This window comes from Bradyrhizobium sp. MOS001 (assembly GCF_004634465.1).
GTDB lineage: Bacteria > Pseudomonadota > Alphaproteobacteria > Rhizobiales > Xanthobacteraceae > Bradyrhizobium > Bradyrhizobium barranii.
Genome location: NZ_SPVJ01000016.1, coordinates 55,464 through 111,053, shown reverse-complemented (window position 1 = coordinate 111,053; position 55,590 = coordinate 55,464). Strand labels below are relative to the sequence as shown.

Here is a 55,590-nt window from a genome sequence, read left to right as displayed (position 1 = left end):
CGCCATGGGCGAATTGGGGCGGGATGCGAAGTGCGCCGAGCATGCTGTCCAGCGAGGCACCGAGCGGGCCGTCGAACAGCGTGTGCAGCTTCGGCGCGATGCCGGGATCGGTCGCGATCACCTCGCCCGAGATCCAGCCGAGCAGTGCTGCACCCGCCCAGACCAGGACCGGCAGCTTTGCGAGCAGCGCCATGATCAGGGCCGCACCGGCGACGATCAGCGGCACGCTGATGGCAAGGCCGAGGATCAGCAGCGGCACGCTGCCATTGGCGGCGGCGGCCACCGCAATGACGTTGTCGAGACTCATGACGATGTCGGCGACGACGACGATCTGCACCGCCTGCCACAGATGCGAGGCGGACTCGACGCCCTCCTCGTCCTCGTTCTCCGGCACCAGGAGCTTCGCCGCGATCACGATCAGCGCGAGACCGCCGACGAGCTTGAGATACGGCAGCTCCATCAGGCTCGCGACGATGCCGGTGAAGATGATCCGCAGCAGCACGGCTGCGCCGGCGCCGAAGATCATGCCCCACAGCCGGTGCCGCGGCTTGAGTCCGCGGCAGGCGAGCGCAATCACCAGCGCGTTGTCGCCGGAGAGCAGGATGTTGATCCAGATGATCTTGCCGACCGCAATCCAGAAGGTCGGTTCGGCCATCTCGTTGCGAAACTGGGTGAAGAATGCCCCGATCGTAGCGGGATCGAAGACCTGCCAGAGCCAGTTCACAATACGTCCTTTCGCCCCGTCGATATTAACCTATCGGCTGATCAGCCGACGATCTCGTTGCCCGAGAAGAACTGCGCGATTTCGATCGCGGCGGTCTCCGGCGCATCCGAGCCGTGAGCGGAATTCTCGCCGATCGACTTTGCGTAGAGCTTGCGGATGGTGCCGTCGGCGGCCTTGGACGGATCGGTCGCACCCATCGCGTCGCGGTACTTGGCAATGGCGCCCTCGGCTTCCAGCACCTGGACCACCACGGGGCCCGAGGTCATGAACTCGACGAGCTCGCCGAAGAACGGGCGCGCCTTGTGCACGGCATAGAAGGTCTCGGCCTGTTCCTTGGTCATGCGGATGCGCTTCTGCGCGACGATGCGCAGGCCCGCCTTCTCGATCACGGCGTTGACCGCACCGGTCAGGTTACGCGCGGTCGCATCGGGCTTGATGATCGAGAAAGTGCGTTCGATGGCCATAATCTTGTCCTTGAGAAGAAAGCAGTGGTTCGGAGTTGCCGGGCTTATATCGGCGCCTTTGCCGGACGGCAAGCGACCGCCAAAACCGCCCCCGGACGCTTCGCCGCAGGCTGCCCCGCCGGATCTAGTCATGGATTACCGAGATTTCACCCTGATGAACCCAATCTGAAGGCTCCGTTCAGGGCTTGGTTCAGTTTCGCCGGCGTAAGGTCGGGCCTATCGAAACCGAAAGCCCGATCATGAGGCGGACCGTTTCGGCGGCCTTTCCATCGACGCGATAGCCCCGCGCCGGCAGTCTTTAGGAGATCACCATGTTGAGGAAACTTTCGCTTGCCGCTGTCGCCGCGGTTGCGCTGGGTGCCGCGCTTGCGCCGACCTCCGCCTCCGCTCACTGGCATGGCGGCTGGGGCTGGCACGGCGGCGGCGGTGGCTGGCATCACGGCTGGGGTGGACCGCGCTTCTATGCCGGCGGCCCCGTCTCCTACGGTTATGGCGGCTGCTACGTGCGCCGGCTGGTCCCGACCCCCTGGGGACCCCGCTGGCGGCTGATCAACCGCTGCTACTGAGCCCGTCAGCACCTTCCTGAGGTACCTAGGCCCCCCAGGTACCTTCCAAGCGAAGCCCCGGCGTTCCCCTGCGCCGGGGCTTTGTATTTGGGCGGCTATTGCCCGGCTTCATGCAATTTTTACTAGAGTGCCGGGCAATCTCCGCGAGCCGCGAAACCATTTGGGGGGCCGAGGACTTGGTACCGTGTCATCACTTTGAGAACACGGAACCCCACAATGGCTGGCCTTTTTGCCAATGACAGCGAACAGATCGACCGGCGCACCAGCCGCTCGATTTGCGATGCCGTGGGCGAACGGCTTCAGCAGAGCCTGCGCCCCGAACCACGGCTCCCGACGCATCTCGAACAGCTCCTCGACGAGTTGAAGCAACGCGACCGCGATTCGCACTGACGTGAGGCTCACGCAAAAACGGGTTGCGTTCGACGCGCCTTGCGGTGACAAGGCCGCATGCTTGCTATCACCGACCTCTCCATCCGCCTTGCCGGACGCCTTCTGATTGACCAGAGTTCCGTGCAGATCACGCCCGGCGCGCGCGTCGGCATGGTCGGGCGCAACGGCACCGGCAAGTCGACCCTGTTCAAGGTGATCCGCGGCGAGCTGGCGGCCGAGCACGGCACGGTCACCCTGCCGCCGCGCTGGCGCGTCGGCAGCCTCGCGCAGGAGGCCCCGAACGGCCCCGAAAGCCTGATCTCCGTCGTGCTCAAGGCCGACCTCGAACGCGACGCGCTGCTTCACGAAGCGGAGAGCGCGACCGACCCGCACCGGATCGCCGAGATCCAGACCCGGCTGGTCGACATCGACGCCCATTCGGCGCCGAGTCGTGCGGCCGCGATCCTGTCCGGCCTCGGCTTCTCCGCCACCGACCAGCTCCGCCCCTGTGCCGAATTCTCCGGCGGCTGGCGCATGCGCGTCGCGCTCGCCGCCACGCTGTTCGCCGCCCCTGACCTCCTGCTGCTCGACGAGCCCACCAACTATCTCGACCTCGAAGGCACGCTCTGGCTCGAGGATCACCTTGCGCATTATCCGCGCACGGTGATCGTGATCAGCCATGACCGCGACCTGCTGGAAAGCTCGGTCGACCAGATCCTGCATCTGGAGCGCGGCAAGCTCACGCTCTACAAAGGCACCTATTCCTCCTTCGAGGAGCAACGGGCCATGCGCGAGCTGCTCGATGCCAAAGCGGTCAAGCGCCAGGAAGCCGAACGCGCCCGTCTTCAGGCCTTCGTCGACCGCTTCAAGGCGAAAGCCTCGAAAGCCCGCCAGGCGCAATCTCGTGTAAAAATGCTGGAGCGGCTGAAGCCGATCACGGCGCTGGTCACCCAGGACGTGCGCGAAATCAGCTTTCCCGCGCCGGAGAAAATCCTGTCGCCGCCGATCATCGCCGCCGACAACGTCGTGGTCGGCTACGATCCGAACACGCCCGTGCTTAACCGCGTCACCTTGCGCGTCGACAATGACGACCGCATCGCGCTCCTTGGTTCCAACGGCAACGGCAAGTCGACGCTCGTGAAACTGCTCGCGGGCCGCCTCGCACCGTTCTCGGGCAAGGTGACGCGTGCCGACAAGCTCTCGATTGCCTATTTCGCCCAGCACCAGCTCGACGAATTGAACGAGGATGCCTCGACCTACGACCACGTCCGCAAGCTTATGGGTGAAGCGCCCGAGGCCAAGGTGCGCGCACGCGCCGGCGCCATCGGATTCTCCGGCAAGGCGGCCGATACCAAGGTCGGGAAGTTGTCTGGCGGCGAGAAGGCGCGCTTGCTGCTGGGGCTGGCGACCTTCTTCGGCCCGAACATGATCATCCTGGACGAGCCGACCAACCATCTCGACATCGACAGCCGCGCAGCGCTTGCCGAAGCGATCAACGAATTCCCCGGCGCCGTCATCATGGTTTCGCACGACCGCTATCTGATTGAGTCCTGCGCCGACCAACTCTGGATCGTCGCCGACCGGACCGTGACCAATTACGACGGCGACCTCGACGAGTATCGCCGCCTGGTGCTGTCGGCGCGCAACGGCGAGCCCGCCCCGCGCGAGCGTAGCGCCGCGAGCGAGAAGCCGCAGCGCCCGAGATCGGACAATCGGGGTTCGCTGAAGAAGCGCATCGCGGAAGCCGAGAGCGAGATCGCCCGCGTCAGCGAGATCATCACCAAGATCGACACCGCGCTCGCCCTGCCCGACATCTTCACCAAGGATCCCAAGCAGGCCGCGCAACTGTCGAAGGCCCGCGCCAACGCCGCCGACGCGCTGGCGCGTGCGGAGGAACAGTGGCTGGAGGCGAGCACGCAGTTCGACGAGGCGGCGGGCTAGACTCAAAATCTGAAAAACAACCCCGTGCACAGTACAGGTAATAAATTACCTGCCTACAAGCCGCTGAGCAGTTGGCCCTTTACTTAATCGGCATACTGCCCCGCCGCCTTGATGATCGGCGCCCAGCGGTCGACTTCGCTGGTCAGCATCGCCCCGAGCGCCTCCGGCGTCGCCTTGTCCTGAGGGACCGGCTCGGTGTTGATGTCGTTGAACCGGGCGATCAACGCGGGATCCCTGAGCGCGGCCTGGAGCACCGCCGTCAGCTTCTGAACGACCGCGGGCGGCGTGCCCTTAGGGGCATAGAGGCCATGCCAGACGCCGAGCTCGAACCCCTTGAGGCCGGCCTCGTCGGCGGTCGGCAGATCGGGCAGGCTCTTCAGCCGCTCTTTTGTGGTGACAGCGTAGGCCTTGACCTGCTTGGCCGTGATCGGCCCGGTCGTGTTCGTCGCCTGGTCGCAGGTGAGATCGATCTGCTTGCCGAGCAGATCGTTCATGATCGGCCCATTGCCCTTGTAGGGCACCGTGGTGAGCTGCTTCTGGATCGCCGTCATGAACAGCATGCCGCACAGATGCGATGCCGCACCTAACCCGGCATTGGCGTAAGTCAGCTTGTCGCCCTGCTGCTGGGCGTAGACGACCAGTTCCTTGAGCGTGTCGGCCGGGAAGTCCGGACGCGCGATGATGGTCATCGGCGCATTGGTCACGAGCCCGATCGGCGCAAAGGCCGTCTTCGTGTCGTAGCTCAGGTTGCGATACAGCGTGGCCGCGGTCGAAATGCCGACATGATGGACCAGCAGCGTGTAGCCGTCCGGCTGGGCGCGCGCGGCGCGCGTCGTGCCGATCGTGCCGCCGGCGCCCGTCGCGTTCTCGACGATGATCTGCTGCCCGAGGGATTTCGCCATGCTTGCTGCGGTCAGACGCGCGATGGTGTCCGTCGGTCCACCCGCGGCGTACGGCACCAGCACGGTGATGGGCCTGGACGGATAGTCCTGGGCGACCGCCGCGCCGAGCGACAGAAGCAGAGCCGACACGATCGTGATGAAACGCATGTTCCCTCCAAGGTTCTTTCTCGCGCCATAAAAGCGCATCCCCGGCCGCACGGCCATCAGGAAAGCGACCTCTGCAAAAGTGTCGCAATCACGATGATCCGCGCCGAGAATGGCGACGTCGCCGGCGAGACGAATGGTGGGCAGGCGTGATACAGCTCCGCTGGAGCAAAATGGGATCTACCGCTCCCGCATGATCTCCTGTCGGTAGCGCTGAAGCGGAGACAACAGGTAGCTCAAAATGGTGCGCGAGCCGGTCCTGATCTCCACTGTCACGGCCATTCCCGGTGACAGGCTGACGAGGCGATCGTCCACCTGCATTTGCGTGCGATCGAGCGAGATGCGTGCGCTGTAGCTCAACTCCTGGCCGTTGGGCTCGCTGCTGTCGCGCTGCGTCCCGAGCGCGCGGTCGCTTCCCGGCGGACGGTCGCGGATGATGGCGTCCTGCGAGACGCTCAGCACCCGTCCCTCCAGCAGGCCGTAGCGGGTGAAGTTGAAGGTGTCGATCTTGACGGCGGCGTCCTGCCCGGCCTCGACGAAGCCGATGTCGCGGTTGGAGATCATCGCCTCGACCTCGAGCCGCGTATCCGATGGCACGATCACCAGCAGCGATTGCGCGGGCGTGACCACGCCGCCCACGGTGTGGACCGCAAGCTGCTGCACGACGCCGTCGACCGGCGAGGTCAGCTGCTGCAGCCGGGTCCGCTGCTGCGCCTTGATCAGATCGCGCGCGACGCCATTGGCTTTCTGCTCGCTCTTGGCGAGTTCGTCGGACAGGCTCTTGCGATACTCAGCCACGGCCTGGGTGCGGGTCTCCCGGATCGCGGCGACGGCCGCCTCGGCTTCCTTCAGATGGCTGCTCTGGACGCGAAGCTCCTCCTGCTGCTCGATCAGAAGCTGAAGGGTCTCGTAATAGGTCAGCTTCGAGCCGATTTCCTTCTCCATCAGAATCTTGCGGATATCGACGCGCTGCTGGGTGACCGGGAGCAACGCATCCAGCTTGTGGATCGTCGCCGCAATGGTCTGATGCTCGGCCTCCTTCTGCGCCTGCTGGCGCGCAAGCGACGCCAATTTGGCGCGATGCTCGCTGACCTGATTGGCAAGAAGCTGCCGCTGTGTCGCGACCAGCGAGGGATCGGCATCCGCGGGCGGGACGAGATCGGTGGAGGCATCTTCGCCGCTTGCCAATGCGGCGCGGAGACGCGCCATATTGAGCCGTTCGGCCATGAGATCGTCGTGCAGGTGATCGCGCTCCGCGGCATTCACGGTCGGATCGAGCTCGATCAGCACGTCGCCCGATTTGACCGCTTGCCCGTCCTGCACGTGGATGGCGCGCACCACCCCGGTCTCGAACGGCTGGACCACCTTGCTTCGCCCGCTCGACACCACCTTCCCGGTAGCGGACGCCACGATGTCGATCGTGCCCCATGCCGACCACGCGAGTGCCGCGCAGACAAGGAGCATCAGGGCCATCGCGATGGCCCGGCCGATCGGTGACGGTGGCGCCTCAGCAATCTCCAGCGCCGCAGGCAGGAAGGCGATCTCTTCAGTGCGCCGCGCCTTTGCTTTCCGGAAGGGAACGACGGTCTGCTCCGGCCGCGGGGCCGGCACCGCGCTAGCCGACCTCATAGATCCCTCCCTGGAGACGATGCAGGGCCGCGTATCGGCCACCGGTCTTGATCAACGCGTCATGCGTGCCGTCCTCGACCAGACGGCCGCGCTCCAGCGTGAAGATGCGATCGGCGCCGCGAACGGTGGACAGCCGATGCGCGATGATCAGAACGGTGCGGCCCCTCGCGATCTCCTTCATGTTCTCATGGATGATCCGCTCGCTTTCATAGTCGAGCGCGCTGGTCGCTTCATCGAAGATCAGGATGCGGGGATTGGTCACCAATGCGCGGGCGATCGCGATGCGCTGGCGCTGCCCGCCCGAGAGCGTCGAGCCGCGCTCGCCGACGACAGTGTCGTAGCCTTCGGGAAGCTCCAGAATGAAATCATGCGCGCCCGCAAGTTTTGCTGCGTCCATGACGCGGTCCATCGGCAGGGTCGGATCGGCCAGCGCGATGTTGTCGCGCACCGAGCGGTTGAACAGCATGTTGTCCTGGAGCACCACGCCGATCTGGCGTCGGAGCCAGGCCGGATCGGTCATCACCAGATCCATTCCGTCGATCAGCACGCGGCCGCCTTGCGGAACGTAGAGCCGCTGCACCAGCTTGGCGAACGTGCTCTTGCCCGAGCCCGACGATCCGACGATGCCGACGGTTTGCCCGGCCGGAACATCGAACGAGACGTCATGCAGGATTTCCGGCCCATCGAGCCGGTAGCGGAACGACACGTGCTCGAACCGGATATCGCCCCGGATCGGCGGCAGCCCGGCGCGCGCGGCCGAATAAGCCGGCTCTGCCGCGCTGTTGAGGATGTCGCCAAGCCGCGCGATCGAGAGCCGCGCCTGGTGAAAATCCTGCCAGACCTGGGCCAGCCGCAGCACGGGCGCCGAAACGCGCCCCGCAAAAATGTTGAAGGCCACGAGCTCGCCGACGGTCAATGCGTCGCCGATCACGAGACGCGCGCCGACATAGAGAATGGCGGCGGTCACGACCTTGCTGACGAACTGGACGAGCTGGCTTGCGGTGTTGCCGAGGCTGGTGACGCCGAAACTCGCCGAGACGTAGCCGGCGAGCTGCTCTTCCCAGCGGCGCTGCATCTGCGGCTCGACCGCCATCGCCTTGAGCGTCTCGATGCCGCTGACGCTTTCGACGAGGAAGGCCTGGTTCTCGGCGCCACGGCGGAATTTCTCGTCCAGCCTGCGGCGGAACAGCGGCGTCGCCACCGCCGAGATCGCGATGTAGAACGGGAACGATCCGAGTACGATGCAGGTCATGACAGGCGAATAGGCGAACATCACCGCCAGGAATACCGAGGTGAAGAACAGGTCGATGAGCAGCGTCAGCGACGATGAGGTGATGAAGTTGCGGATGTTCTCGAGTTCGCGAACCCGCGCCACGGAATCACCGACGCGCCGCGCCTGAAACCAGGCCATCGGCAATGCCAGAAGGTGGTGGAACAGCCGCGCCCCCAGCTCCACGTCGATGCGGTTGGTCGTATGCGCAAACAGATAATTGCGCAGGATACCCAGCACCGTGTCGAACAGCGAGACGACGACGAGACCGATGACGAGCACGTCGAGCGTGGACAGCGAGCGGTGGACCAGCACCTTGTCGATCACGACCTGGAAGAACAGCGGCGAGACCAACGCAAAGAGCTGGAGGAAGAACGAGGCGGCCAGCACCTCGCCGAACAGCCGCCGGTACTTGCCGATCGCGCCGATGAACCAGGTGATGTCGAAATGGCGCCCGAGGTCGGAGAGCCCGGCGCGCCGGGCCATCAGAATCAATCCGCCGTCCCAGATCGCGCACAGCTCGTCGCGCTCCATCAGCACCGGGCGCTGGGCTTGCGGCGATTGCACCAGCACCTTGTCGGCGGAGGCTTTCGCGATGACCATGAAGCTGCCGTCGCGCAGTATCGCGATCGCCGGCAGCGGGCTGCCCGAAAGACGACTCCACTGCGTTCGATAGGTTCGTGCCTTGAGGCCGAGAGACTTGGCGCAGCGGATGATCTCCGCTGCGCCAAAGATGGCCGTTCCGGTCCGGTGCCTGAGCTGGTCGCGGTCGGCCGCAACACCCTGCAAATGCAGCAGGGTGAGCAGCGCGTCCAACCCCGTATCGGTCGAGACCGCGTTCGTGGTCATGGGCGTTCTCCGGGCCGGAGTTAAGCGTCAGGCGTGCTGCGGCGGTGCGAGGGTCTGGCTCTGTGCCGCGTGCGGATCGGGCAATGGCATCTCGCCGTGACCGTCACCTGCCGGAACGAGGTTTGCCGCCATGGCCTGGTTGAGCAGCATCGCGGCCGCCATCGCCCCGCCCCCGTTGATGACGACGTTGTTGCCGGGGCCACCGTCGAGGACGTCCTGTCCGCCGCCACCGATCAGCACGTCGTCACCCGCACCGCCCGCGAGCGTGTCGTTGCCGGGGCTGCCGATCAGGACGTCATCGCCATTTCCGCCATTGGCGACGAGCTGGATGCCGCCGTGCAGACCGGAGGCCGTGATGACGTCGTCGCCATCGAGCCCATTGATCACGATCCTGTCGCCCGTGCCGGCATCGGTGATGTTGATGTCCTGGCCAAGCCCCGACACCGTAATGATGCCGTCGTGCTCGGTCACCGTGATGACGTCGCTGCCGCTGGTTCCGTTGATCGTCACCGTATCAGCGGCGCCGTCATTGGCGCCGAGGTCGAGGTTGACCTGATTCACGCCGGTCCCGGAGAGGTCGCCGACCGTGATGTTGTCGGCACCACCGAGGGCGTTGAAGTTGATATGCTCGACGCCGTTGAGGTCCATCGCAATGGCAGCAACATCGCGGGTGAACAGCACCCGGCCGCCATTGGCCGAGATGTTGATGTTCTCGTTGATGTTGGCGCCGTTGAACAGCAGCGTATCGGTGCCCTTGCCGCCTTCGACAATGTCGCTGCCGTCGCCGGGATTCCAGACGAAGGTATCATCGCCGGCACCGAGATTGGCAACGTCGTTGCCACGGCCGCCGTTCACGATGTCATTGCCGGCACTGCCGGTGATGGTGTCGTTGCCGTCACCGCCGTTGATGTTGAGGCTGAACGGCTGCCCCGCCTTGATGGACGAGGCATTGATGACGTCGTTACCGCCTCCGCCGTTGACGGTCAGGACGTCACCGGCATCGGCGTGAGCGATGGTCACCTGCGCCGCAAGGCCGTTGACAACGATCGATCCGCCAGAGGTCGTGACCGAGATGTTGTCATCGCCTGCGGCACCGTTCACGGTCACACGATCTGCCGCACCGTCACCACTCTGGCTGCCGGGGCCGGCACTGAGGTCGATCGCCACCTGCGTGACGCCGGTGCCGGAGAGATCGTTGACGGTGATGTTGTCGGCGCCGCCGGCGGCAGCGATCTGCACATGCTCGACGCCGTTGAGATCCATCGTGATGGCGCCGACGTCGCGGGTGAGAAGCGCGCGGCCGCCATTCGCCGAGATCGACATGTTCTCGGCGACGTTGGAGCCGTTGAACACCAGCGTATCCGTTCCCGCGCCACCTTCGACGGTGTCGCTACCATCACCGGGATTCCACGTGAAGAGGTCGTCGCCTGCGCCGAGAAGAGCGACGTCGTTGCCGCGGCCACCGGTGACCTTGTCGTTTCCGTCACCGCCGATCAGGGTGTCGGCACCCTGACTGCCGGTGATGGTATCGTTGCCCGCGCCGCTGTCGATGGTCAGCCCAATCGCCGCAGCAAGTAGCGATGCATCGATGACGTCGTTGCCGCCGAGCGCCTGGATCACCAGCCGGTCGTTGGCAGCCTCTGCATTCGCGATCGTCACGACTTCAGGCAGGCCCGTCACCGTCACGGTCGTCCCGTCGGACGTGACCTCGATGTGCTGGCCAGCGTTGGTGCCGTTGACGGTCACCGTGTCGGCCGCGCCGTCGCCTTGCGTGCCGCCGGGAACGGCTCCGAGATCGACCAGCACCTGTTTGACCCCGGTCCCGGAGAGATCGCCGACGGTGATGTTGTCGGCGCCGCCGCGTGCATCGAATTCGATCTGCTCGATGCTGTTGAGGTCCATCGTGATGTTGGCGACGTCGCGGGTGAAGCGCACCCTGCCGCCGTTAGCCGAGATATCGATCTTCTCGTTGACGTTGGCGCCGTTGAACAGCAGCTTGTCGTTGCCCGATCCGCCTTCGACCGTGTCGCTGCCGTCGCCGGGATTCCAGATGAAGGTGTCGTCGCCCGTCCCTAGTTGCGCGACGTCGTTGCCGCGTCCGCCATTGACGATGTCATCGCCGCTGCCACCGATCAGGAGGTCGTTGCCGTCGCCGCCGGTGATCCTGTCATTGCCGGCGCCGCCATCAAGCGTCAGCGAGATCAGGCTGGCAAGTCCATTGCTTGCGGTGATGACGTCGTCGCCGCCGCCGGCGTGCAGCACAAGATTCTCCGTCGTGCCGATGTCGAGCAAAAATGGCGCCGCGCCCGTCCCGTCGAATCGCACGCGCGTGCCGTTCGCCGTGATCGTGAACGTCTCCGGGTCATTGCTTCCGTTGACCTGCGCGGTGTCGTTGCCGTCACCGCCCTCGAACAGGTTGGTGCCGCCCCCCGGATTCCAGATCATGAGGTCGTTGCCCGCTTCGCCGAACAACTGGTTGTCGCCGCTGCCGCCGTCCAGCGTGTCGTTCCCCGCGCCGCCGAACAGCAGATCGTTGCCGCCGCCGCCCTTGATCGTGTCGTCGCCGGCCTGCCCAAACAGCAAATCGGCACCCGAGCCGCCCGTGATCCTGTCATTGCCGTCGCCGCCGAAAATGTGCACCGCGGGCATCGGGCCGTTGGATTCGTTAACGGTGATCGTGTCGTCGCCGCCCTGACCGAAGATGTCGATCTCATTGGTGTTGGCCACAGTGGGATCGCCACCGATCGTCTTCACCTGCCCGTTATTGATGAGAATGCGGCCCGACTTGTCGCGGCTGATCACGACGCCGTTATTGGCGCTGTCGCCGAAAATGGTGAGCTGGCCCGTAACCGGGGAGAAAACAGAGGTAGTAGACATTCAAATATTCCTTCGATCGATCTAGCCCCTCCCCTCGATGCGTAGCAGTGGTGCGGATGTCTTGCTTGAAGCACTGCTTTAGACGCGCGTGATTATTCTGGAGATTTCCTCCAGTTTTCCTCCGGGCTGGTTTCGACAGCGGATGCAAACGCTCTCACATCACGAATTGCCGATCACGTATAACGGCAGCGTGACTTTCGAAGGCGCGCGCGAATCCCACCAACGCATTGATGCGCGCGCAGAAGCCACAGCTCGAAGCGACGACGCATTCGTTTTGATGAGATGGCGAATTCGATCAGTGCTCTCGTGCGCCGGACACAGCGCAGCACGATAGTGGTGCGCTGCTGAGCCGGGGCTCATGATCGAGAAAGACTGGATCGAGAGAGACTTGATCGAGAGAGACTTGATCGAGAGAGACCTGGTCCCGGCTCTGCGCAGCAGCCCATAGCGCGTCGAAGACGCGCGTGGACGCGCTGATGGCGCTGCAGCGCGTCCGGGACGCGAGAGTTCGCCTTACGCCGACTTCTTCTTCGGCTTCGGCTTGGTCGCCTTCGGCATGACAGGCGCTTCCGGCGTACCCTCGATCGAGGACAGACGGCCGGACGTGAAGGTGTAGATGCCCGCGCGCGGACCTGTGCTCCAGGTCACCACGGCAACGCGCCGGCCGGCGGCATCACTGGAGAGATTGACGGTCGAGGGCGCCCCGATGCCGCGCACCACGTCGCATTCGGTGTGACCGAGCGCGACCGTGCCGCCCATGGGCGCCGGCGCCGTCGTCGAAGCATTGGCGTCAGCCGGCCCGGGGGGCGGCGTCATGCCGGGACAGGCGCCGTCGGCGCTGACCAGATCCTCGGCCGTCACGGGCTTGTCGGGGGTCAACGGCGGCGATTCGATTGAGATGCTCTTGATGAACAGGCGGCTCGGCGTGTTGAACCACTGGGCATCCTTGGACAACAGGTCGGTCCCCGAGCAGCCCGCGAGCAGCGGTGCTACGGCAGCCAACGCAACTATGAGCGAGCTGGGAAGCTTTTGATGTCGCACGATAAATTAAATTCCCCGCATGAAGGACCGGCCCTAAGCGATTGTCCCAACATCACTTTGCGGCACGAAGGTGACAAAATCCAGCATCGCCCGAAAAGTGCAAATTATCATTAATTGCGAACGACCGCTAATTCCGGCGCTGCCAACGGCCCCGTTCGTCGGCCTGCCAATAGGTGACATCAAATCCCCGCGCCTTGCAATCCGTCCAGGCGCTCCGGGCAAACGCCAGCGCGTCAGGATCGTCGCCGTTGAACAGCAGCACCATGCGCTCATAGCCCTGCGCGTCCTGCGGCAGCGCGGCGTTGTCGACCAGAAAGCGGACATTGGCGCCGTTGGGATTGTCCTCCTCGATCGCCAGCACGATCGGCTGATCGGCGGCATCGTTCACGCGCCATGTCGCGTGCGGCAGGAAGGAATCGTCGCGATAGGTCCATAGATACGCGTCGAGCGCGTCGGCGCGCTCCGGCGAGGTCGACTGCACCACGACGCGCCAGCCGCGCTCGAGCGATTTCTCGAGAAGCGGCGGCAACACGTTCTCCACCGTCATGTTTTGCAGATGGTAGAAAAGGACTTCGGTCATCTCAGATCATTTGCGCTCGTAGTGGTCGGCGACCAGACGGTCGAGCAAACGCACACCGTAGCCGCTTCCCCAACTCTGGTTGATATCGGTCTTCGGCGCGCCCATCGCGGTGCCGGCGATGTCGAGATGCGCCCAGGGCGTGCCGTCGACGAAGCGCTGGAGGAACTGCGCCGCGGTGATCGAGCCGCCATGGCGGCCGCCGGTGTTCTTCATGTCGGCGAACTGGGAATCGATCAGCTTGTCGTATTCGGGGCCAAGCGGCATGCGCCAGACCTTCTCCCCGCTCTCGATGCCGGCCGCGAGCAGACGGTCGGCGAGCTCGTCATTGTTGGAGAACATGCCGGCATGCTCGGTGCCGAGCGCGACCATGATCGCGCCGGTCAGCGTCGCCAGATCCACCATGAATTTCGGCTTGGTCTTTTTGGCCAAGTACCAGAGCACGTCGGCGAGCACGAGGCGGCCTTCGGCGTCGGTGTTGATGATCTCGATGGTCTGGCCCGACATCGAGGTGACGATGTCGCCCGGCCGCTGCGCATTGCCGTCGGGCATGTTCTCGACGAGGCCGATAGCGCCGACGACGTTGGCCTTGGCCTTGCGCGCGGCGAGCGCGTGCATCAGGCCGACGACGCAGGCGGCACCGCCCATGTCGCCCTTCATGTCCTCCATGCTGCCGGCCGGCTTGATCGAAATGCCGCCGGTGTCGAAGCAAACGCCCTTGCCGACAAAGGCGACCGGTGCCTCGCCCTTCTTGCCGCCGTCCCAGCGCATGATCACGGTGCGGCTCGGCCGCGACGAGCCCTGGCCGACACCGAGCAGCGCGCCCATGCCGAGCTTGTCCATCGCCTTGACGTCGAGCACCTCGACCTTGACGCCGAGCTTGCGGAGCAGCCCCGCGCGGCGCGCGAACTCCTCGGGGAAAAGCACGTTCGGCGGCTCGTTGACGAGGTCGCGCGCGATGATCACGCCGTCGACGACATGGCCGGCCGAGGCAAACGCCTTCTTCGCCGCGGTGGCATCGCCGACCGCAAGCGAGACGTCGGCGCGCAAGCCGCCCTCCTCGCCGTCTTTCTTTTTCGTCTTGTAGCGATCGAACTTGTAGGCGCGCAGCCGCAGGCCCGAGGCGATCGCAACCGCGTGCTCGCTGGTCATGGCGCCATCAGGAAGTTCCGCGATGATGGTCATGGCAGCGGCCGCGGCCGAAAGCTTGCTCGCCGCCACGCCGCCGAATTTGAGGAAGTCGTTCGCCTTCAGGCTCGCCGCCTTGCCGGCGCCGATCACGACCAGACGGGAGGCCTTCAGCCCCTCCGGTGCCAGGACGTCCAGCGCGGCGCCGCTTTTGCCCTTGAAGCCGGCGGCGGAGGCCGCCCGCTTGACCAGCTCAGTGGCGCCGCCGAGTGCCTTGGCCGTCGCCGGACCGAGCTTCAGAGTGTCGTCGCAGAACACGACCAGAATGCCACGGGCGGCAGCAGACAGCGGGACAAAGCCGACCTTGATGGCATCGGACATGGGTAACTCCTTCAAAACATCGGGCTTTTCGTCGCTGGGCGGACCCGGCCACGGGCCGGAGCTGAACGACGATTCACTGGACTTTCCCCACTATGGGCCACTGGCGCGGTGGCTGCCAAGCACCCCCGTGGCCGCCGGGCCACAACGAGGGAAATATTAACCATATATTGACGGCGCCACGGGGCAGCCATTTTGTTGATGGATCAAAGGGATGGTAGTGAGAGAGTAAGCCGGTGGTAGAGGTGGTTGGCCGACCTTGGGGATCCCCTGATCGGGGATTGGTTGGGCAGCCGGACTTCCGGCCTGCATTGGGGCGCTGGTGGGGATTCGTGCGGTAGCGCATGGGGTCAATCGATAGGTATATCTTCCGCACGACGCTGGCGTCGTTTGCGCTGGTCCTGGTCAGCCTCACCGGCGTGATCTGGATTACGCAGGCGTTGCGCGGCATCGACCTGATGACGAGCCAGGGTCAGACCATCCTGACCTTCCTCGGCATCACCAGCCTCGTCGTGCCGGCACTGGTCCTGATCATCTCGCCGATCGCGCTGATGATCGCGATCTCGCACACGCTGAACAAGCTCGCGACCGATTCCGAGATCATCGTGATGAATGCCGCCGGCTTCTCGCCGTTCCGGCTGTTCTATCCGTTCTTCTACGCCACCTGTGTCGTGGCGCTGCTGGTCGCCTTCATCGCGGCCTATCTCGCCCCCGACGGCATGCGGCGGATCAAGCAGTGGGACGCCGAGATCACCGCCGACGTGCTCACCAACATCCTCCAGCCCGGCCGCTTCGCCCAGCTCGACAAGAACCTGACGATCCGGATCCGCGAACGCCAGCCCGGTGGCATCCTCGCCGGGATCTTCATCGACGATCGCCGCGATCCCAACGAGCGCGTCTCGATCGTCGCCGAGCATGGCGAGGTCGTGAAGAACGACAACGGCTCGTTCCTGGTGCTCAAGGACGGCAATCTGCAGCGCTTCGAGGCCGGCAAGCGCGATCCCGCGCTGGTGGCGTTCGGCCGCTACGGCTTCGACATGTCGAAATTCTCGGGCCAGGGTCACGACGTCACCCTCGGCATCCGCGAGCGCTATCTCTGGGAGCTGTTCTCCCCGTCCGAGGACGATCCGGTCTACAAGCAGATTCCCGGCCAGTTCCGCTCGGCTCTGCACGACAGCCTGCTGGCGCCGATCTATCCCTTCGCCTTTGCCGTGCTGACCTTCGCCTTCCTCGGCGCGCCGCGCACCACGCGCCAAAGCCGCAACTTCTCGATCGGCGGCTCGGTGATCGCCGTGTTCGGCCTGCGCATGGCAGGATTCGCCTGCTCGGTGATGGCGGTGAAATCGCCTGGCCCGGTGCTGTTCCAGTACGCGATGGTCCTTGGCGCCATCGGCGTCGGGCTGTGGTTGATCATCGGCGGCATCGTGGTCGAGCCGCCGCCCCGCCTCATGGAGGCCATCAACAGGTCGAACGCGCGCATCGCGCGGCTGTTCAGACGGCCGGCCGCCGCATGAGCATGCTCACCAACACACTCGGGCGCTATTTCGCCGGACGCTTCGTCGTCGCGGCGCTCGGCGTGTTCGCGGGCATCTTCCTGCTGCTGGTGCTGGTCGACTACATCGAGATGGTGCGCAAGACCTCAGGGCTCGCATCCGCCTCCGCGATCATGGTGGCCGAGACCTCGCTGTTCCGGGTCCCGCAATTGCTCGAGAAGCTGACGCCGTTCTGCATGCTGATCGGCGCCATGACCTGCTATCTCGCCCTCTCCCGCCGGCTCGAGCTCGTGGTCGCGCGCGCCGCCGGAATCTCCGCGTGGCAATTCATCTCGCCGGCTCTCGGCAGCGCGCTCCTGATCGGGGTGATCGCCACCGTCGCCTACAATCCGATGTCGGCGAACCTGCGCGAGCTGTCCAAGCGCATGGAAGCCGAGCTGTTCGGCTCGGCCCCCGGCGGCGGCGTCCAGGACGCCTCCGGCTTCTGGCTCAACCAGGTCACCAATGACGGCCAGGTCATCATCAACGCGGCGCGCAGCGAACAGCAGGGCGTCCGGTTGACTGGCCTGACCCTGTTCCGATTCGATACGGACTGGCATTTCAAGGAGCGGATCGAGGCGCGCGAGGCGGCGCTGGAGTCCGGTCACTGGCTGTTCAAATCGGTGCGCCGCTTCTCGCTGGATTCGCCGCCGATCGACCAGGCGACGTTGGAGATTCCGACGACGCTGACCGAAGCCCAGATCCGCAACAGCTTTTCCACACCCGAGACTGTGTCCTTTTGGCAACTACCGAGCTACATCCGCTCCTCGGAGAGCTCGGGCTTCGCGACAGCCGGCTATCGACTCCAGTATCACAAGCTCCTGGCACAGCCGTTTTTGCTGGCCGCCATGGTGATGCTGGCGGCTTCCGTGTCGTTGCGTTTCTTCCGGATGGGCGGCGTGCAGAAGATGGTTTTGAGTGGCGTGGGCGCAGGCTTTCTGCTCTACGTTTTGTCGAAAGTGACTGAAGACTTGAGCAAGGCTGAGTTGATGCATCCGATCGCTGCGGCGTGGTTGCCCGCGGTGGTGGGCGGCCTCACCGGCTTTTTGGCCTTGTTGTATCAGGAGGACGGTTAGTGACTGCCGTCCATCGAGGGCTCGTGTCTCGTTTGACGCAGCGTACTGTGGTGCGCGCGAACGGATACGGCTTGTCCATTCGCAGGCTCCTGCTGGCTGTCGCCGCCGTGGCGTCGCTCGGCGGGCTGATGGACGTTGCGGCCGTGACGCCGGCCTCCGCTCAGAGCTTCACCTACAATCCGCTGCCGCCGCGTGCGAAGCCGCCGAAGGTCGCCAACGACAACCAGATGCTGGTTCAGGCGACCGAGGTCGACTACGACTACAACAATTCGCGCGTCTCCGCGGTCGGTAACGTCCAGCTGTTCTACAACGGCACCAGCGTCGAGGCCGACAAGGTCATCTACGACCAGAAGACCAAGCGGCTGCATGCCGAAGGCAACGTCCGCATGACGGATGCCGACGGCAAGATCACCTATGCCGAGATCCTGGATCTCTCCGACGACTACCGCGACGGTTTCGTCGATTCGCTGCGCGTGGACACCGCCGACCAGACCCGCATGGCCGCGAGCCGCGCCGACCGCTCCAGCGGCAACTACACGGTGTTCGAGAACGGCGTCTACACGGCCTGCGCGCCGTGTAAGGACGATCCGAAGAAGCCGCCGCTGTGGCAGGTCAAGGGTGCGCGCATCATCCACGACCAGCAGGAGAAGATGCTGTATTTCGAGACGGCACAGCTCGAATTCTTCGGCGTGCCGATCGCCTACATGCCCTATTTCTCGACGCCCGACCCGACCGTGAAGCGCAAGACCGGCTTCCTGATGCCGGGCTTCACGTCGAACACGCCGTTCGGCTACGGCGTCGAAGTTCCGTTCTACTGGGCGATCGCGCCCGATATGGACATGACCTTCAGCCCGCGCATCACCTCCAGGCAGGGCGTGCTGTTCCAGGCCGAGTACCGCCAGCGCCTGATGGACGGCGCCTACCAGATCCGAGTCTACGGCATCGACCAACTCGACCCCGGCGCACTCGCCGGCCAGCCCGGCGACCGCCAGTTCCGCGGCGCCGTCGACACCAAGGGTCAGTTCGCGCTGAACGACAAGTGGGTCTGGGGCTGGGACGGCGTCGTCATGTCCGACTACTACTTCTTCTCGGACTACCGCTTGTCGCAATACCGCGATCCGCTGGGCTCGTTCCTGTATCTGCCGACCGACGCCTTGTCGCAGCTCTATCTGACCGGCGTCGGCAATCGCAGCTTCTTCGATGCGCGCACGATGTACTGGCTGAGCTACTCGGGCAACCAGAGCCAGGTGCCGATCGTCTATCCCGTGATCGACTATTCGAACGTGCTCAACTATCCGGTGTTCGGCGGCGAGTTCAGCTACAAGACCAACTTCACCAACCTGTCGCGTGACACGGCGGTGTTCGATCCGATCACCACGCTCGCCAATACCGCCAGCCTGTGCACGACGACGTCGGCCGATCCGCTCGCGCGCACGCCGTCGCAGTGCTTGCTGCGCGGCGTCCCCGGCACCTACACCCGCCTCACGGCGGAAGCGCAGTGGCGCAAGTCCTACACCGACCCGTTCGGCGAGATCTGGACACCGTTCGCCAGCCTCCGCGCCGACGCGATCAACGCCTCGATCTCCAACCAGCCGGGCGTGTCGAACTACCTGCCGGTCGGCGACACCCAGGCGTTCCGCCTGATGCCGACCGTCGGCCTCGAATACCGCTATCCCTTCATCAACGTTCAGCCCTGGGGCTCGACCACCATCGAGCCGATCGCGCAGGTCATCATCCGGCCGAACGAGCCCTATGCCGGCAAGTTCCCGAACGAGGACGCCCAGAGCATGGTGTTCGACACCTCGAACCTGTTCAGCGTCGACAAGTTCTCCGGTTACGACCGCGTCGAGGGCGGCGGCCGCGCCAATGTCGGTGTGCAGTCCACCACGCAGTTCGACAAGGGCGGCGCCGTCAAGGTGCTGTTCGGCCAGTCCTACCAGCTGTTCGGCCTGAACTCCTACACGGTCCAGGACACCATCAACACCGGCCTTGATTCCGGCCTCGACAAGCCGCGCTCGGATTACGTGGCGAGCGCCAGCTACTCACCCAACAGCACCTACACGTTCAGCGTCCGCTCCCGCATGGACGAGCAGACCTGGAACGTGCAGCGCTTCGAGGCGGAAGGCCGCGCCAACTTCAATCGCTGGTCGGTCAGCATGATGTACGGCAATTACGCCGAGCAGCCGGAGCTCGGCTATCTGACGCGGCGCGAGGGCATCCTGACCTCGGGCTCGATCAAGGTCGCGGCCAATTGGGTGGTGACCGGCTCGGCGCGCTGGGACCTCGAGGCCAACAAGATCAACCAGTATGTGCTCGGAGCGGGCTATGTCGACGATTGCTTCGTGCTCGGCGTGAACTATGTAACTTCGTATAGTTACTCTGCGGGCACGGCGCCGCCCGTACTGAACCACGCGTTCATGTTCCAGATCGGCCTGCGCACGCTGGCGACCTCGACGGGGTCCAGCTCGTCCGCCGGCTACCAATGAACCGTCTGAAATGACGGCCGGGCTCTCCCGAGAGCGAGCTCATCCCGGCTGACATGCGAGCGATAATCATGACGACCCAATTGCCTGTTTTTCGCCTCCTCCTCGCCATCGGTGCCGGGTTGATCCTAACCGGCCTACCCGCGCCGTCGCGCGCGCAGAACATCGTCGTGATGGTCAACGGCGACCCGATCACCGATTTCGACATCGAGCAGCGCTCCAAGCTCGACCAGCTGACGACCCAGAAGACCCCGAGCCGGCAGGAGGTCATCAACGAGCTGATCGACGACAAGGTGAAGCTCAAGGAAGGCAAGAAATACGGCGTCGACCCCGGCATCTCCGACATCAACCAGTCCTACGAGGGCATGGCGCAGCGCATGCGCATCACGCCGGATCAGCTCACCAAGTCGCTCGAGGTCAAGGGCGTCCGCCCCGAGACGCTGAAGGGCCGCATGAAGGCCGAGATGGTCTGGACCAGCCTCGTACGCGGCCGCTTCAAGGAGAAGCTGATGGTCGGCGAGCGCGACGTCGCGCAGGCCGTGCAGGCCCAGACCGGCGACAAGCTCCAGATCGAGGGCACCGAGTACAAGATGCAGCCGATCGTGCTGATCGTGCCGCGCGGCTCGTCCCCGGCGTTCCTGGAGACGCGGCAGAAGGAAGCCGAGACCTATCGCTCGCGTGTCGGAAGCTGCGAGGAAGCCAATTCGCTGTTCCGCTCAACGCCGAACGCCACCATCCGCGACACCGTCACCAAGACCACCGCGGAACTGCCCGACGCGCTTCGCAAGGTGCTCGACGACACCCAGATCGGCCACCTGACCGCGCCGGAGGTCACCAAGGCGGGCATCGAGATGGTCGTGCTGTGCTCGCGCAAGCCGACCATGATCGACACGCCGAAAAAGCGCGAGGTCCGCGAGAAGATGTATTCGGAGAAATACGAGAAGACCCAGAAGGCCTATCTCGATGATCTCCGGAAAGCGGCGATGATCGAATATCGCAACCGCTGATGGCCAACTTCGCCTTAGAACCTTCCATCAAGCCTTCGAAGCCCCTCGCCCTGACCCTGGGAGAGCCCGCCGGCATCGGCCCCGACATCACGATCGCAGCCTGGCTCAGACGCCGCGAACTGAACCTGCCCGCCTTCTATCTGCTCGGCGACGAGGCCTTCGTCGCTCGCCGCGCCAAGGCCCTCGGCGCCGATATCCGGATTGCCTCGGTAAGCGCCGGCGAGGCCGCAGCCGCGTTCACCGAGGCCCTGCCCGTGGTCGCAACGGGCGAGAGTGCAACAGCCGAGCCCGGCAAGCCCGATGAAGCGAGCGCGCCGGCCGCGCTCGCTTCGATCCGGCAAGCGGTCGCCGACGTCCGTGAAGGCCGCGCCGGCGCCGTCGTCACCAACCCGATCGCCAAGAGCGTGCTCTACCGCTCAGGCTTCCGCCATCCCGGCCACACCGAATACCTCGCCGAGCTCGCCGCAAAGAACGGCCGCGTGCCGCAGCCGGTGATGATGCTGTGGTCGCCGCGGCTCGCCGTGGTGCCCGTGACCATCCACGTCTCCTTGCGCGATGCGCTGGCCCAGCTCACCAGCGAGCTCATTGTCTCGACCGTGCGCATCGTCGCGACCGAGCTGAAATCCCGCTTCGGCATCGAAAGGCCGCGCATCGCGATCTCCGGCCTCAACCCGCATGCCGGAGAGGACGGCTCGCTCGGCCACGAGGAGCAGACCGTGATTGCACCAGCGCTCAAAGCGTTGCGTAGCGACGGCATCGAGGCGAAGGGACCGCTCCCTGCCGACACTATGTTCCACGAGGCCGCACGCAGCACCTATGACTGCGCCGTCTGCATGTACCACGACCAGGCGCTGATCCCGATCAAGACGGTCGCCTTCTACGACGCGGTCAATGTCACGCTCGGCCTGCCCTTCATTCGCACCTCGCCCGATCACGGCACCGCCTTCGACATCGCCGGCACGGCCAAGGCCAATCCGGCAAGCCTGATCGCCGCGCTCAAGCTCGCAAGCCGCATGGCGGCTGCGCAAAGCTGATGAGCGCGATCGACGACCTCCCGCCGCTTCGCGAGGTCATTCGCCAGCACGCACTGTCGGCACGCAAATCGCTGGGGCAGAACTTCCTGCTCGACCTCAATCTCACCGCGCGCATCGCGCGTGCCGCCGCGCCGCTCGAGGACTCCACGATCGTCGAGATCGGTCCCGGCCCGGGCGGGTTGACGCGCGCGTTGCTCGCGCTCGGCGCCAAACGCGTCATCGCCATCGAGCATGACGAGCGCGCGATCCCTGCGTTGGAGGACATTTCCGCGCACTATCCCGGCCGGCTCGAGATCGTGCATGGCGATGCCATGACCTTCGACCCGCGTCCGCTGCTCAATGGCGAAAGAGCAAAGATCGTCGCGAACCTGCCTTACAACATCGCGACCCAGCTCCTGATCGGCTGGCTCACGACCGACCCCTGGCCGCCCTGGTACGACATGATGGTCCTGATGTTCCAGCGCGAGGTCGGTGAGCGCATCGTGGCGCGCGAGGACGAGGAGGCCTATGGCCGCCTCGGCGTGCTCGCCAACTGGCGCTGCGAGACGAAGATCCTGTTCGACATTTCGCCGTCGGCCTTCGTGCCGCCGCCGAAGGTCACCTCCTCCGTCGTGCGGCTGGTGCCGCGCGCAGAGCCCCTGCCTTGCGATCGCAAGCTGCTCGAACAGGTCGCAGCCGCCGCTTTCGGGCAGCGCCGAAAAATGCTGCGACAAAGCCTGAAATCGCTTCAAGCGGATCCCGCTCGCCTTGCCGCCGCCGCAGGTGTCGATGCGACGCGCCGTGCCGAGACCATTCCGATATCAGGCTTTGTTGCCATGGCACGTGAATTGGCGGATATACGAAAGCAAGCTGGATAACAGGAATTTCGGAGGAAGGAATATGGCGTTGATGCGTCGGCAGTCCCTGGTCAAGTTCGATGCGCCCTTGTGCGAGACCATCGTCGACACGCCGAAGCCGAAAGGCCGCGAGGTGCTGGTGCGCATCGAGCGCTGCGGCCTCTGCCATTCCGACCTGCACATCCAGGACGGCTATGCCGATCTCGGCGGCGGCAAGAAGCTCGACACCACGCGCGGCATGACGCTGCCCTTCACGCTCGGCCACGAGATCGCGGGCGTGGTCGACGAAGTCGGCTCGGACGTGCCGGCGAACCTTGTCGGAGCCAAGAAGGCGGTGTTCCCGTGGATCGGCTGCGGCCAGTGCCGCGACTGCGCCAATGGCGACGAGAACCTTTGCGCGAAACAGCGCTTCCTCGGCGTCTCCATCGACGGCGGCTTCGCCACCCACGTGCTGGTGCCCGACGCAAAGTACCTGCTCGACTACGATCCCCTGCCCGTCAACCAGGCCGCGACCCTGATGTGCTCCGGCGTGACCGCCTACGGCGCGCTCAAGCGCCTGGTCGACCGCCCGCGCCAGCGCAATCTGCTGCTGATCGGTCTCGGTGGCGTCGGCATGATGGGCCTGTCGTTCGCGCAGGCGATGTTCAAGCAGCCGATCACGGTGGCCGATCTCTCGCCGGCCGCACGTGAGACCGCGCTGAAGAACGGCGCAGCCGTCGCCTACGATCCGTCCGAGCCCGACGTGATCAAGCGCATCCTGAAGGAAACCGAGGGCGGCTTCGACGAGGTGGTCGATTTCGCCGGCAATGAGAAGTCGATGGCCTTTGCCGTGGCGGTCGCCGCGCGCGGCGGCAAGGTCGTCGTCTCCGGCCTGATGGGCGGCCAGTTCACCCTGCCGATGGTGCAATGGGTCTACAAGCGCCTGACCGTCGAGGGCTTCATGGTCGGCACGCTCGCGGAAGCCCAGGAGCTGATGGCGCTCGCCCGCGCCGGCAAGATCAAGCCGACGCCGATGCGCGAGGAGCCGATGGGCGACGTCCAGAAATGGATCGACGAGTTGCGCGCCGGCAAGGTCGTCGGCCGCATTGTGCTGAAGAACTGACGCGCAGGAAAATCCAGGCAGGCTTGGCGGCGAGATGAGATCTCGCCGCCGCGTTTTCCTCCGCCGAATTAACCCGGAATTGACGCAAGCCCCGGTTCCAAACAGGGGAACCGGCACGTCGCGAACTAAAGTCCTCGCCAGCTTTCTCTTTGGAATTCTGGTGAGGCCATACAGACCATCCGCCGCTTCCTGGCCGATGAAACCGGCGCCACTGCGATCGAGTACGGCCTGATCGCAGCCGGCATCGCGCTCGCGATCATCGCCGTGGTCAACAATCTCGGCTCGTCGTTGAAGTTGAAGTTCGGCTCGATCAGCACCTCGCTGAAGTAGCGAGAATCCAGCCCGCGCGCTGAAGGCACGTCGCCGCGCGGAACGGCTGCGGCCACACGGCGTTGGCAGCGCATGTCCATTCGTTGCACCGTCGAAAGCGCATTCTTCATCGCCTGGAGTTTCCTGGAGCAGAGCGGCGAGCTCGGACCTCCGGACGAGACCGCGAACACCATTCTGGATGCCATCGAAGCGCAGCTCAGGACCGGTGAGCGGCGGCAGTTGATGCTCGCCAACAAGGCGATCGGCGCCTACCGCAAGCAGGTGGCCCAAAGCCGCCTCTTGGCCGAACGCCAGATCCGTCTCGGATAAGAGCCCGCGGCGCCCCACAAGCGCTGGCTCATTTGGAAATTCCGTAGTTCTCCGGATGAGAACAAAGTTCGCAGCGTGTCCTGCGGGCAACGCTGGACGGCGCGACGCCTCGCTGCTGCGAACTTTTCGGTTTCCCGCAAACACTTGTGTTCACTTTGGAACTGTCGGTTCCTGCGCGGAAACGTAGGGTTTTTCCTGGAGACGCCGATTCCCGGCCAACGAAGAGCCCAGAGACAAGAAGAGTGACCGGCCGGCCCAGGAACGATCTGTTGCGAACGCTCAGCGCCCAGGATTTCGAGCTGCTCGCGCCGCACCTGCAATCGGTCGAGGTCGCCGCGAACCACGTTCTGCATCACGCCGGCGACGGCATCTCCGTGGTCCACTTCCCCTGCGGCCCTGCGTTCGTGTCGTTCGCGGTGCCGGTTGAGGATGACCGCGAGGTCGAAAGTCTCCTGGTGGGCCGCGAGGGCGGGGTCGGTCTTTCCGCAGGCCGCAGCCCGTCCCCGGCCTTTTCCCGCGTCGTCGTGAAGGTCGGCGGCACGCTGGTCCGCCTGCCGCTGCGCGCGCTCGAGCAGGCGCAGCAGCGATCGCCCAGCATGCATGAGATCTTTTCGCGCTACGCAGCCTGCCAGTTCGCACAGCTGCTCCAGACAGCGGCCTGCAACGCGGCGCATTCGATCGAACAACGCGCGGCGAAATGGATCATCGCGGCCCGAGAGCATATCGGCAGCGACGAAATCCGCCTCACCCATGAGCAGCTCGCCGGCATGCTCGGCGTCTCCCGCAGCTATGCCAGCCGCGTCATCCAGACGTTCAAGGCCAGGCGCATCCTCGCGACCCGCCGCGGCGCCATCCTGATCCTCGATGCGCCAGCGCTCGAGACAAGCGCCTGCACCTGCAACGGTGCGGTGAAGAAGCACTTTCGCGAAGTGCTGGGACGCGCGGCGGGCTAGAACGATCCACGCAGCCGGAACATATTCGCGTGGCCTGCATTGCCCGACATGGCGCGGTACTTCTTTCATTTCGAGGGCCAGCAACCTCACACCGACACGACCGGTGAAACGCTCCTCGACGACGATGCCGCCTGGCGCGAGGCCGTCCGCCTCTCCCGCGACGTAGAGCATGCGCTGCGCCCCGGCGACAGCTGGACGCTCAGCGTGTTTGACGGAAGCGAGCCTGTCTTCGTGCTTGCAATGGTGACACGGCGGTTTCGCTGACAGCCCTTCCCGTCGCCTCCGCACCGATCACATCAGACCACCAATTGGAACGCCGCGAATGTCCCATGCGTTGGCATCTCGTGAGGCAACGACGGAGTCAAAGCCCATGACGAAGCCGCTGACGAAAACGGTCAAGCCTGTTCCCGCGGAGAACCAGAGCCACAAGGGTCCCGGCAGCACGCCGTCAATTCCGCTCGACACCACCAAGGGCCATCGCGACGACGAGAAGCAGAACATTCGCGAACAGGCCGAGCACGGCAACATCACCCAGAACACCACGAACAGGCGCATGGGATAGTCAGGACCAGGGGGATCGAAGAGAGGAGACACGAACTTGGTCAATATCGGCAAATGGTACGATCCGATATCCGAGCGCTGGATCGCACCACGTGAATCACGATTGGAGGAAAAATCCTCTCATGCACGCGAGAAACACGTCCTTGAGCTGCAGCGAACCATCGAAGTTCAGCGCATCTGGCGCGCACTTGTCGATTGCTGCGCCCGCGACTGATGCTCTTGCGTGCACGCCGCGGCGGAGTAACCGCCGCCGGCCGCGCCGTTGTATCCCCGCATGAACGATCCCGCATCACCCGCAGGGCCCGTCGCAACCGCGATGCGCTATCTGTCGACCATCGTCGGCTGCGCCTGCCTGCTGCTGGCCGCGATCTGCATCGCCATCGCCTGTCAGGTCTTCATCCAGACCGGCGTGTTCGCGCAGTCCTACGCGATGGTGGGGCTGATCGGCACTGCGCTGGGGTGTCTAGCGCTGACGCTGGCGGTCTGGAAGTAAACACCGATCCATCCCTCATCATTCCGGCGTGCGTGGCCCGGGGTGGATGCCCGGGACAAGCCCGGGCATGACGGCCTGTAACGCTCCCATGCGATTGCCCTGCACAGAATGTCGCACCGCTTTTCGCCGGGGCGCCGGGCTGGTAGATTGGCGTCATTGCCTTGAAGAGTTTTCGCTTTGGGGGTTTTCATGCGCGCGAGGATTTTCAATCGCGTCGTGGGGCTGGCGGCGCTGGCCGCAGCCCTGCTTATCGCCGGGGCGGCGCCGGCCTCGGCCGAGAAGCGCATTGCGCTGGTCGTCGGCAACTCCGCCTACAAGAACATCACACCGCTCGACAACCCGTCCAAGGACGCGAGCCTGATGTCGGAGACGCTTGCCGCGCTCGGCTTCACACTGGTCGGCGGGCGCGCCCAGCTCGATCTCGACAAGGGCGCGATGGACATCGCGGTGCAGAGCTTTGGCCGGCAGGTCCAGGGCGCCGACGTCGCGCTGTTCTATTATGCCGGTCACGGCGTGCAGGTCGCCGGCTCCAACTATCTCGTGCCTGTCGGCGCCAATCCGACGCGCGAGGCCGATGTCGATTTCCAGATGACCGACGTCAACCTCGTGCTGCGGCAGATGCAGGGATCGGGCACGCGCCTCAACCTCGTGATCCTCGACGCCTGCCGCAACAACCCGTTTGGCTCGCGCGGCCTGCGATCCTCCGACGGCGGCCTTGCGCAGATGCGCGCGCCGGAGGGCACGCTGATCTCCTACGCGACGCAGCCCGGCAACGTCGCGCAGGACGGCAGCGACGGCCACAGCCCCTACACCAAGGCGCTGGCGGCGACGGTCCGGACCGCGGGCCTCGACGTGTTCCAGACCTTCAACCAGGTCGGCCTCGCCGTGAAGCGCGCCACGTCAGGCGCGCAGCAGCCCTGGGTGTCATCCTCGCCGATCGACGGCACCTTCTATTTCGTACCGCCGACGCAAAGCCCGCCGCCGCAGGTCGCGGCGATGCAACCCGATCCGCTGCCGGCGGATCGGCTGCGCGCCGATCCCGATCGCGTGCCGCTGCGCGATGCCGCACTGCTGAGCGAATTGAGCGAGCGGCTCTACGAGCTCAATTTCGATCCTGACACGCCCGATGGACTGACCCGTGCGATCACCAAGCTCCAGCAGAGGATCTCGATGGCGCCGACGGGCGAGGCAACCGAAGGCCTGCTGCTGCGGATGCGCAAGATGGAGGATCTGAAGCCGTGGGGCTCGATCGTGTACGGGCCCGGCAGCAGCAAATGGGGCATATCGTGGAACCACGCCTCGCGGCGCGCGGCGGTGGCGGATGCGCGCGGCAATTGCGCCGGTGCCAAATGTCCGATCGAGCTCTCCTTCTACGGCAACCGCTGCTGCGCGTTCGCGATATCAGACAAGTCCTGGTCGCTGGTCCAGCGCGACAGCATCCCGCACGCCAGGGATGCCGCGCTTGACGAATGCGGCAAGGCTGGCAAAGCTTGCCGCATTATCGGATCCGTCTGCGCCGACGGCTCCGGCCGCTGATACCTTTTTCATTTCGGATTGTTTCCTCATGCCCAATGCCGTTGTCCGTACGATCACCCTTGCGTCCCTCCTCAACCTCGCCCTCGCCTCGTCGTCCGCCTTCGCGCAGTCTGGCAGCGCCGGCGGCTCAATCGGCAACGACGAAAAGTCGTTGTCCGGCTCGCGCCAGGATACTTCTTCAGGCCGCTCGGCCGAACCGGCGGCGCCCTCACGCCGGAGCAAGCCGGCGACCGAGGAACGCTCGTCGCCTCGGCGAAGCGGAGGTGGCGGTGGAGGTGGCGGCGGTGGTTTCGACGGTGCCTGGGCGGTCGTCAGCATTGGTTGCGGCGGCAGCACGAGCGGCGCTGTCGTCGTGAGCTCGGGCAAAATCATCGGCGAAGGCGTTCGCGGAACCGTCAGCCCGGGCGGCTCGGTCAGCACGTTCGGCCAGGGCCAGGGCGTGACCTTTACCAGCACGGGCCGGCTCGCGGGCCGCAGTGGTTCCGGAACGTGGCGACGCTCCGACGGCTGCGGCGGAACCTGGAGTTCGGCGAAGCAATAGCCCTCGAAAACGCCTGAATTCGCGGCGGAACGAACGCCGCGCAGGCCCGATTCAAGCCACATCCTCTCCGGATTTGCGGCTCATTGCCACCCAAGTCTTTGATGACAAAGGGAAGGTAAAGAGTTGCGTTATGCGTAATCGGGAGACCAGGATGGGCAACCGCACCGCGAAGTTCATATCTGCGCTTGTCGGCAGCATCATCGCCGGCGCACCACTGGCCGCCGTGTCGCAGAATGCGCCGGAGGCAACGAGCTCGGCAAATGCCGCCAGCGACTGCCTCGCCTCGCCAAAGGGCGTCGCGCCGCAGGGGCAGCATTGGTACTATCGCCTGGAGCGCGGGAGCAAGCGGCAATGCTGGTATCTGCGCGCCGAAGGCAGCAAGGACAGCGCCAAGGCCGTGCAGACCGCGCAGGCTGCGCCCGATGCACCGACGGCAGATTCAGCAGCGCCGCAGCAGCAGCACCCAGTGCAGGACGCACGCGCCGAATATCTGACGCCGCAGGGCAATACCGCGCCGACGCCGCCGAATGCGCCCGCACCAGCGAAACCGGCGCCGATGCAACAAGCTGCCACTCCCTCCGCCGACAGCAACGCGCAGCAGCCCCCGGTCGCCACGCGCTGGCCCGATGCCTCCGCCGCGGCTCCGTCGCCCGCACCGCAGGCTGCGCCCGCTCCTGTCGCCTCGCCCGCACCGCCGAGCGCGAAGCCGTCAAAATCCCCCGCCCCGGTCGCGCTTGCCGCGGCAGATGCCACCACCGATAAAGCGACCGGCTCGCTCCAGACGCTGCTGCTCGTGATCGGTGGCGCGCTGGCGCTCGCCGGCCTCCTCGCCAGCATCATCTATCGCTTCGCAGGCGGACGACGCGTCCGCGTCCAGGATCGTCGCGTCAATTGGGACAATCGGGAGCCGCACGACGACGGCCGCGCACCCTGGCTCGAGGCGATGCCGACTGCCGCGCCGCGCGCGCAGCAGCCGCGCCCGGTGGATTTCGATGCCGCCCGTCCCCAGGCGGCCGCGCGTCCCCAAGCTGCCCAGCGCGAAGCCGCGCAGCCCAAGGCCGCGCAGCTCAAGGCGATCGATCACGCGATCGATGCCGTCGATCAGCGGGCGCCCCAAGCCCGCAACGAGGTCGCAGAGCTCGACGAGGCCAACATGTTCAACGGAGAGTTCGAGATCGAGGCATCGGCCCCCCGGCTCGCGGCCAACGACATCAATGACAAGGGGGCGGCCGATCGCGATGACGACGTGCAGATCGAGGACGCCGTCGACGTCGACGTGATCACGGCGATGCTGGAACGGCTGGCGCAGGAAGGACCGCGCCTCGCGAAGCCTAACCTTGAAGCTGGCCTTGCAAACCTCGTACGAAACCAACGAGGCCAGTCCGCCGCTCGCGCTTGAGGCGCTCGGCCTTCAGGATCGACTGCACTTCGGCAAACGCCTCGTCGACCGCGTGGTTGATGACGATGTAGTCGTACTCGGCCCAGTGGCTCATCTCGTGGCTGGCGCGGCTCATGCGCTTGCGGATCACCTCGTCGGAATCCTGCGCGCGCGAATGCAGCCGCTTCTCGAGATCGGCGGCCGAGGGCGGTAAAATGAACACGCTAACGACGTCCGCGCGCGCCTTCTCGCGGAGCTGCTGCGTGCCCTGCCAATCGATGTCGAACAGCACGTCCTGCCCGGCCGACAGCGCCGCCTCGACCGGCGCACGCGGCGTGCCGTAGCTGTTGTCGAACACCGTCGCCCATTCCAGCAACTCGTCGCCCTTCACCATCGCGCCGAACCTGGCCTTGTCGACGAACAGGTAGTCGCGGCCGTCGACCTCGCCCGGCCGCATCGCCCGCGTGGTCGCGGAGACCGACATCCGCAGGCCGGGCATGCGGTCGATCAGCAGACGCGACAGCGTCGTCTTGCCCGCGCCCGACGGCGAGGACAGCACGAACATCAATCCACGCCGCTCGACACCGTCAGTTCCGTGACCGCCCGTCGTCATCGATCACTCCAGATTCTGGACCTGTTCGCGGAATTGCTCGACCACGTTCTTCATGGCCAGGCCCGTATTGGTCAGCTCGATGTCGTTCGACTTCGAGCAGCAGGTGTTGACCTCGCGGTGAAACTCCTGCGCCAGGAAGTCGAGCTTGCGGCCGATTGGGCCGCCCTTGCCAATCAGCTCGCGCGCCTGCGCGATGTGCGAGGCGATGCGGTCGAGCTCCTCGCGGATGTCGGCCCTGGTGGCGATCAGGATCGCCTCCTGCATCAGGCGGTCGGAATCGAACCGGTCGGAGGTGTCGAGCAGGGTCGCGATCTGCTCGGCGAGCCTCGCCTTGATCGCCTCGGGCTTGCGGCCCGGCGCAGCTTCCGCCTTCCTCGCCAGCACTTCGACCTCGTCGACCCGCTGGGTCAGGATCTGCCCGAGCGACGTGCCCTCGCGCTTGCGCATCTCGACGAGATCGGCGAGCGCCTTGTCGAAGGCCTCCGCGGCGGCGGCACGCGCGGCCTTGTCCTCCTCCTCGTCACCCTCGGGCTCGGCAACCTCGACGACGCCCTTGATGGCGAGCAGGCCGTCGACGCTCGGCGCGACCGCATCGACCTTGCCGGCGATCATCGCGGCCGCCTTCAGGACGGCATTGAGCACGTCCTCGTTGACGCGGACGGAAGCTGCGGCGTTGGCGCGCTTGACGTTGAGATTGGCGTAGACGGTCCCGCGCGACAAAAGCTCGCCGGCGCGCTTCTTGGCGTGGGCCTCAAGCTCGTCGAACCCCTGCGGCAACCGCACCCTGAGGTCAAAGCCCTTGGCGTTGACCGACTTCAATTCCCATTCGAACGTATACGGCCCGCTAGCGCCGTGGCTTCGGGCAAAGCCGGTCATGGACGACAGCGCCATCAGGTCAATTTCTCCGGAAACTCAGGATTCGCGAGGCCCATCAGGCCACGCGAATCTTAAGACTATTTTGCGGGAAAGTGGAATCCGCAAAGTCCCGCAGGCAGATCTGCGCGAACCTAGCGCTGGACCACCGGCGGCGACGGCTGCACCGCGCCCTGGCGGGCGGGCGCGGGATTGGCGGGGCGAGCGGCTGGCGGCTTTTTCTGCTGATTGGGCCGCGCCGGCGTGGTCGCGGTCGGCGGATCCGCGGCCGCGCCGGGCGCGGCGGCCGCCGGCGGCTGCGCATCCTCGGCCGGCTCGACCGTGTCGTTCTGGATCTGCTTCTCCATCGCGCGGAGCTTGGCGACGTTCTTCTGGTGCGCGTCGTAGGTTTCGGTGAAGGCATGCCCGCCGGTGCCGTCGGCGACGAAATAGAGGTCGCGGGTGCGGGCCGGGTTGGCGGTGGCTTCCAGCGAGGCGCGGCCGGGGTTGGAGATCGGGCCGGGCGGCAGTCCCTCGATCACATAGGTGTTGTAGGGCGAAGGCTGCGTGATCTCGCTGCGCTTGATCGGACGGCCGAGCGTACCCTTGCCGCCGACCAGGCCGTAGATGATGGTCGGATCGGACTGCAGCTTGATTTTCTGCTTGAGCCGGTTGGCGAATACGGCAGCGACACGGCTGCGCTCGTCCGGCTTGCCGGTCTCCTTCTCGACGATCGAGGCCAGCGTCACCAGTTGCTCCGGCGATTTCACCGGAATGTCCTGGCTGCGGCGCTCCCAGATCTCGGCCAGCACGCGCTTGTGCGCCTGTTGCATGCGCTGGATCACCTGATCGCGCGGGGTCCCGCGCGGGAACTTGTAGGTCTCTGGCAGCAGCGTGCCTTCACGCGGCAACTCGCGGACGCTGCCGGTGAAGATGTCGTTGTCGGACAGCCGCGCCACGATCTGCTCGGAGGTCAGGCCTTCCGGGATCGTGACGGAATGCTGCACCACCTTGCCCTCGACGATGGTGGCGATGACGTCGCGCAAGGAGGCGTTCTTCTGGAACGAATACTCACCCGGCTTCAGGTCCGAGCTCGCCTTCAGCGCGGCGACGCTGGCGATGAACACCCACGGATTGACGTCGGCCACGCCTTCCCGGTTCAACGTCTCGGCGATGTCGCGCTTACCGGCCCGCTGCGGGATGTTGACGATCTTGTCTTCCTTCAGCGGCCCCGGCGCCTCGAGCAATTGCCGGCCGTAATAGTAGACGCCGCCGGCGCCGAGCATGGCGATCAGCAGAAGGGTGATGATGGCGTTGCCGACGATCACGAAGGGATTGCGCGCCCGGTCCGATCGCCTCGGCGGCGGCGGAACCTGCTCGGGCTCCAGCGCTGCCCGCGGACTCCGGGGCGAAATGGGCGGCCTTTCACTCATCGAAGCAACCTGAATCCTGCCGGTTCAATCGCGGCCAGACAATCGCTTGTCGAGCCAATGCACGCGCCCACGGGGTATGACTATCGCTGAATACGGCAAAACGGTGGATTCGTTTCAAACGCAAACTAATGAACCAGGCGGCGGAAGATCACCGACGCGTTGGTACCGCCAAAACCAAAAGAATTCGACAACGCGACGTTGACCTCGCGCTGCTTCGCAATGTGCGGCACGAGATCGATCGCAGTCTCCACCGACGGATTGTCCAGATTGATGGTCGGCGGCACGACATTATCGCGAATCGCGAGAATGGCGAAGATCGCCTCGATCGCGCCGGCGGCACCAAGGAGATGGCCGGTCGAGGATTTGGTCGAGGACATCGCGACCTTGGAAGCGGCGTTGCCGAGCAGCCGCTCGACCGCACCGAGCTCGATCTCGTCGCCGAGCGGTGTCGAGGTGCCGTGGGCGTTGATGTAGTCGAGATCGGATGCCGTGAGGCCGGCGCGCTTGAGCGCTGCCGCCATGCTGCGGAAGCCGCCATCGCCATCGGGCGACGGCGAGGTGATGTGATAGGCATCGCCCGAAAGACCGTAGCCGATCACCTCGGCGTAGATCTTGGCGCTGCGACGCTGAGCGTGCTCGAGTTCTTCCAGGACGAGGACGCCGGCGCCCTCGCCCATCACGAAGCCGTCGCGGTCCTTGTCGTAGGGGCGCGATGCCTTCTCGGGCGTTTCGTTGAAGCCGGTCGAGAGCGCGCGCGCGGCATTGAAGCCGGCAATGCCGATCCGGCTGATCGGCGACTCGGCGCCGCCGGCAACCATGACGTCGGCATCGCCCAGCGCAATCAGACGGGCGGCGTCGCCGACCGCATGTGCACCGGTCGAACAGGCCGTGACCACCGAATGGTTGGGCCCCTTCAGGCCGTGCGCGATCGAGACGTAGCCGGAGGCAAGATTGATGAGGCGGCCCGGAATGAAGAACGGCGACACCCGGCGCGGTCCGCGCTCCTTCAGGAGGATCGCGGTTTCGGCAATGCCGGTGAGGCCGCCGATGCCGGAACCGATCATGGTGCCGGTCGCACACTTGTCCTCTTCGGTCTCGGGATGCCAGTTGGCATCATCGAGCGCCTGGCCGGCTGCGGCCATGCCGAAGATGATGAAGTCGTCGACCTTGCGCTGGTCCTTCGGCTCCATCCAGGTATCGGGATTGAAAGTATCGTTCGTGCCGTCGCCGCGCACGACGGTGCAGGCGTATTTGGTCTGAAGATCGGAGACATCGAAGCTCTCGATCCTGCGTGCGCCGCTTTCGCCGTTGAGGATGCGTTTCCAGGTCGGTTCGACGCCGCAGCCGAGCGGCGACACCATGCCGAGACCAGTGACGACAACCCGCCTCATATTCGAAAACTCCGCATCGAAAGATTCACGGCCAATAACAAGAAACCGGCTGACCGCTGGTCAGCGGCCCGTCCGGTTTCAATGTTGTCCCCGCGAAAATGAAGAGCCTTAGCTCTTCGCGTTCTTCTCGAGAAACTTCGTGGCGTCGCCGACGGTGAGAATCGTCTCCGCGGCGTCGTCCGGAATCTCGCAACCGAATTCTTCTTCGAACGCCATCACCAGCTCGACGGTGTCCAGACTGTCGGCGCCGAGGTCGTCGATGAAGCTCGCAGCGTCGACAACCTTCTCGGGTTCAACACCAAGGTGTTCGACCACGATCTTCTTAACCCGCTCGCCAATGTCACTCATTGCATAACCTCGTGTTGTTCCCTGTAGACCCGACCCCCCGGGACGATACGAGCCGTCGTGGTCGTTGACTGCCTTCGCTTACGAACTTTGATTGGCCCCATCTTAACCGATGCAGGCCCGGCGAGACGGCCAAGGCTCCGCATCGCCAATATACAGGGTTTCAAAAACCTGCAATGGCGTTCTTTGCCCATCCGTTGAGCGTCCGGTTATCATACTTCAACTGCCTTGACTACAAGCCTCATTTCGCACCGGAAACGGCCGTTTGCCGCATCCCGCACCGCCCATGTGGGCAGTGCGGAAGGAGACGTCAGATCATGGCCATGCCGCCGTTGACGTGGATGGTTTGTCCCGTGACGTAGGCCGCTTCGTTCGAACTCAGGTAGACGGCGGCGGCTGCGATGTCCTCCGGCGTCCCCAGGCGGGCAGCCGGAACCTTGGCCAGAATCGTCTCGCGCTGCTTGTCGTTGAGCGCATCGGTCATCGGCGTCTTGATGAAGCCCGGCGCGATGCAGTTCGCGGTCACGCCGCGCTTGGCGTATTCGGCACCGAGCGTCTTGATCATGCCGATCAGGCCGGCCTTCGATGCCGTGTAGTTGCCCTGCCCGGGATTGCCGGTGACGCCGACGATCGACGTGATGGCAATGATACGGCCGAAGCGCTTGCGCATCATCAGCTTGGTCGCGGCGCGCGCCAGGCGGAAGGTCGAGGTCAGATTGATGTTGATGACCTCCTCCCAGTCCTCGTCACGGAGCTGGACGAAGAGATTGTCGCGGGTGATGCCGGCATTGGCGACGAGAATGTCGACCTGCCCCATCGCGGCTTCCGCGGCGGGCACCAGCGCCTCGACCTCGTCGGCCTTGGAGAGATTGCAGGGCAGCACGTGGGTACGCTCGCCGAGCTTGCCGGCGAGCTCATCCAGCACTTCCTTGCGCGTTCCGGAGATCGCAACGGTAGCACCCTGCGCGTGCAGCGCCTGCGCGATCGCGCCGCCGATGCCGCCGGTCGCGCCGGTGACGAGCGCCTTTTTGCCAGTCAGATCGAACATTGAAAAACTCCTTCAGGCCTGCTTCGCAGCGGCCAATGCATCCTTGGCGGCGGCAATGTCGTTGGGACCACCGACCGACACGCCGACGGCGCCATCCGCAATGCGCTTGACGAGACCAGACAGCACCTTGCCAGCGCCGATCTCGAAGAAGCGGTTGACGCCCTGCCCTGCCATATAGGCAACCGACTCGCGCCAGCGCACCGTGCCGGTGACCTGCTCGACCAGGCGGCGACGGATCTCGTCGGGATCGCTGATGGCGCTCGCCAGCACGTTCGACACCAGCGGCGCCGCCGGCGCCCTGATCGTGACCTTCGCCAGCGCCTCCGCCATGGCGTCGGCGGCGGGCTGCATCAACTTGCAATGGAACGGTGCGGACACCGGCAGCAGCATTGCGCGCTTGGCGCCCTTGGTCTTGGCAATCTCGACGGCGCGATCGACCGCAGCCTTGTCGCCGGAGACGACCACCTGCCCGCCGCCATTGTCGTTGGCGGCTTGGCAGACCTGGCCCTGTGCCGCCTCGCCTGCGACCTCCATGGCGGCCTCGTAGTCGAGACCAAGGAGAGCGGCCATCGCGCCGGCGCCGACCGGCACGGCTTTTTGCATTGCGAGACCGCGGGTGCGAAGCAACCGCGCGGTATCCGAGATCGTCAGGCTGCCGGCCGCAGCCAGCGCCGAATATTCACCGAGCGAGTGGCCGGCGACGAAGGCCGCATCCCGTCCCACGGAAAACCCGGCTTCGGCCTCCAGCACGCGCAGGGTGGCGACAGAGACCGCCATCAGCGCCGGCTGGGCGTTTTGGGTGAGCTGGAGAGTTTCTGCCGGACCATCCCAGATGATCGCCGTCAGCTTCTCCCCAAGCGCGGCATCGACCTCGTCGAACACGGCGCGCGCCACCGGAAAGGCGTCGGCCAGGGCCTTGCCCATGCCAACCGCCTGGGACCCCTGCCCTGGAAATGTGAATGCTGCCGTCATCGGCGCTCCCTGCTTGTCGGGCGTGATCCCTGCGAGAACCGGCAGCCGATGACGCACGGCCTTAGGCCATGGTTCCGGATCATGCTCCAAAGGGGGCCGTAGACACTGTCCGGGGCCGGAATGTCAAGCCAAGATAGGAACTTCGCCCGGGATTCAACGGGGAACGCTGGCCCTAGAATCCACCATTGGTCTGATTGGCGTCGACCGCCGCCCCTGCCTGCGCGCGGCGCGCGCTGTTCACGAGTTGCCCCGGCCGGTCATCCCGGTCCGGCTTCGCGGTCGCCAGCCGCAGCACCGCGGCGTAGCCCGGCTGCACCTCCATGCGGCCGGCGTGCCGGCTCGCACTCAGCAGGCGATGCACCTTCGGCAGATTGTAGCAGGGCACGTAGAACAGGAGATGATGCTCGAGGTGATAGTTCACGTAGTACGGCGCGATGAACAGCCGCTCGAGGAAATTCGCATGCGTGGTGCGGGTGTTGCGCAAGGGATCGCTGCTGTCGGGCACGACGGCGTGCTCGGCGATGTTGCGGATGCGGGTGATGACCATCATCCAGGTCAACAGCGGCACCAGCCATAGCAGCGGATAGGCCCACCATACGCCGGCTGCCGCGAGCGCTGCGAACATCGCGGCATTGGCGAGGCATTGCGGGCCGAGCTTCTCCCAGAAATGCGCCGCGCGCTGCCGCAACGTCCAGTCCTTCGGCCCGAGCGCATTGAGCAGTTGCGCCTTGCGCTGCTGGTAGCCGGTCTGCCCGGTGATGTCGCGAATGAACTTGCGGCGATAGCTCAGCTTGGTGATCGGAAACGGCGCCGACAGCACGAGATCGGGGTCGTCCTCCTGCTGGGTGCGCGCGTGATGCTGAAGGTGGTAGCGCCGATAGCTGCGCGTCTCCGCGAAGAGAGGATAGGCGCAGAACCATTGGCTCAGGGCCAGATTGGTCTTCTCGTCAGCGGACAGGCAGCCATGCGCGCCGTCATGCATCAGGATCGCGAGCCCGAGCTGGCGCGAACTGATGATGGCAACGGCGAGAATGTAGGTGATCGGGTTGGGCCACCACGCGACGAAAGCGATCGCTGCGGCAATGAGTGCCCAGGCGTGGGCGATCAGCGCGACGCCTTTCCAGGTCACGCGCTGGCGCACGTCGGCGAGTTGGTCGTCGGTCAGGAAATCGCGGGCACGCATGCGAAGTGCGGTCATGGCCTAACCCTCCTCATTCGAACTGCCAGATGCGTCGCGCTCGTCGACCAGACGGAGCCGCGCCGTGTCGCTGGCTGATTTCGCCTGCTCGCCGAGCACACGCAGCATCTCGGCGCATAATTCATCCGGCGACCGGCCCATGGCGTACCCCTCGAGAATGACGCCGATGGCGGCGGCCCAGAACCGCCGCGAGCTTTCGTCGGGCGCACGCAGGGAGCGCCAGCCGTGCCGCGCGACCTGGCTCGCATAGGCGCGCGCGCCTTCACCGTGCAGGCGCTCGATGGTGCGCTCGACCAGCGGCGCAAGATCCTGGCGCCGCCGGGTCAGCGTCAGCGCCTCTGCGAAGAACGCGACCGAATCGCTCGCCGTCACGGTCTCGGCCAGCGCGCGGGTATAGTCCCGCGGCGTGCGCGCTTTCAGCGCTGCCTGCTCCGTCGCCCGCGCCAGATACAGCAGCTCGCGGCAGGCGCATTCGACGAACAGCGCCTCCTTGGTGCGGAAGTAATAGGTGATCTGGCTCGGGAACGCGTCCGCGGCGGCGGCAATGTCGGTGATGGCCGTGCCGGACAGCCCCCGCTCCCTGAACAGCGGGCTCGCCGCATCGAGCAGCAGCGACCGCATCTTGCGACCGGCCGAACGTGTGGCCCGGGCCGCATGCTTGGGGTCGCCAGCCGCCTCTAACGGCTCATGGACCGACTTTTCCACCATTGGGGTCTTCTGCGTTGATTTCTTTGTATGTTATACAAACAAATAAATCAAGCTGGTGTGGTCCGGGAGGGCCGGCCCCGCTGCCCGCACCGGAACCATCCGGGGCCGAAAGCACGGCCTCCAACCTTGCAAAGCCGGTCAAAATCCGTATAAGCGCGCCATCCGCAGACCCCGGCCGGGAGCTGAACGGACGGTCTCAGCAAATCCTTCGTGATTTTGGTGTGGCAGGGCCAGTCGGCCCGTCGTCCCGTGTTTCCGCCTTCTGAGCTTAATCCCAGAGTCCTTTCCGAAGGCCTCTCAAGGGCTTGACGCCGGGCGATGCGCCAACATGAGGAAAGGACCATTATGGCTCTCTATGAGCATGTTTTTCTCGCGCGCCAGGACGCGAGCACGCAGCAGGTCGAAGAGCTGACTGCGCAGATGACCGGCATCGTCGAGGGTCTCGGCGGCAAGGTCACCAAGACCGAGAATTGGGGCGTTCGCTCCCTCACCTACCGCATGAACAAGAACCGCAAGGCGCACTTCGTGCTGCTCAACATCGACGCGCCGTCCGCGGCGATCGCCGAGATCGAGCGCCAGGAGCGCATCAGCGAAGACGTGATCCGCTATCTCAGCGTTCGCGTCGAGGAGCTCGAGGAAGGCCCGTCGGCGATGATGCGCAAGGCTGACCGCGACCGCGAGCGTGACGACCGTGGCGGCGGCTTCCGCGGCGATCGTGAAGGCGGTGGCTTCCGTGGCGACCGCGAGGGTGGTTTCCGTGGCGGCGATCGCGACGGTGGTGGCTTCCGCGGTGACCGCGGTCCGCGCCGTCCGCGCGACGAAGCTGAAACGACAACGCCGGATGCGGAGTAAGATCAATGGCTGAAGCTGGTGCACGCCGTCCGTTTTTCCGTCGTCGCAAGAGCTGCCCGTTCACGGGCGCAAACGCTCCGAAGATCGACTACAAGGACTCCAAGCTCTTGATGCGCTACGTCTCCGAGCGCGGCAAGATCGTGCCGAGCCGCATCACCGCGGTGTCGGCCAAGAAGCAGCGTGAGCTCGCCCGCGCCATCAAGCGCGCGCGCTTCCTGGGCCTGCTGCCCTACGTCATTCGCTAAGACGAATTCGGCCGGCGGCGACATCGCCGCCGGCCGCGCTTTTTTGGTTTCATAAGGCTTCCGGGTCGTCTGGTCGCCGATGGTTGGGGCGAGATGCCTCTAACCGCTCGAAGGGAGCGGGACAGCTGATGATGACTCTTGGATTGATAGCCCTGATCGCCGGCGCTGCGTCGGCCCTGATGTTCGCCTCGATCGTATCGGGCGCGCTGATCTCGCTCGTCCTGTTCTATCTCGCGCCGCTGCCGCTGATGGTCGCCTCGATCGGCTGGGGCCCGCTTTGCGCGAGCCTCGGCGGCATCGCAGCTGCGATCGGCCTCGGGGCCCTGTTCGGCCTGCCCTACTGCATCGCCTTTGCCGTCACCGTCGCGCTGCCCGCGTGGTGGCTCGGCCATCTCGTCCTGCTCAGCCGGCGCCTTGGACCCGTCGCGCCGGAAACCGCCACCGAGCCGCCGGCCGAGCCCGAGCTCGAATGGTATCCGGTCGGCCGCATCCTGCTGTGGATCGCGGGCTTCGCCGCGCTGACCACGATCGCCGCCCTGCTCACCCTCGGCACCGACGCCGAGACGATCACCGGCACGCTGCGGCGCGGCTTGATGCGCCTGCTCCGCACCGCCGACCCGCAGACGTCAGGCGAAGCCGGTCAGTTCGTCGACGCGCTGGTGCTCATCGCCCCGGCCGCCGCCACCATCGTCGCGATGATGACGCTCACCCTCAATCTCTGGCTCAGCGGCAAGATAACGGCGACATCGGGCCGCCTGCTGCGTCCGTGGCCGGACATGATGACGGCCGAGCTGCCGCCGATGACGCTGGTGGCGCTCTGCATCGCGCTCGCGTTCTGCTTCACCGGCGGGTTGCTCGCGATGGTCGCGCAGATCACGACGGCGGCGCTGATGATGGGCTATGCGCTGACCGGTTTTGCCGTGCTGCATACGCTGACGCTGGCGCTGAAGAGCCGCACCTTCTGGCTCGGCTCGACCTATGCCGTCGTCGTCGTGTTCGGCTGGCCCGTCATCGCGATGGTGATCCTCGGCCTCGCGGATGCCGTGTTCGGCTTCCGCGAGCGCTTCCTGCGCAGCCGCCAGCCACCGCCGCTGCCGACCTCTTAAGTTCAACCCCAAAACCCAACTCACTCAACACTTCAAAGGAGAACGAATATGGAAGTCATTTTGCTGGAACGCGTGAGCAAGCTCGGCCAGATGGGCGAAGTCGTGAAGGTTCGCGACGGCTATGCCCGCAATTTCCTGCTCAAGCGCGGCAAGGCGCTGCGCGCCACCGCCGACAACCGCGCCAAGTACGACGGCATGAAGGCCGATCTCGAGGCTCGCAACCTCCAGTCCAAGGGCGAGGCGTCCAAGGTCGCCGAGAAGATCCAAGGCAAGAACATCATCGTGATCCGTCAGGCTTCCGAAGCCGGCCAGCTGTTCGGCTCGGTCACGGTGCGCGACGTCGTCGTTGCGTTCGAAGCCGACGGTGTCTCGCTTGAGCGCCCGCAAGTGCAGCTCGACGCGCCGATCAAGACCATCGGCAAGCACACCATCACCGTCGCCGTTCACCCCGAGGTCGAGGTCGAGGTTTCCGTCACGGTTGCGCGCAGCCAGGACGAGGCCGAGCGCATCAACCGCGGCGAGGACATCTCGACCCGCAACGAGGACCGCGATGCGGCCGCCGAAGCGATCGCCGCCGCCGGCGAGTTCTTCGATCCGGAAGCCCAGCAGGACGACGAGCCGGCGCCGGCTGCGGACGAGACCGAGAAGTAAGACCCGCGTTCGCGCAGGTTGCGACGCCCGGCCGCCTCAGGCGGCCGGGCTTTTCGTTTTCGCGGCGACGTCCTCGCTCAGCATCGCGATCGAGGCGAGCGCAGTTGCCGTATGCTTCTCGACACCGTCGTTGACGCAAAACACGTCGGCCGCGACCACCGAGACCTGGCGGCCCGGCTTGATCACCCTGGCCCGGCAGATCAGCTTCTCGCCGACCGCCGGCGACAACAGATTGAGCTTGTATTCCGCCGTCAACGCCGGCTGGCCGCGCGAGGTGGCCGCTGCGATCGTCGTGGCGTTGTCGACCAGGAAGGCGGTGACGCCGCCATGGAAGAAGCCGTGCTGCTGGAGCAGCTCGGGCCGGCGCGCGACCGCAATCGTGCAGGTGCCGCGCGACAATTCCGAGAGCTCGGCGCCCACCAGGTTCATAAAACCCTGCCGGCCGACATTGGCGTGGATGCGCTCGGCGATCGGACCGAATTCGGGATCTGCTTCGGCTCGCATGCGGCTTCTCCTTATTGCTTGTGGATGCGATCGGGCGGGCGCAGCGCACGGTTGGCGCAGGTGACAAGCGTGTCGGCTTCGCTGCGCGGATCGGCGCGGTCACGTCCCGAGAGAAAGGCGCGGCAGAAGATCTGGGCAGGGCCGATGAGCTGGCTGACGAACATCACAGGCGTCATCGGCAAAAGCTCGCCGCCGGCGACCAACGGCGCGCGCCAGCGCTCGATGCCTTCGGCAAGGCGCGCATTCTGCGCGCGCTGGGCGTCGCGGACGTCCTCGCCCCATTCGCTGCGCGAGATCTCGAAGAGATAGCGGGCCTCGCGCCGGCTCGACACCACCCAGTCGAGATGGGCCCGGATCAGCCGATCGATGCCCTGCCCGGCATTGGGCATCGGATCGAGCGCGGCCAGCACTGCGGCGTGATAGTGCCGCAGCACCTCCAGGAACAGCGCACCGGCCAGTTCCTTCTTTGATCCGAAGACATGAAAGAAGCTGCCGTTGGAGGCGCGTGCCCGGGCGCGGATCGCGGCCACCGTCGCAGCTTCGAAGCCGACCCGGTCGAATACGAAAAGCGCGGCCGCCAACAGGTCGTCACGCACGCTCGTCGCCATCGACGCCTCCTAGAGTATTACTCTAGAGCAATACTCTAATTGTGGTCAAGACGATGCGAAGGCCGCGATGCGTGCGGCCTTCGCAAATCGACGGAAAATCTGGCTTCGCTTAGCGCGAAATCGGCGGTGTGGGCGGACCGGACGAGTCGGCTGGCGCCGCGGGCGGGGCCGCAGCGGTCGCGGGCGGTGCAGGCTCCTGCGGCCTGGCTGCCGGTTCGGAGCTCGCGGCCGGCTTGGGAGCAGCCTCCTCCGCCGGCTTGGCCTCGGCGGGCTTCGCGGCGGCAGACGGCGCAGCCGGCGTGACCTGCGGTACCGGATCGGGCCGCAGCGCCGGAGTATCGCTGCCGCGCGGCTCGACCTTGGCACTATCCGGCCTGGCCTCAGCCGGCTTCTCTGCCGGCTTGTTCTCGGGCTTCGCCTCGTCACGGCCGGGCTCGACCTTGGCCGTGTCGGGCTTGGTCGTGTCAGGCTTGGTCTCGGCCTTCGGCTCGCTCTTCTTGTCTTCAATGGCCGGCGCGGCGGCGTCGACCTTCGGGGCTTCCTCGGTCCCGGGCTTGGCGCGACGCTTAGCTTTGCGTCCCTCGGGCGCTGCCTGGCCCTCGGGCCTCGCACCTTCCTTCGATCCCTCCTCGGGTGGCCGTGCCGCGCGCTTCTGACGGGCGCCCTCGGGCGCGGCAGCCTCGCCGTCCGGCTTGGCGGCGTCCTGGGAGCGCTGGCGGCGCCCCTGATGCTCCGGCGCGGTATTGGCTTCCTTCTCCTTGGCGCCGTCCTTTTTGTCCTTGCCGTCCTTGGCCTGGTAGCGGGTGTCGGTGGCACCGTTGGAGACGAGATAGGACGCGAGCACGCCGGCCATGTCGGAGCTGGTCGTGTAGTGCTGGCGCAGGAAGCCTGGCAGCGAGCCCGGCGCCACCGTCTTCAACAGGCCGCGCGGGCTCTTGTGGCAGGCACTGCAGGTCTGCGCGAAAAGCTGGGATGGGGCCTTGCCGGCCTCGAGGTTCGTCGCCTGCGCAAGGACGGTATCGGTCGCGCCGAAGCCGATCAGAAGCAATACCGTCGCGAGGCTGAGCGCTCGGCTCGACATTCCCATCATCTCCATTGAATTTACGCGAATGCAGCCGGCATAAGGCGCGGCGGCGGGTCACCTTTTAGCGGATTGAGCCGCGAATGGAAGCAGCCTCCACACGCAAGGATGTGATTAAGCGCTTTTGGAATATCGGCTGTGATCACAGCGCAATAGCGCTGCAGCTTGTTCGAGTGCCGGTGGCCTCGCGAGACGACGCGTCGCCTGTCGGAAGCGGCACATCGTCGCAAAGTCACGACGCCGCAGACACCCGTCATCGTGCGCGCGAAGGCGGCGCCGAACCCGGGCCTGACGCTGGTTGGTGAATGAATCCTAATGACGCAGGGTCGAGATCTGGGACGATCGGGAAGAGGCTGTTAACGCCAGTTGCGCCCGCAGGTCCGCGAGGGTCTCGGGCGAGACCGGCTCGCGCCGCACTTCGGGCCGCTCGGCGTGCTGCATGGCCGCGATCAACCCCGACAGCCAAAGCCGGCTGGCCGCCTCGCTTCGCCAATTCTGGTGCTGCCGTTCTGGCCGCATCGCTCGCCTCGTTCCCTGGTGGCGGGAGACAACCCCCCGACCGCCTTCCTGTTCCGGGTCGTACCCCGAAAGAATCCGGGGAGATGTGATCTGTTTCACATAAGTCTCGTCGAGCCCGGCTTAGACCGTCGCCATGAGCAAGCGGACCCAAACCTCATTCGACGTGCAGGACGACCTCCGCACCGATTACGCCCTGATCGCCACCGGCGTCGGAGCGGCCCTGGTTGCGCTGGTCTACCTCCTGCTGGTCTGAATCCGAGCCCAAAGCTCCCGGCGTGCGTCATTTCGCGCGCTTCTTGATACGTCTGCGCGCCAATCCATTAGGTTCATGTCACCCGGAGTTTTCCGTGGCGCGGTCACGGCCGCTTCCGGGACGGGCGAGTTCCGCAAAAACCGTCAAGCGCGGCGCGTGCCGCGGCTGCCAATCATCCACCATTTTAACTGAGCGGTTGATAGCGGTCAGCTTTTGCTTCCGCTTTGGCCTGAGGCGGCGCTTTATCCCGGCCCCGTATCCGCCCCAGAAAATTGCTAACGCTCGACCATGGCCCTGACTGATTCGAACGTCCTCAAACTCGCGCCCGAGCCCGGAACTCCGGCGTATCGGAGCGCGCCGCATAATATCGAGGCGGAACAGAGCCTTCTCGGCGCGATCCTGGTCAACAACGACGCCTTCTACCGCGTCTCCGACTTCCTCGAGCCGAAGCATTATTTCGAGCCGCTGCATCAGACCATCTACGAGACGGCCAGCAGCCTGATCCGGATGGGCAAGATCGCCACGCCCGTCACGCTGAAGACGTTCCTCCCGGCCGACACCGATGTCGGCGGCATGACCATCGGGCAATATCTGGCGCGGCTCGCGGCGGAAGCGACCACCATCATCAACGCCCAGGACTACGGCCGCACCATCTATGATCTGGCGCTGCGACGCGACCTGATCGGCATCGGCGAGGACATGGTCAATGTCGCCTATGACGCGCCGGTCGACTTCGCGCCGCGGGCGCAGATCGAGGACGCCGAGCGCCGCCTGTACGAACTCGCCGAATCCGGCCGTTATGACGGCGGCTTCCAGAAATTCTCGCAGGCGTTGGCGGTCGCGGTCGATCTCGCGGCCAAAGCGTTCCAGCGCGATGGAAAGCTGTCCGGCATCTCGACCGGCATGCGCGACCTCGACACCAAGATGGGCGGCCTCCAGCACTCCGACCTCATCATTGTGGCCGGACGCCCGGGCATGGGCAAGACTTCGCTGGCGACCAACGTCGCCTACAACGTCGCCAAGGCCTATGTCGGCGAGGTCCAGGCTGACGGCACCATGAAGGCCGCCAATGGCGGCGTGATCGGCTTCTTCTCCTGCGAAATGTCGGCCGACCAGCTCGCCACGCGTATCGTCGCCGAGCGCACCGGCATTCCCTCCTCCCACATCCGCCGCGGCGGCATCTCGGAAGCCGATTTCGACAAGATCCGGGAAGTCTCGATCGAGCTGCAGTCGCTGCCGTTCTATGTCGACGCGACCGGCGGCCTGTCGATCGCGCAGCTGATGGCACGCGCGCGCCGGCTGAAGCGGCAGAAGGGCCTCGATCTCCTCGTGATCGACTACATCCAGTTGCTCTCCGGATCCGGCAAGCGGAGTGACAACCGAGTACAGGAAATCACGGAGATCACGACCAGCCTGAAGGCGCTGGCCAAGGAGCTCAACGTTCCCGTGATCGCGCTGTCCCAGCTCTCACGCCAAGTCGAATCCCGCGACGACAAACGGCCGCAGCTCTCCGACTTGCGTGAATCCGGATCAATCGAGCAGGACGCCGACGTCGTCCTGTTCGTTTACCGCGAGGAATATTACCTCGCGATGAAGGAGCCCCGCCCAGGCACGCCTGAACACGAGAAGTGGCAGCTTGACATGAGTCTTGCGCACGGAAAAGCCGAGGTCATCATCGGCAAGCAGCGCCACGGCCCGACCGGCACCGTCGATTTGGCGTTCGAAGCCTCGGTCACCAGGTTCGGCGACCTCGCGCCTGACAGTCAGTTGCCGGTTCGCAGCGGCAACGACTACTGAGTTCCTTGAACCAGACCGGCCTCTTGCGTAAAACGGCGCCATGACAATGGCGTCCGACCCGAAAATGATCCCGCAATCCGGCCTCCTCTCCGCGGAGGCCAATCAGGCTGCCGCGCTCGCAGCCTATGGCGGCGTGCTCACCGTCGATCTCGACGCCATCATCGCCAATTGGCGCAAGCTCGAGAAGACGGCCGTGCCGGCCGAATGCTCGGCCGTGATCAAGGCCGATGCCTATGGCTGCGGCGCCGCGCAGGTCTCGCGGGCCCTTAGCAAGGCCGGTTGCAAGACCTTCTTCGTCGCCACCATCGAGGAAGCGCGCACTGTGCGCGAAGCCGTGCCGGAAGCCGCGATCTACGTGCTCGGCGGCTATTTCCAGAACACCGGCGAGCACTACGCCACGATCAATTGCCGGCCGGTGATCGGCGATCTCAACGAGCTTGCCGAATGGGACGTGTTCTGCCGCCGCACCGGCTGGACCGGAGGCGCCGCTGTTCACATCGACACCGGCATGAACCGGCTCGGGCTGACGCTTGCGGACGCGCAGGCCATCATCCCCCGCATCAACGCCGGCGATCACGGCATCACGCTGGTGATGAGCCATCTGGTCTCGGCCGAGCAGCTCAACAGTCCCGTGAATGCAAAACAGCTGGCAACCTTCCGCAGTATCGCCAGCGAATTTTCCGGCGTGCCGGCTGCGCTCGCCAATTCCTCCGGAATCTTCCTCGGCGCGCCCTTCCAGTTCGACCTGGTGCGGCCGGGCGCAGCGCTCTACGGCGTCAATCCAACGCCTGAGGCCGACAACCCGATGCAGCCGGTGGTCGACCTCAAGGCGCGCATCGTGCAGACCCGCAATGTCGAACGCGGCGAGAGCGTCGGCTATGGCGGCACCTGGACCGCGCGGCGGCCGACAAAGCTCGCGATCATCGCGGTCGGCTATGCCGACGGCTATTTCCGCGCCGCCAGCTCCAATGACGGCACCCGCGGCGCCGAGGTCGTTGTCGCCGGCAAGCGCTGCCCGGTCGCGGGCCGCGTTTCGATGGACCTGATCGCGATCGACATCACCGACTTGGCCCCGAATGCGGCGCGGCGCGGCCACATGGTGACGCTGCTCGGCGAGGGCATCACCGTCGACGAGCTCGCGCATCATTTCGGCACGATCGGCTACGAGGTGCTGACCAGCCTCGGCCACCGCTACGCCCGCGTCTACAAGGGCGGCAATGAGGTGGAGCCGCTGGTCAAGCCGGAGCCCGCGCTGGTGCAGGCGGCCGAGCAGCCGCCCTCCCCGCCGCCGATCGAGCAGCCCGCGAGCCCGCCGCCGCTGCCGTCCTAATCGACACTCTCGTGCCCCGGACGCAGCGCAGCGCTCTTTCAGCGGTGCGCTGCAGAGCCGGGGCCATCTCTCAACATCGTACCGTGTAGCTATCTGGGGTCCCGGCTCAGCGCAGCAACGCTCACGCGTTGCAGCGCGTCCGGAACACGAGAGTGGCGCTTTACTTCTTCCGGCTGTCGAGCGCCGTCTTGCAGGACGCGCTGAGCTGGTCACGCTTGGCGTTGAGGCAGGCGATGATCTTGCCGCCACCGGGCGCGATGCCGGCGCAGAATTTGTCATAGTCCGCCTTGCACGCGCCGCGTGGATCGGACGATTGTGCCGACGCGACACCGGAGAACGCGACGACGAATGCGACGATGGCGAGGCTCAGACTGGACTTCAACATGGATTTGGATCTCCGGTGGCGGCGCAAACGACCGCGGCCGCAATCTCTACATGAAGATTGCGGCACTCAACGTCAACCGAATCTGTCCTACGACCGCGCGGCGAAGCCTGATGTCGCTGCCTCGCCCGTGGTCCTAGGGGCGATGATGCTTCATCGATCTCATCGCGCTCGATTATCCGCGCACCTTGTTATCGATAACCCACGCATCCATGCTCTCTTTGCACGCGTTGCCGATATGGCTCCTGTACCTGTTCAGGCAAGCAACAATGCGCCCGCCCCCCGGCACGACACTGGGGCAGTATTTGAAATATTCCACCCTAAAGGCGATTTCCATTTTCTCGGCAGCAAGAGCCACTCCGGAAAATGCGGTTGCGGCCACGACTACGGCAAGGCAAAGCTTGGTCATCGTCAAACCTCCATCGTGTCGATCGGCAATTTTGGGTTGTAAGCATACATCGTGGAACGCCGATGACAACGGTTGCGAGTCATTTCTGAAGATTTCCAGTCGTTGGGCCCATGAGGATCGCGACGTTCAACATCAACAATGTCAACCGCCGCCTGCCCAACCTGTTGCGTTGGCTGAGCGCGGCGAAGCCTGATGTCGTCGCGCTCCAGGAACTGAAGGCAGCCGACGGCGAATTTCCGGCAGCGGCCATCGAACAGGCCGGTTACGGCGCGGTGTGGCGTGGACAGAAGACGTGGAACGGCGTCGCCATCCTCGCCCGCAATGCCGAGCCCATTCTCACGCGCGATCGCTTGCCGGGAAAGCCTGATGATCGCGAAGCCCGCTACATCGAGGCCGCCGTGCGCGGCATCATCGTCACCAGCATTTACCTGCCGAACGGCAATCCGCAGCCGGGGCCGAAATTCGACTACAAGCTCGACTGGTTCGCGCGCCTCAAGCGCCACGCCAAGACCTTCATCAAGCAGGATCTGCCCGTGGTGCTCGCCGGCGACTACAACGTCGCGCCTGATGAGATCGACATCTATCCGACGCGGTCATGGGACAAGGATGCGCTGATCCAGCCGAAGAGCCGTGCAGCCTTTGCCTCGCTGGTCGAACAAGGCTGGTGCGATGCGATCCGTGAGCTGCATCCGGAAAAGCGCATCTACACGTTCTGGGACTACAAGCGAAACCGCTGGCCGCGCGATGCGGGCCTGCGGCTCGATCATCTCCTGCTCAGCCCCGCCCTCGTCTCACGGCTGGCCAAGGCGGGTGTCGACAAGAAGGTGCGCGGCGAGGATGGGGCGAGCGATCACGCGCCGGCGTGGGTGCTGCTGAAGGAGCGTTGATCTCGTAGGGTGGGCAAAGGCGCTCTTGCGCCGTGCCCACCATCTTCTATCGCGAGTAAGGTGGTGGGCACGCTTCCGCCTTCGCTCTTCGAGCTACGGCGGACAAGTCGCTTTGCCCACCCTACGAGATCGCGCCAGATCAACGCCCGTAAAATTCCTGCACCGTATCCCACGCCGCCTTTTGCAGCAGTTGGGTGGTCTCCGCATCCAGTCCCATGTTGTAGGAAGTGCCGACCGGCGAGCGCCCGGTCAGCGCGGCGAGTGTCACGCAGGTTGCCAGGTACGTGCCCGCCGGACTCGGGTGCCTCTTGTCCGGAGCATACAGATTGAGCTCCGGCTGGAGCTTGCGCACGCGCGCGAAGGCGAGGCCTGCGGGAATCACGAGCGCATCATTGGCATTGCCGGCGAGCGTATAGGCCTCGGCCAAGGCTTCCGTCATCTCCGGCTTGTCGGCATAGGCCCAGGACATAAAGAACACCGGCCGCATGCCATGGGCACGGACGATCTCGCTGTCCTTCTTGGCGAAGGTCGCGAACGCGTCCTTCAATTGCGGATGGATCGGGCACTGGCTGCAATCCATCATGACGACGGCGTCGAACTGCCTGCCCGACTTGTTGAAGACGACGTTGTTCTGCTCGTCGAAGGAATAGGCGCCGATGCCGCCCGGCCGCAGCAGATTGTCCATGTCGTGCCAATCGAGGCCGGAGCCGCCGATCGTAGCCATGGTGTTGCGGTACGCCGCCTCGTTGTCAGCATCAGCCGCGCGCTCCATGAAGGAGAGATGCCCGGGCATGCCGTTGTTGTAGTAGAAGAAGCTGTTGCCGACGAACAGCGCGGCCTTGGGGAAGTCAGGTCCTGATGTCGTGACCTTCGGTTTGGTCTGCGCCTGCGCATTGAAGCCGGCTGCAACGGCGAGACACATTGCGAGCATCACTCGCGCAAAAAGACGCATCATGGCTTCCCCCCCTTTTTCTCTGGGGCCGGACCAAATCAGCTTTTCAAAATCGCCTCAAGGTCACAGACGCGCAGCGGACATGCGCGCGCCCTGCATGCTCACCACAAATTCCTGCCGTCGATCATGTTCACCGGCACGGCATCGAGATCGAAATCGTCGAACAGGCGCGCGTTCACGGCAACCTTGGGATTGTCGAAATCGGCCTTGCCGGTCGACCAGTCCGGCGACTCCGAATAGGTGCCGCAGCCGCAGCTCGCGCAGAAATGATGTTTGACCGTGCGGCTGCCCCAGAGATAGGTCGCGACATTTTCCGGCGGCGACAGCAGGCGAAATTGGGCCGGCGTGTAATAGGCCCACAACGCGCCCCGCTTGGTGCAGAGTGAGCAGGTGCAGCGCGTCACGCTCGCCGGCGCCTCCGTCACCTCGAACACCGTCTCACCGCAATGACAGCTTGCCTCGATCGGCATGGACCTGCTCTCCGTTTTGTCAGGAGATGGTCGTAGCCTGCCCCTGCTGCCAACATGCTGTCAGCAGCGCAACTCCGTCATGGAGCCTCGTTCGCGGACAGCCGCCTGGCGTTCGCAGCCACGTGCTCGCGGTAGCGCTGGACGATCGTGGCCGGTGTTGCTCCCGCAAGCAGGCTCGCGGCCGCCTCGAAAGCCGCGGCGATCTTCTCGCTGACCATCAGCGCGGCCTCCTGCCCGGCGGCCTCGTCGCCACGGGTGAGCTTCTCGCAGCGCAGCCGCACCACCTCGCTCGCTTCGACCGCGAGCATCGCGCCCGCATACCAGGGAAAGCCGTTATCGGATCCGCTGAGCGCCGCATGGCGGTCGAGGGCGGAGAAAGAATGATGATCGGGCATCGCGGACCTCAAGTTCTTTGAGTGAGCGCTCCGATCAATAAGCCTCAAATTTGAAGGATCCGGCCGGGGAACTGATCGGATTGGCCACGCCTGCGACACCCGCAATTAACCAAGGCTCTTGACGCCGACGCGCTGGTTAGCCTACTGGTCTGACCAAGATCAGACCAAAGAAGAGACCGGGATGGAAGTGAAGCGGGCCACCGAGGGCGAAAAAGGGTTCGAGAAGGTGTTCGCCTTCCTGCGCGAACGCCTGCTTGCGGGCTCGCTCAAGCCCGGCGACCGCCTGGTTTCCGAGCGCGAGCTGGCAACCCTCCTCGGCGTCAGCCGGCCCATCGTCCGCGAGGCGCTGCGCGCCCTCACCGTGCTCGGCATCGTCGAAATCCGCGACCGCATCGGCACCGTGGTGACGCAGCCGGATGTCTCGGTGCTGAACGACTTCTTCACCTTCGCGCTCGCCCAGCAGGCGGACATGCTCGATGACGTCATGCAGGCGCGCGTCGCGATCGAGTGTCAGGCGATCCGGCTCGCGTGCGAGCGCGCCAACATCGCCGATTTCGAACGTCTGCAGCGTGCGCTCGCGAAGATTGGAGAGACGATCGACGAGGCGGATGCCGGCGGCATGGCCGACTTCGAATTCCATCGTGCCATCGTCGTGGCATCGCATTCGGAAACGCTGACGGTCCTGCACGGTTCGCTGGCGGGACTGCTGACGCATTCGCATCGCAGCCGCCGCGAGCTGGTGCAGGCCTTTCCGTCGATGAAGACGTACCTGATCGACGACCACCGGCGCATCTTCGACGCGATCATCGCGCGCGACCCCGAGCGAGCGGATGCGACGCTGCGCAAGCATTTTGCCATTGGCGACGAATACCGCAGGCGCGCCGTCGTCGGCGACATCGACAAGACCAGCGCCTCAGGCTGATCGCGGCAGGCCAACAACCAAGAAACCAATCAACCAAGAAACGGACGACTGACATGGGACGGAACGACAAGGGCAATGTCGGCTTCATCGGCATCGGCACGATGGGCCGCGAGATGGTGCGCAACCTCCTGGTGGCCGGGCATGCGGTTCGCGTCTTCGATCTCAACGAAGCCGCCTTGGCCGACAGCGTCAAGGAAGGCGCGGCCGGCGCCAACAGTCCCGCCGACGCCGCGCAAGGCGCTGACATCGTCATCACCATGCTGCCCGACACGCCCCATGTCGAAGCGACAATCTACGGCGAGAACGGCCTCCTGAAGTCGCCGCCACCGGGCAAGCTTATCGTCGACATGAGCACGATCTCCCCGGTCGCCGTCCGCCGCATCCATACCAACCTGCAAAAGGTCGGCGTCAGCTTCATCGACGCGCCGGTCTCCGGCGGACCGGTGGGTGCCAAGAACGCTGCGCTCTCGATCATGGCCGGCGGCGATGCGGCTGCCTTTGCGCAGGCCGAGCCGTTCTTCCGCGCAATGGGCACGACCATCACGCATGTCGGCGCCTCCGGCGCGGGCCAGACCGTAAAACTCTGCAATCAGCTGATCTGCGGCATCAACATTCAGGCCATCTGTGAGGCACTGGCGCTCGGGCGTGCTTCTGGCCTCGATCTCAATCTGCTGCGTCGCGTTCTGCTCGGTGGCTCCGCCGCGTCCTGGATGCTTGACAAGCTCGGCCCCGCAATGATCGCGGGCGACGTCTCCGCCGGCTTCCGGATCGATCTCCAACTCAAGGATCTCCGCCTGGTGCAGGAGCACGCACAGGCGCTGAGCGTGCCGCTGCCCGGCACCGCGCTCGTCACCAGCCAATATGTCGATGCGCGCGCCCATGGCGAAGGCAGCAACGGCAATCAGGCGCTGTTCCGCGTCTATGACCGCATGACCAACCAGGTGACGGGCTGAAGCCGATACGATGAGCCTCCAACTCGACTTTCCCGCGGTGCTGGAGCGTTGGCCGAATTTTCTGGCCGGCGCGGCGCTGACGTTGGAGTTGGCGGCCTTCGCGACGGTGCTCGGCGCCCTGTTCGGCACGCTCGCAGCCGTCGGCCGCGGCTCACGAAGCCCGCTGATCGCGGGCGCCTGCAAAGTCTATGTCGAGACCATCCGCAACACGCCGCTGCTGGTCCAGATCTTCCTGGTCTATTTCGGTCTCGCCAGCCTCGGCCTGAAATTCTCCGCCTTCACCGTGGCGGTGGCCGCGTTGACGATCAACGTCGGCGCCTACACTGCCGAGATCATGCGCGCCGGCTTCGAAGCGATCCCGCGCGGACAGATCGAGGCCGCCGAGGGGCTCGCCCTGTCGCGCCTGCAAATCTACTGGCACATTATCCTGCTGCCGGCGATCGAGAAGGTCTATCCGGCCCTGACCAGCCAGTTCGTGCTGCTGATGCTAGCCTCCTCGGTCTGCTCGCAGATCTCGGCGGAAGAACTCACCGCCGTCGCCAACTACATCCAGTCGGACACCTATCGCGCGTTCGAGACCTACATCATCGTCGCCGTGCTCTACGTCATCCTGTCGCTGGTGATGCGCGCAGGCTTCTGGGGCCTCGGCCTCGTGCTGTTTCCGCGCCGGCGCCGGCTCGGCACGCCGTTGTGAGATGACCATGGGCGGACATCTCAACATCAATCATCTGATGTTCCTCGGTCAGGGCGCGCTGTGGACGATTGGCCTGTCCGTGATCGCGCTGATCGGCGGCGGCATCGTCGGCTTCGTGATCGCGCTCGCACGCATCTCGCCGCTCAAATCGGTGCGGATCGCCAGCGGCGTCTACGTCCAGCTGATCCAGGGCACGCCGCTGCTCGTCATCCTGTTCCTCGGCTATTTCGGCCTCGCCGCGATCGGCCTCAAGGTCTCGCCGTTAGCTGCCGCCGGCGCTTCGCTCACGCTCTATGTCTCGGCCTATCTCGGCGAGATCTGGCGCGGCTGCATCCAGTCGGTGCCGAAGCCGCAATGGGAGGCCGCCGAAGGCCTCGCGCTGAGCCGGACCCAGCGCATGATGAAGGTGATCCTGCCGCAGGCGATCCGCATCGCGACGCCGCCGACCGTCGGCTTCATGGTGCAGATCATCAAGAACACCTCGCTCGCCTCCGTGGTCGGCTTCGTCGAACTGATGCGGTCCGGCCAGATCGTCAACAACTCGCTGTTCGAGCCGTTCGCCATCTACGCAATCATCGCCGTCGTCTATTTCGCCATGTGCTATCCCCTGTCCCTGTTCAGCCAGAAGCTGGAACGGCGGATGGGGCGTGGCAGGTCCAACCTCGCACCAGCCTGACATGCAGCAAAACCCCTCCTCCTCCGAACCGATCGTGTCGCTCCGCGACGTGCAGAAGAGCTTTGGCCCGCTCCGGGTGCTCGATGGCGTCTCCTTTGCCGTCGAACGCGGCGAGGTGCTGGCACTGATCGGCCGCTCCGGCTCCGGCAAGAGCACGGCGCTGCGCTGCATCGACCGCTTCGAGAAGGTCGACGGCGGCGAGATCGTCGTGTGCGGACATCGCGTCGACCGCCCTGATGTCGATCTGCGCGCGCTGCGCCAGGACGTCGGCATCGTGTTCCAGAGCTACAATCTGTTTCCACATCTCACGATCGAACAGAACATCACGCTCGCCCCCTGCGCCGTGAAGGGCATGGCCACCTCGCAAGCCAGGGACCTCGCCCGAAAAGTGCTCGCGCAGGTCGGGCTCGAGGAGAAGCTGCACGCCTATCCCGAGCAGCTCTCGGGCGGACAGCAGCAGCGCGCGGCGATCGCCCGCTCGCTCGCGATGCAGCCGAAAGTGATGCTGTTCGACGAGGTCACCTCCGCGCTCGATCCCGAGCTTACCGGCGAGGTGCTGAAGGTGATCGAGCAATTGGCGGCGGACGGCATGACGATGGTGATGGTCACCCATGAGATGGGCTTTGCCAAAGGCATCGCCGACCGGATCGTCTTCATGCATCGCGGCAAGGTCCACGAGACCGGCCCCGCCTCGATCCTGACGTCGCCGGCGACGCCCGAACTCACGCAATTCGTGGGCACTGGAAACTTAAAATCATAACAGGAGTGGAGAACCAAGGATGACAAACAAGACACTGCTGGGGACCGCCACCGCGCTGTTCGGCCTCGTCATGATATCAGCCACGCCGGCATCGGCCGATCTGCTCGACGACATCACGCAGGCCAAGAAGATCCGCATCTCGACGGACGTCGCCATTCCGCCCTCGGGCATGATGGACAGCAGCATGAAGCCGACCGGCTCCGACGTCGAAGTGGCGCAACTGCTCGCCAAGGATTGGGGGTTCGAGCTCGAATTCATCCAGACCACCGGCGCGACACGCATCCCCAACGTCCTGACCGGCAAGGCCGACATCATCATCTCGACCTTGTCGGTGACGCCCGATCGCGCCAAGGTCATCGACTTCACCAAGCGCTATGCGACGCTGCAATCCGACGTCGGTTGCCTGAAATCCTCGACCGTCAAGGACTGGCCCGACCTGAAGGACAAGTCGATCGGCGTCTCCCGCGGCACCACGCAGGACACCACCCTGTCCAACATGAAGGACAAGGACCTCAAGATCTCGCGCTACGACGACGACGCCACGATGGTGACGG

At 65.1% G+C, this 55,590-nt stretch carries 60 protein-coding genes (2 of these 60 running past the window's edge); 34 read left to right on the top strand and 26 right to left on the bottom strand.

Annotated elements, in window-relative coordinates; translation table 11 throughout:
• Positions 1 to 724: the 5' portion of a TerC family protein gene (locus CT676_RS21235; RefSeq protein ID WP_135215298.1), read on the bottom strand. It extends 137 nt beyond the left edge of the window; the window shows 724 of its 861 coding nt (coding positions 1-724); it begins with the start codon at positions 722 to 724; its stop codon lies off the left edge, out of view.
• A gap of 41 nt (positions 725 to 765) precedes the next feature.
• A complete protein-coding gene (gene ndk / locus CT676_RS21230; protein ID WP_027535388.1) occupies positions 766 to 1,188 on the bottom strand; it encodes a nucleoside-diphosphate kinase in 423 nt (140 codons plus the stop codon).
• 311 nt (positions 1,189 to 1,499) lie between these two features.
• Here ndk and CT676_RS21225 point away from each other — a divergent pair, with 311 nt between their 5' ends.
• From CT676_RS21225 to CT676_RS21220, 3 genes are all read left to right on the top strand, one after another.
• Positions 1,500 to 1,754, top strand: a complete 255-nt coding sequence (locus tag CT676_RS21225; RefSeq protein ID WP_014495771.1) for a hypothetical protein — start codon at positions 1,500 to 1,502, stop codon at positions 1,752 to 1,754.
• Positions 1,755 to 1,970: 216 nt separating this feature from the next.
• Positions 1,971 to 2,144, top strand: a complete 174-nt coding sequence (locus CT676_RS44135; protein ID WP_166096073.1) for a hypothetical protein — start codon at positions 1,971 to 1,973, stop codon at positions 2,142 to 2,144.
• 57 nt (positions 2,145 to 2,201) lie between these two features.
• On the top strand, positions 2,202 to 4,064 hold the full coding sequence (locus CT676_RS21220) for an ABC-F family ATP-binding cassette domain-containing protein (protein ID WP_085402870.1): 1,863 nt from the start codon (positions 2,202 to 2,204) through the stop codon (positions 4,062 to 4,064).
• A gap of 83 nt (positions 4,065 to 4,147) precedes the next feature.
• Here the strand turns inward: CT676_RS21220 and CT676_RS21215 are convergent, their stop codons facing one another.
• The 7 genes from CT676_RS21215 to CT676_RS21185 all read right to left on the bottom strand — a co-directional run bounded on the left by CT676_RS21215 (position 4,148) and on the right by CT676_RS21185 (position 14,862).
• Positions 4,148 to 5,113, bottom strand: a complete 966-nt coding sequence (locus tag CT676_RS21215; protein WP_063986418.1) for a tripartite tricarboxylate transporter substrate-binding protein — start codon at positions 5,111 to 5,113, stop codon at positions 4,148 to 4,150.
• 177 nt (positions 5,114 to 5,290) lie between these two features.
• Entirely contained in the window at positions 5,291 to 6,739 is a 1,449-nt protein-coding gene (locus tag CT676_RS21210) for an HlyD family type I secretion periplasmic adaptor subunit (protein WP_135215297.1), read from the bottom strand.
• The gene (locus tag CT676_RS21205; RefSeq protein WP_135215296.1) at positions 6,726 to 8,858 is read right to left on the bottom strand and encodes a type I secretion system permease/ATPase; all 2,133 of its coding nucleotides are present in this window, start codon (positions 8,856 to 8,858) and stop codon (positions 6,726 to 6,728) included. Before CT676_RS21205 ends, CT676_RS21210 begins: the two co-directional genes overlap by 14 nt.
• A 27-nt stretch (positions 8,859 to 8,885) precedes the next feature.
• Entirely contained in the window at positions 8,886 to 11,735 is a 2,850-nt protein-coding gene (locus CT676_RS21200; RefSeq protein WP_135215295.1) for a calcium-binding protein, read from the bottom strand.
• Between the two features lie 513 nt (positions 11,736 to 12,248).
• A complete protein-coding gene (locus CT676_RS21195) occupies positions 12,249 to 12,737 on the bottom strand; it encodes a hypothetical protein (RefSeq protein ID WP_028147753.1) in 489 nt (162 codons plus the stop codon).
• 166 nt (positions 12,738 to 12,903) lie between these two features.
• A complete protein-coding gene (locus tag CT676_RS21190; RefSeq protein WP_135215294.1) occupies positions 12,904 to 13,356 on the bottom strand; it encodes a DNA polymerase III subunit chi in 453 nt (150 codons plus the stop codon).
• 6 nt (positions 13,357 to 13,362) lie between these two features.
• A complete protein-coding gene (locus CT676_RS21185; protein WP_135215293.1) occupies positions 13,363 to 14,862 on the bottom strand; it encodes a leucyl aminopeptidase in 1,500 nt (499 codons plus the stop codon).
• Positions 14,863 to 15,203: 341 nt separating this feature from the next.
• Between CT676_RS21185 and lptF the strand changes: the two genes are divergently transcribed.
• From lptF to CT676_RS21105, 17 genes are all read left to right on the top strand, one after another.
• Positions 15,204 to 16,373, top strand: a complete 1,170-nt coding sequence (gene lptF, locus CT676_RS21180; protein ID WP_135215292.1) for an LPS export ABC transporter permease LptF — start codon at positions 15,204 to 15,206, stop codon at positions 16,371 to 16,373.
• Complete coding sequence (gene lptG, locus CT676_RS21175; protein ID WP_028147749.1) at positions 16,370 to 17,467, top strand: LPS export ABC transporter permease LptG; 1,098 nt, start codon at positions 16,370 to 16,372, stop codon at positions 17,465 to 17,467. Before lptF ends, lptG begins: the two co-directional genes overlap by 4 nt.
• Positions 17,467 to 19,953 carry an LPS-assembly protein LptD gene (locus CT676_RS21170; protein WP_166352767.1) on the top strand — a complete coding sequence of 829 codons (2,487 nt, stop codon included), beginning with the start codon at positions 17,467 to 17,469 and terminating at the stop codon, positions 19,951 to 19,953. The genes lptG and CT676_RS21170 overlap by 1 nt, the downstream gene beginning before the upstream one ends.
• A 68-nt stretch (positions 19,954 to 20,021) precedes the next feature.
• Entirely contained in the window at positions 20,022 to 20,957 is a 936-nt protein-coding gene (locus CT676_RS21165) for a SurA N-terminal domain-containing protein (protein WP_071914642.1), read from the top strand.
• A complete protein-coding gene (pdxA, locus tag CT676_RS21160; RefSeq protein WP_135215289.1) occupies positions 20,957 to 21,991 on the top strand; it encodes a 4-hydroxythreonine-4-phosphate dehydrogenase PdxA in 1,035 nt (344 codons plus the stop codon). The genes CT676_RS21165 and pdxA overlap by 1 nt, the downstream gene beginning before the upstream one ends.
• Entirely contained in the window at positions 21,991 to 22,848 is an 858-nt protein-coding gene (gene rsmA / locus CT676_RS21155; protein ID WP_135215288.1) for a 16S rRNA (adenine(1518)-N(6)/adenine(1519)-N(6))-dimethyltransferase RsmA, read from the top strand. Before pdxA ends, rsmA begins: the two co-directional genes overlap by 1 nt.
• A gap of 22 nt (positions 22,849 to 22,870) precedes the next feature.
• A complete protein-coding gene (locus tag CT676_RS21150) occupies positions 22,871 to 23,929 on the top strand; it encodes an alcohol dehydrogenase (RefSeq protein WP_135215287.1) in 1,059 nt (352 codons plus the stop codon).
• Between the two features lie 168 nt (positions 23,930 to 24,097).
• Entirely contained in the window at positions 24,098 to 24,259 is a 162-nt protein-coding gene (locus tag CT676_RS21145; RefSeq protein ID WP_028147743.1) for a Flp family type IVb pilin, read from the top strand.
• 72 nt (positions 24,260 to 24,331) lie between these two features.
• On the top strand, positions 24,332 to 24,568 hold the full coding sequence (locus CT676_RS21140; RefSeq protein WP_028157550.1) for a hypothetical protein: 237 nt from the start codon (positions 24,332 to 24,334) through the stop codon (positions 24,566 to 24,568).
• 242 nt (positions 24,569 to 24,810) lie between these two features.
• Positions 24,811 to 25,521: a Crp/Fnr family transcriptional regulator gene (locus CT676_RS21135; RefSeq protein ID WP_071914649.1), complete on the top strand. Its 711-nt coding sequence runs from the start codon at positions 24,811 to 24,813 to the stop codon at positions 25,519 to 25,521.
• A 48-nt stretch (positions 25,522 to 25,569) separates the two neighbouring features.
• Positions 25,570 to 25,785, top strand: coding sequence for a hypothetical protein (locus CT676_RS21130; protein WP_063983687.1), 216 nt, complete (start codon positions 25,570 to 25,572; stop codon positions 25,783 to 25,785).
• Between the two features lie 106 nt (positions 25,786 to 25,891).
• Positions 25,892 to 26,083 (top strand): hypothetical protein, encoded by a 192-nt coding sequence (locus CT676_RS21125; protein ID WP_063983688.1) that lies wholly within the window; start codon positions 25,892 to 25,894, stop codon positions 26,081 to 26,083.
• A gap of 36 nt (positions 26,084 to 26,119) precedes the next feature.
• On the top strand, positions 26,120 to 26,296 hold the full coding sequence (locus CT676_RS44130; RefSeq protein ID WP_167768105.1) for a hypothetical protein: 177 nt from the start codon (positions 26,120 to 26,122) through the stop codon (positions 26,294 to 26,296).
• A 60-nt stretch (positions 26,297 to 26,356) separates the two neighbouring features.
• A complete protein-coding gene (locus CT676_RS21120; RefSeq protein WP_071914651.1) occupies positions 26,357 to 26,575 on the top strand; it encodes a hypothetical protein in 219 nt (72 codons plus the stop codon).
• Positions 26,576 to 26,764: 189 nt separating this feature from the next.
• Entirely contained in the window at positions 26,765 to 28,111 is a 1,347-nt protein-coding gene (locus tag CT676_RS21115; RefSeq protein ID WP_135215286.1) for a caspase family protein, read from the top strand.
• A 28-nt stretch (positions 28,112 to 28,139) separates the two neighbouring features.
• Positions 28,140 to 28,652, top strand: coding sequence for a hypothetical protein (locus tag CT676_RS21110; RefSeq protein ID WP_071914655.1), 513 nt, complete (start codon positions 28,140 to 28,142; stop codon positions 28,650 to 28,652).
• A gap of 151 nt (positions 28,653 to 28,803) precedes the next feature.
• Positions 28,804 to 30,051 (top strand): hypothetical protein, encoded by a 1,248-nt coding sequence (locus tag CT676_RS21105; protein WP_135215285.1) that lies wholly within the window; start codon positions 28,804 to 28,806, stop codon positions 30,049 to 30,051.
• Here CT676_RS21105 and gmk read toward each other — a convergent pair.
• From gmk to CT676_RS21060, 9 genes are all read right to left on the bottom strand, one after another.
• The gene (gene gmk, locus CT676_RS21100) at positions 29,984 to 30,643 is read right to left on the bottom strand and encodes a guanylate kinase (protein WP_063983694.1); all 660 of its coding nucleotides are present in this window, start codon (positions 30,641 to 30,643) and stop codon (positions 29,984 to 29,986) included. The genes CT676_RS21105 and gmk overlap by 68 nt on opposite strands.
• A gap of 3 nt (positions 30,644 to 30,646) precedes the next feature.
• The gene (locus CT676_RS21095) at positions 30,647 to 31,534 is read right to left on the bottom strand and encodes a YicC/YloC family endoribonuclease (protein WP_063983695.1); all 888 of its coding nucleotides are present in this window, start codon (positions 31,532 to 31,534) and stop codon (positions 30,647 to 30,649) included.
• A gap of 116 nt (positions 31,535 to 31,650) precedes the next feature.
• Positions 31,651 to 32,928: an endolytic transglycosylase MltG gene (gene mltG / locus CT676_RS21090; RefSeq protein ID WP_135215284.1), complete on the bottom strand. Its 1,278-nt coding sequence runs from the start codon at positions 32,926 to 32,928 to the stop codon at positions 31,651 to 31,653.
• Positions 32,929 to 33,053: 125 nt separating this feature from the next.
• A complete protein-coding gene (gene fabF / locus CT676_RS21085) occupies positions 33,054 to 34,319 on the bottom strand; it encodes a beta-ketoacyl-ACP synthase II (protein WP_135215283.1) in 1,266 nt (421 codons plus the stop codon).
• A 108-nt stretch (positions 34,320 to 34,427) separates the two neighbouring features.
• Positions 34,428 to 34,667, bottom strand: a complete 240-nt coding sequence (locus tag CT676_RS21080) for an acyl carrier protein (protein ID WP_008130699.1) — start codon at positions 34,665 to 34,667, stop codon at positions 34,428 to 34,430.
• Positions 34,668 to 34,974: 307 nt separating this feature from the next.
• Positions 34,975 to 35,712 carry a 3-oxoacyl-[acyl-carrier-protein] reductase gene (gene fabG / locus CT676_RS21075; protein ID WP_028147729.1) on the bottom strand — a complete coding sequence of 246 codons (738 nt, stop codon included), beginning with the start codon at positions 35,710 to 35,712 and terminating at the stop codon, positions 34,975 to 34,977.
• A gap of 12 nt (positions 35,713 to 35,724) precedes the next feature.
• Entirely contained in the window at positions 35,725 to 36,684 is a 960-nt protein-coding gene (gene fabD, locus CT676_RS21070) for an ACP S-malonyltransferase (RefSeq protein ID WP_135215282.1), read from the bottom strand.
• A gap of 172 nt (positions 36,685 to 36,856) precedes the next feature.
• Complete coding sequence (locus CT676_RS21065; RefSeq protein ID WP_135215281.1) at positions 36,857 to 37,882, bottom strand: fatty acid desaturase family protein; 1,026 nt, start codon at positions 37,880 to 37,882, stop codon at positions 36,857 to 36,859.
• A gap of 3 nt (positions 37,883 to 37,885) precedes the next feature.
• The gene (locus tag CT676_RS21060; protein ID WP_135215280.1) at positions 37,886 to 38,590 is read right to left on the bottom strand and encodes a TetR/AcrR family transcriptional regulator C-terminal domain-containing protein; all 705 of its coding nucleotides are present in this window, start codon (positions 38,588 to 38,590) and stop codon (positions 37,886 to 37,888) included.
• 345 nt (positions 38,591 to 38,935) lie between these two features.
• On the opposite strand from CT676_RS21060, the gene rpsF reads away from it, so the two are divergent.
• From rpsF to rplI, 4 genes are all read left to right on the top strand, one after another.
• Complete coding sequence (gene rpsF, locus CT676_RS21055) at positions 38,936 to 39,442, top strand: 30S ribosomal protein S6 (RefSeq protein WP_014495806.1); 507 nt, start codon at positions 38,936 to 38,938, stop codon at positions 39,440 to 39,442.
• Between the two features lie 5 nt (positions 39,443 to 39,447).
• Complete coding sequence (gene rpsR, locus CT676_RS21050) at positions 39,448 to 39,687, top strand: 30S ribosomal protein S18 (protein WP_007592020.1); 240 nt, start codon at positions 39,448 to 39,450, stop codon at positions 39,685 to 39,687.
• Between the two features lie 128 nt (positions 39,688 to 39,815).
• Positions 39,816 to 40,793 carry a hypothetical protein gene (locus CT676_RS21045; RefSeq protein ID WP_135215279.1) on the top strand — a complete coding sequence of 326 codons (978 nt, stop codon included), beginning with the start codon at positions 39,816 to 39,818 and terminating at the stop codon, positions 40,791 to 40,793.
• Between the two features lie 48 nt (positions 40,794 to 40,841).
• Positions 40,842 to 41,444: a 50S ribosomal protein L9 gene (gene rplI / locus CT676_RS21040; RefSeq protein WP_135215278.1), complete on the top strand. Its 603-nt coding sequence runs from the start codon at positions 40,842 to 40,844 to the stop codon at positions 41,442 to 41,444.
• Positions 41,445 to 41,480: 36 nt separating this feature from the next.
• Here rplI and CT676_RS21035 read toward each other — a convergent pair whose 3' ends face one another.
• The 4 genes from CT676_RS21035 to CT676_RS21020 form a co-directional block, all read right to left on the bottom strand.
• Entirely contained in the window at positions 41,481 to 41,948 is a 468-nt protein-coding gene (locus CT676_RS21035) for a PaaI family thioesterase (RefSeq protein WP_085402845.1), read from the bottom strand.
• Positions 41,949 to 41,959: 11 nt separating this feature from the next.
• A complete protein-coding gene (locus tag CT676_RS21030) occupies positions 41,960 to 42,556 on the bottom strand; it encodes a TetR/AcrR family transcriptional regulator (protein ID WP_135215277.1) in 597 nt (198 codons plus the stop codon).
• A 109-nt stretch (positions 42,557 to 42,665) separates the two neighbouring features.
• Positions 42,666 to 43,637, bottom strand: coding sequence for a hypothetical protein (locus tag CT676_RS21025; protein WP_166095949.1), 972 nt, complete (start codon positions 43,635 to 43,637; stop codon positions 42,666 to 42,668).
• 312 nt (positions 43,638 to 43,949) lie between these two features.
• Positions 43,950 to 44,255, bottom strand: a complete 306-nt coding sequence (locus tag CT676_RS21020) for a hypothetical protein (protein ID WP_244623219.1) — start codon at positions 44,253 to 44,255, stop codon at positions 43,950 to 43,952.
• A 442-nt stretch (positions 44,256 to 44,697) separates the two neighbouring features.
• On the opposite strand from CT676_RS21020, the gene CT676_RS21015 reads away from it, so the two are divergent.
• Both CT676_RS21015 and alr read left to right on the top strand, forming a co-directional pair.
• On the top strand, positions 44,698 to 46,206 hold the full coding sequence (locus CT676_RS21015; RefSeq protein ID WP_063983703.1) for a replicative DNA helicase: 1,509 nt from the start codon (positions 44,698 to 44,700) through the stop codon (positions 46,204 to 46,206).
• 46 nt (positions 46,207 to 46,252) lie between these two features.
• A complete protein-coding gene (gene alr, locus CT676_RS21010) occupies positions 46,253 to 47,536 on the top strand; it encodes an alanine racemase (protein ID WP_167768109.1) in 1,284 nt (427 codons plus the stop codon).
• A 160-nt stretch (positions 47,537 to 47,696) separates the two neighbouring features.
• Here alr and CT676_RS21000 read toward each other — a convergent pair whose 3' ends face one another.
• The gene (locus CT676_RS21000; protein ID WP_135215275.1) at positions 47,697 to 47,921 is read right to left on the bottom strand and encodes a cysteine rich repeat-containing protein; all 225 of its coding nucleotides are present in this window, start codon (positions 47,919 to 47,921) and stop codon (positions 47,697 to 47,699) included.
• Here CT676_RS21000 and CT676_RS20995 point away from each other — a divergent pair.
• Entirely contained in the window at positions 47,920 to 48,369 is a 450-nt protein-coding gene (locus CT676_RS20995; protein WP_135215274.1) for a hypothetical protein, read from the top strand. The two genes, CT676_RS21000 and CT676_RS20995, sit on opposite strands and share 2 nt — an antisense overlap.
• Positions 48,370 to 48,437: 68 nt before the next feature.
• A complete protein-coding gene (locus tag CT676_RS20990) occupies positions 48,438 to 49,214 on the top strand; it encodes an exodeoxyribonuclease III (protein WP_135215273.1) in 777 nt (258 codons plus the stop codon).
• 139 nt (positions 49,215 to 49,353) lie between these two features.
• Here CT676_RS20990 and CT676_RS20985 read toward each other — a convergent pair whose 3' ends face one another.
• The 3 genes from CT676_RS20985 to CT676_RS20975 form a co-directional block, all read right to left on the bottom strand.
• A complete protein-coding gene (locus tag CT676_RS20985; RefSeq protein WP_135215272.1) occupies positions 49,354 to 50,169 on the bottom strand; it encodes a hypothetical protein in 816 nt (271 codons plus the stop codon).
• Between the two features lie 98 nt (positions 50,170 to 50,267).
• Complete coding sequence (locus tag CT676_RS20980) at positions 50,268 to 50,636, bottom strand: GFA family protein (protein WP_135215271.1); 369 nt, start codon at positions 50,634 to 50,636, stop codon at positions 50,268 to 50,270.
• Positions 50,637 to 50,713: 77 nt separating this feature from the next.
• Positions 50,714 to 51,031 (bottom strand): hypothetical protein, encoded by a 318-nt coding sequence (locus tag CT676_RS20975; RefSeq protein WP_135215270.1) that lies wholly within the window; start codon positions 51,029 to 51,031, stop codon positions 50,714 to 50,716.
• 181 nt (positions 51,032 to 51,212) lie between these two features.
• Here CT676_RS20975 and CT676_RS20970 point away from each other — a divergent pair, with 181 nt between their 5' ends.
• The 6 genes in view from CT676_RS20970 to CT676_RS20945 are tightly spaced (at most 53 nt apart) and all read left to right on the top strand, a layout consistent with a single transcriptional unit that may run on beyond the window.
• Positions 51,213 to 51,953, top strand: a complete 741-nt coding sequence (locus CT676_RS20970) for a FadR/GntR family transcriptional regulator (RefSeq protein WP_071914689.1) — start codon at positions 51,213 to 51,215, stop codon at positions 51,951 to 51,953.
• Between the two features lie 53 nt (positions 51,954 to 52,006).
• Complete coding sequence (locus CT676_RS20965; protein WP_135215269.1) at positions 52,007 to 52,906, top strand: NAD(P)-dependent oxidoreductase; 900 nt, start codon at positions 52,007 to 52,009, stop codon at positions 52,904 to 52,906.
• Between the two features lie 10 nt (positions 52,907 to 52,916).
• The gene (locus CT676_RS20960; protein WP_071914692.1) at positions 52,917 to 53,600 is read left to right on the top strand and encodes an amino acid ABC transporter permease; all 684 of its coding nucleotides are present in this window, start codon (positions 52,917 to 52,919) and stop codon (positions 53,598 to 53,600) included.
• Positions 53,601 to 53,607: 7 nt separating this feature from the next.
• Positions 53,608 to 54,276 carry an amino acid ABC transporter permease gene (locus CT676_RS20955; RefSeq protein ID WP_028169586.1) on the top strand — a complete coding sequence of 223 codons (669 nt, stop codon included), beginning with the start codon at positions 53,608 to 53,610 and terminating at the stop codon, positions 54,274 to 54,276.
• A gap of 1 nt (position 54,277) precedes the next feature.
• On the top strand, positions 54,278 to 55,036 hold the full coding sequence (locus CT676_RS20950) for an amino acid ABC transporter ATP-binding protein (protein ID WP_028149724.1): 759 nt from the start codon (positions 54,278 to 54,280) through the stop codon (positions 55,034 to 55,036).
• A 19-nt stretch (positions 55,037 to 55,055) separates the two neighbouring features.
• A protein-coding gene (locus tag CT676_RS20945; RefSeq protein WP_135215268.1) for a transporter substrate-binding domain-containing protein crosses the window boundary here: on the top strand, positions 55,056 to 55,590 show its 5' portion. The gene runs 260 nt beyond the window's last position; the window shows 535 of its 795 coding nt (coding positions 1-535); its start codon is at positions 55,056 to 55,058; its stop codon lies off the right edge, out of view.

Bases quoted from the DNA above. Each gene is read 5' to 3' on its own strand.
- CT676_RS20990 (WP_135215273.1), top strand. From the start codon at position 48,438: ATGAGGATCGCGACGTTCAACATCAACAATGTCAACCGCCGCCTGCCC.
- rplI (WP_135215278.1), top strand. From the start codon at position 40,842: ATGGAAGTCATTTTGCTGGAACGCGTGAGCAAGCTCGGCCAGATGGGC.
- CT676_RS21035 (WP_085402845.1), bottom strand. From the start codon at position 41,948: ATGCGAGCCGAAGCAGATCCCGAATTCGGTCCGATCGCCGAGCGCATC.
- CT676_RS20980 (WP_135215271.1), bottom strand. From the start codon at position 50,636: ATGCCGATCGAGGCAAGCTGTCATTGCGGTGAGACGGTGTTCGAGGTG.
- CT676_RS20950 (WP_028149724.1), top strand. From the start codon at position 54,278: ATGCAGCAAAACCCCTCCTCCTCCGAACCGATCGTGTCGCTCCGCGAC.
- CT676_RS21105 (WP_135215285.1), top strand. From the start codon at position 28,804: ATGGGCAACCGCACCGCGAAGTTCATATCTGCGCTTGTCGGCAGCATC.
- CT676_RS20985 (WP_135215272.1), bottom strand. From the start codon at position 50,169: ATGATGCGTCTTTTTGCGCGAGTGATGCTCGCAATGTGTCTCGCCGTT.
- gmk (WP_063983694.1), bottom strand. From the start codon at position 30,643: ATGACGACGGGCGGTCACGGAACTGACGGTGTCGAGCGGCGTGGATTG.
- CT676_RS21080 (WP_008130699.1), bottom strand. From the start codon at position 34,667: ATGAGTGACATTGGCGAGCGGGTTAAGAAGATCGTGGTCGAACACCTT.
- fabF (WP_135215283.1), bottom strand. From the start codon at position 34,319: ATGAGGCGGGTTGTCGTCACTGGTCTCGGCATGGTGTCGCCGCTCGGC.
- rpsF (WP_014495806.1), top strand. From the start codon at position 38,936: ATGGCTCTCTATGAGCATGTTTTTCTCGCGCGCCAGGACGCGAGCACG.
- CT676_RS20975 (WP_135215270.1), bottom strand. From the start codon at position 51,031: ATGCCCGATCATCATTCTTTCTCCGCCCTCGACCGCCATGCGGCGCTC.
- ndk (WP_027535388.1), bottom strand. From the start codon at position 1,188: ATGGCCATCGAACGCACTTTCTCGATCATCAAGCCCGATGCGACCGCG.
- CT676_RS21015 (WP_063983703.1), top strand. From the start codon at position 44,698: ATGGCCCTGACTGATTCGAACGTCCTCAAACTCGCGCCCGAGCCCGGA.
- mltG (WP_135215284.1), bottom strand. From the start codon at position 32,928: ATGAGTGAAAGGCCGCCCATTTCGCCCCGGAGTCCGCGGGCAGCGCTG.
- lptF (WP_135215292.1), top strand. From the start codon at position 15,204: ATGGGGTCAATCGATAGGTATATCTTCCGCACGACGCTGGCGTCGTTT.
- CT676_RS21220 (WP_085402870.1), top strand. From the start codon at position 2,202: ATGCTTGCTATCACCGACCTCTCCATCCGCCTTGCCGGACGCCTTCTG.
- CT676_RS21150 (WP_135215287.1), top strand. From the start codon at position 22,871: ATGGCGTTGATGCGTCGGCAGTCCCTGGTCAAGTTCGATGCGCCCTTG.
- CT676_RS21120 (WP_071914651.1), top strand. From the start codon at position 26,357: ATGAACGATCCCGCATCACCCGCAGGGCCCGTCGCAACCGCGATGCGC.
- CT676_RS21125 (WP_063983688.1), top strand. From the start codon at position 25,892: ATGACGAAGCCGCTGACGAAAACGGTCAAGCCTGTTCCCGCGGAGAAC.
- fabD (WP_135215282.1), bottom strand. From the start codon at position 36,684: ATGACGGCAGCATTCACATTTCCAGGGCAGGGGTCCCAGGCGGTTGGC.
- CT676_RS21115 (WP_135215286.1), top strand. From the start codon at position 26,765: ATGCGCGCGAGGATTTTCAATCGCGTCGTGGGGCTGGCGGCGCTGGCC.
- CT676_RS21215 (WP_063986418.1), bottom strand. From the start codon at position 5,113: ATGCGTTTCATCACGATCGTGTCGGCTCTGCTTCTGTCGCTCGGCGCG.
- CT676_RS21130 (WP_063983687.1), top strand. From the start codon at position 25,570: ATGGCGCGGTACTTCTTTCATTTCGAGGGCCAGCAACCTCACACCGAC.
- CT676_RS21185 (WP_135215293.1), bottom strand. From the start codon at position 14,862: ATGTCCGATGCCATCAAGGTCGGCTTTGTCCCGCTGTCTGCTGCCGCC.
- rpsR (WP_007592020.1), top strand. From the start codon at position 39,448: ATGGCTGAAGCTGGTGCACGCCGTCCGTTTTTCCGTCGTCGCAAGAGC.
- rsmA (WP_135215288.1), top strand. From the start codon at position 21,991: ATGAGCGCGATCGACGACCTCCCGCCGCTTCGCGAGGTCATTCGCCAG.
- CT676_RS20965 (WP_135215269.1), top strand. From the start codon at position 52,007: ATGGGACGGAACGACAAGGGCAATGTCGGCTTCATCGGCATCGGCACG.
- CT676_RS21210 (WP_135215297.1), bottom strand. From the start codon at position 6,739: ATGAGGTCGGCTAGCGCGGTGCCGGCCCCGCGGCCGGAGCAGACCGTC.
- CT676_RS21030 (WP_135215277.1), bottom strand. From the start codon at position 42,556: ATGGCGACGAGCGTGCGTGACGACCTGTTGGCGGCCGCGCTTTTCGTA.
- CT676_RS20960 (WP_071914692.1), top strand. From the start codon at position 52,917: ATGAGCCTCCAACTCGACTTTCCCGCGGTGCTGGAGCGTTGGCCGAAT.
- CT676_RS21225 (WP_014495771.1), top strand. From the start codon at position 1,500: ATGTTGAGGAAACTTTCGCTTGCCGCTGTCGCCGCGGTTGCGCTGGGT.
- CT676_RS21000 (WP_135215275.1), bottom strand. From the start codon at position 47,921: ATGTTGAAGTCCAGTCTGAGCCTCGCCATCGTCGCATTCGTCGTCGCG.
- CT676_RS20970 (WP_071914689.1), top strand. From the start codon at position 51,213: ATGGAAGTGAAGCGGGCCACCGAGGGCGAAAAAGGGTTCGAGAAGGTG.
- CT676_RS21065 (WP_135215281.1), bottom strand. From the start codon at position 37,882: ATGACCGCACTTCGCATGCGTGCCCGCGATTTCCTGACCGACGACCAA.
- CT676_RS44135 (WP_166096073.1), top strand. From the start codon at position 1,971: ATGGCTGGCCTTTTTGCCAATGACAGCGAACAGATCGACCGGCGCACC.
- CT676_RS21190 (WP_135215294.1), bottom strand. From the start codon at position 13,356: ATGACCGAAGTCCTTTTCTACCATCTGCAAAACATGACGGTGGAGAAC.
- CT676_RS21165 (WP_071914642.1), top strand. From the start codon at position 20,022: ATGACGACCCAATTGCCTGTTTTTCGCCTCCTCCTCGCCATCGGTGCC.
- CT676_RS21045 (WP_135215279.1), top strand. From the start codon at position 39,816: ATGATGACTCTTGGATTGATAGCCCTGATCGCCGGCGCTGCGTCGGCC.
- CT676_RS21025 (WP_166095949.1), bottom strand. From the start codon at position 43,637: ATGTCGAGCCGAGCGCTCAGCCTCGCGACGGTATTGCTTCTGATCGGC.
- CT676_RS20995 (WP_135215274.1), top strand. From the start codon at position 47,920: ATGGATTTGGATCTCCGGTGGCGGCGCAAACGACCGCGGCCGCAATCT.
- CT676_RS21060 (WP_135215280.1), bottom strand. From the start codon at position 38,590: ATGGTGGAAAAGTCGGTCCATGAGCCGTTAGAGGCGGCTGGCGACCCC.
- CT676_RS21095 (WP_063983695.1), bottom strand. From the start codon at position 31,534: ATGGCGCTGTCGTCCATGACCGGCTTTGCCCGAAGCCACGGCGCTAGC.
- pdxA (WP_135215289.1), top strand. From the start codon at position 20,957: ATGGCCAACTTCGCCTTAGAACCTTCCATCAAGCCTTCGAAGCCCCTC.
- alr (WP_167768109.1), top strand. From the start codon at position 46,253: ATGGCGTCCGACCCGAAAATGATCCCGCAATCCGGCCTCCTCTCCGCG.
- lptG (WP_028147749.1), top strand. From the start codon at position 16,370: ATGAGCATGCTCACCAACACACTCGGGCGCTATTTCGCCGGACGCTTC.
- CT676_RS21110 (WP_071914655.1), top strand. From the start codon at position 28,140: ATGCCCAATGCCGTTGTCCGTACGATCACCCTTGCGTCCCTCCTCAAC.
- CT676_RS21205 (WP_135215296.1), bottom strand. From the start codon at position 8,858: ATGACCACGAACGCGGTCTCGACCGATACGGGGTTGGACGCGCTGCTC.
- fabG (WP_028147729.1), bottom strand. From the start codon at position 35,712: ATGTTCGATCTGACTGGCAAAAAGGCGCTCGTCACCGGCGCGACCGGC.
- CT676_RS21200 (WP_135215295.1), bottom strand. From the start codon at position 11,735: ATGTCTACTACCTCTGTTTTCTCCCCGGTTACGGGCCAGCTCACCATT.
- CT676_RS21140 (WP_028157550.1), top strand. From the start codon at position 24,332: ATGTCCATTCGTTGCACCGTCGAAAGCGCATTCTTCATCGCCTGGAGT.
- CT676_RS20955 (WP_028169586.1), top strand. From the start codon at position 53,608: ATGGGCGGACATCTCAACATCAATCATCTGATGTTCCTCGGTCAGGGC.